48 protein-coding genes and 2 pseudogenes (2 of these 50 running past the window's edge) are annotated in these 57671 nt (G+C 42.4%); 10 read left to right on the top strand and 40 right to left on the bottom strand.

The features are described 5' to 3' along the window. The 10 genes from flgK to degS form a co-directional block, all read right to left on the bottom strand. Positions 1-226, bottom strand: the beginning of a protein-coding gene (flgK, locus tag KI350_RS05820; protein ID WP_059231001.1) for a flagellar hook-associated protein FlgK. The gene continues 1298 nt to the left of window position 1, outside the view; the window shows 226 of its 1524 coding nt (coding positions 1-226); the start codon lies at positions 224-226; its stop codon lies beyond the left edge, outside the window. 15 nt (positions 227-241) lie between these two features. Continuing rightward, positions 242-718, bottom strand: coding sequence for a flagellar protein FlgN (locus KI350_RS05815; RefSeq protein WP_059231003.1), 477 nt, complete (start codon positions 716-718; stop codon positions 242-244). A 17-nt stretch (positions 719-735) separates the two neighbouring features. Next, on the bottom strand, positions 736-1002 hold the full coding sequence (gene flgM, locus KI350_RS05810; protein WP_020453113.1) for a flagellar biosynthesis anti-sigma factor FlgM: 267 nt from the start codon (positions 1000-1002) through the stop codon (positions 736-738). A 79-nt stretch (positions 1003-1081) separates the two neighbouring features. Further along, complete coding sequence (locus KI350_RS05805) at positions 1082-1501, bottom strand: TIGR03826 family flagellar region protein (RefSeq protein ID WP_059231007.1); 420 nt, start codon at positions 1499-1501, stop codon at positions 1082-1084. Between the two features lie 58 nt (positions 1502-1559). Further along, positions 1560-2294: an amidophosphoribosyltransferase gene (locus tag KI350_RS05800; RefSeq protein WP_059231009.1), complete on the bottom strand. Its 735-nt coding sequence runs from the start codon at positions 2292-2294 to the stop codon at positions 1560-1562. Then, positions 2251-2535 carry a late competence protein ComFB gene (gene comFB, locus KI350_RS05795; protein ID WP_059231011.1) on the bottom strand — a complete coding sequence of 95 codons (285 nt, stop codon included), beginning with the start codon at positions 2533-2535 and terminating at the stop codon, positions 2251-2253. The genes KI350_RS05800 and comFB overlap by 44 nt, the downstream gene beginning before the upstream one ends. Positions 2536-2589: 54 nt before the next feature. After that, positions 2590-3984 carry an ATP-dependent helicase ComFA gene (locus KI350_RS05790; protein WP_081303611.1) on the bottom strand — a complete coding sequence of 465 codons (1395 nt, stop codon included), beginning with the start codon at positions 3982-3984 and terminating at the stop codon, positions 2590-2592. 123 nt (positions 3985-4107) lie between these two features. After that, on the bottom strand, positions 4108-4950 hold the full coding sequence (locus KI350_RS05785) for a DegV family protein (protein WP_059231013.1): 843 nt from the start codon (positions 4948-4950) through the stop codon (positions 4108-4110). Between the two features lie 119 nt (positions 4951-5069). Further along, positions 5070-5759: a two-component system response regulator DegU gene (gene degU / locus KI350_RS05780; protein WP_003185730.1), complete on the bottom strand. Its 690-nt coding sequence runs from the start codon at positions 5757-5759 to the stop codon at positions 5070-5072. A gap of 81 nt (positions 5760-5840) precedes the next feature. Next, the gene (gene degS, locus KI350_RS05775; RefSeq protein ID WP_003185733.1) at positions 5841-6998 is read right to left on the bottom strand and encodes a two-component sensor histidine kinase DegS; all 1158 of its coding nucleotides are present in this window, start codon (positions 6996-6998) and stop codon (positions 5841-5843) included. Between the two features lie 222 nt (positions 6999-7220). Between degS and KI350_RS05770 the strand changes: the two genes are divergently transcribed. Continuing rightward, positions 7221-7859, top strand: a complete 639-nt coding sequence (locus KI350_RS05770; RefSeq protein ID WP_059231015.1) for a YigZ family protein — start codon at positions 7221-7223, stop codon at positions 7857-7859. Positions 7860-7873: 14 nt separating this feature from the next. Beyond that, positions 7874-8953, top strand: coding sequence for an LCP family protein (locus KI350_RS05765; RefSeq protein ID WP_059231019.1), 1080 nt, complete (start codon positions 7874-7876; stop codon positions 8951-8953). An 84-nt stretch (positions 8954-9037) separates the two neighbouring features. On the opposite strand, the pseudogene KI350_RS22960 reads toward KI350_RS05765, so the two are convergent. The 14 genes and pseudogenes from KI350_RS22960 to KI350_RS05700 form a co-directional block, all read right to left on the bottom strand. Then, a pseudogene (locus KI350_RS22960) lies at positions 9038-9412 on the bottom strand (YunG family protein). Positions 9413-9538: 126 nt separating this feature from the next. Next, positions 9539-10603 carry a glycosyltransferase family 4 protein gene (locus KI350_RS05760; protein WP_065644252.1) on the bottom strand — a complete coding sequence of 355 codons (1065 nt, stop codon included), beginning with the start codon at positions 10601-10603 and terminating at the stop codon, positions 9539-9541. 130 nt (positions 10604-10733) lie between these two features. Next, positions 10734-11915, bottom strand: coding sequence for a teichuronic acid biosynthesis protein TuaH (tuaH, locus tag KI350_RS05755; protein WP_065644251.1), 1182 nt, complete (start codon positions 11913-11915; stop codon positions 10734-10736). A gap of 26 nt (positions 11916-11941) precedes the next feature. Then, positions 11942-12700 carry a teichuronic acid biosynthesis protein TuaG gene (gene tuaG / locus KI350_RS05750; RefSeq protein WP_065644250.1) on the bottom strand — a complete coding sequence of 253 codons (759 nt, stop codon included), beginning with the start codon at positions 12698-12700 and terminating at the stop codon, positions 11942-11944. A gap of 29 nt (positions 12701-12729) precedes the next feature. Then, positions 12730-13404: a teichuronic acid biosynthesis protein TuaF gene (gene tuaF, locus KI350_RS05745; RefSeq protein WP_065644249.1), complete on the bottom strand. Its 675-nt coding sequence runs from the start codon at positions 13402-13404 to the stop codon at positions 12730-12732. A 41-nt stretch (positions 13405-13445) separates the two neighbouring features. Continuing rightward, positions 13446-14900, bottom strand: a complete 1455-nt coding sequence (gene tuaE / locus KI350_RS05740) for a teichuronic acid biosynthesis protein TuaE (protein ID WP_065644248.1) — start codon at positions 14898-14900, stop codon at positions 13446-13448. Positions 14901-14963: 63 nt separating this feature from the next. Continuing rightward, complete coding sequence (locus KI350_RS05735) at positions 14964-15893, bottom strand: NAD-dependent epimerase/dehydratase family protein (protein WP_059231025.1); 930 nt, start codon at positions 15891-15893, stop codon at positions 14964-14966. Between the two features lie 17 nt (positions 15894-15910). After that, entirely contained in the window at positions 15911-17242 is a 1332-nt protein-coding gene (gene tuaD, locus KI350_RS05730; protein WP_130627149.1) for a UDP-glucose 6-dehydrogenase TuaD, read from the bottom strand. Positions 17243-17424: 182 nt separating this feature from the next. Further along, entirely contained in the window at positions 17425-18606 is a 1182-nt protein-coding gene (gene tuaC / locus KI350_RS05725) for a teichuronic acid biosynthesis protein TuaC (RefSeq protein ID WP_059231029.1), read from the bottom strand. Positions 18607-18628: 22 nt separating this feature from the next. Then, entirely contained in the window at positions 18629-20068 is a 1440-nt protein-coding gene (gene tuaB, locus KI350_RS05720) for a teichuronic acid biosynthesis protein TuaB (protein WP_065644247.1), read from the bottom strand. A gap of 23 nt (positions 20069-20091) precedes the next feature. Beyond that, positions 20092-20727, bottom strand: a complete 636-nt coding sequence (locus KI350_RS05715; protein WP_374706233.1) for a sugar transferase — start codon at positions 20725-20727, stop codon at positions 20092-20094. 295 nt (positions 20728-21022) lie between these two features. Beyond that, positions 21023-22510 carry an N-acetylmuramoyl-L-alanine amidase gene (locus tag KI350_RS05710; protein WP_065644245.1) on the bottom strand — a complete coding sequence of 496 codons (1488 nt, stop codon included), beginning with the start codon at positions 22508-22510 and terminating at the stop codon, positions 21023-21025. An 87-nt stretch (positions 22511-22597) separates the two neighbouring features. Beyond that, positions 22598-24742 (bottom strand): SpoIID/LytB domain-containing protein, encoded by a 2145-nt coding sequence (locus tag KI350_RS05705; RefSeq protein ID WP_059231035.1) that lies wholly within the window; start codon positions 24740-24742, stop codon positions 22598-22600. Between the two features lie 32 nt (positions 24743-24774). Continuing rightward, positions 24775-25095: a hypothetical protein gene (locus KI350_RS05700; RefSeq protein ID WP_059231038.1), complete on the bottom strand. Its 321-nt coding sequence runs from the start codon at positions 25093-25095 to the stop codon at positions 24775-24777. Positions 25096-25293: 198 nt separating this feature from the next. Here KI350_RS05700 and tagU point away from each other — a divergent pair, with 198 nt between their 5' ends. Then, positions 25294-26214: a polyisoprenyl-teichoic acid--peptidoglycan teichoic acid transferase TagU gene (tagU, locus tag KI350_RS05695; RefSeq protein WP_059231041.1), complete on the top strand. Its 921-nt coding sequence runs from the start codon at positions 25294-25296 to the stop codon at positions 26212-26214. A 28-nt stretch (positions 26215-26242) separates the two neighbouring features. Here the strand turns inward: tagU and wecB are convergent, their stop codons facing one another. The 4 genes from wecB to KI350_RS05675 all read right to left on the bottom strand — a co-directional run bounded on the left by wecB (position 26243) and on the right by KI350_RS05675 (position 33079). Continuing rightward, positions 26243-27385, bottom strand: coding sequence for a non-hydrolyzing UDP-N-acetylglucosamine 2-epimerase (wecB, locus tag KI350_RS05690; protein WP_059232046.1), 1143 nt, complete (start codon positions 27383-27385; stop codon positions 26243-26245). Between the two features lie 23 nt (positions 27386-27408). Continuing rightward, entirely contained in the window at positions 27409-29319 is a 1911-nt protein-coding gene (locus tag KI350_RS05685) for a glycosyltransferase (protein ID WP_059232044.1), read from the bottom strand. Between the two features lie 84 nt (positions 29320-29403). Continuing rightward, the gene (locus KI350_RS05680; RefSeq protein ID WP_059232042.1) at positions 29404-30933 is read right to left on the bottom strand and encodes a glycosyltransferase; all 1530 of its coding nucleotides are present in this window, start codon (positions 30931-30933) and stop codon (positions 29404-29406) included. 136 nt (positions 30934-31069) lie between these two features. Next, positions 31070-33079: a glycosyltransferase gene (locus KI350_RS05675; protein WP_059232040.1), complete on the bottom strand. Its 2010-nt coding sequence runs from the start codon at positions 33077-33079 to the stop codon at positions 31070-31072. A gap of 310 nt (positions 33080-33389) precedes the next feature. On the opposite strand from KI350_RS05675, the gene galU reads away from it, so the two are divergent. Then, positions 33390-34268 (top strand): UTP--glucose-1-phosphate uridylyltransferase GalU, encoded by an 879-nt coding sequence (gene galU, locus KI350_RS05670; protein ID WP_059232038.1) that lies wholly within the window; start codon positions 33390-33392, stop codon positions 34266-34268. Between the two features lie 45 nt (positions 34269-34313). On the opposite strand, the gene tagH is transcribed toward galU, so the two are convergent. The 8 genes and pseudogenes from tagH to tagD all read right to left on the bottom strand — a co-directional run bounded on the left by tagH (position 34314) and on the right by tagD (position 45447). Beyond that, complete coding sequence (tagH, locus tag KI350_RS05665; RefSeq protein WP_059232036.1) at positions 34314-35903, bottom strand: teichoic acids export ABC transporter ATP-binding subunit TagH; 1590 nt, start codon at positions 35901-35903, stop codon at positions 34314-34316. Between the two features lie 19 nt (positions 35904-35922). Continuing rightward, positions 35923-36750 (bottom strand): teichoic acids export ABC transporter permease subunit TagG, encoded by an 828-nt coding sequence (gene tagG / locus KI350_RS05660; protein ID WP_059232034.1) that lies wholly within the window; start codon positions 36748-36750, stop codon positions 35923-35925. Between the two features lie 176 nt (positions 36751-36926). Beyond that, positions 36927-38006 (bottom strand): glycosyltransferase, encoded by a 1080-nt coding sequence (locus KI350_RS05655; protein WP_223254858.1) that lies wholly within the window; start codon positions 38004-38006, stop codon positions 36927-36929. Between the two features lie 173 nt (positions 38007-38179). After that, positions 38180-41401, bottom strand: a complete 3222-nt coding sequence (locus KI350_RS05650; protein WP_059232032.1) for a CDP-glycerol glycerophosphotransferase family protein — start codon at positions 41399-41401, stop codon at positions 38180-38182. Between the two features lie 416 nt (positions 41402-41817). Beyond that, the gene (locus KI350_RS05645) at positions 41818-43923 is read right to left on the bottom strand and encodes a CDP-glycerol glycerophosphotransferase family protein (protein WP_081303600.1); all 2106 of its coding nucleotides are present in this window, start codon (positions 43921-43923) and stop codon (positions 41818-41820) included. A 340-nt stretch (positions 43924-44263) separates the two neighbouring features. After that, positions 44264-44569: pseudogene (locus KI350_RS05640) on the bottom strand (glycosyltransferase); the annotation flags it as partial. Continuing rightward, on the bottom strand, positions 44551-44850 hold the full coding sequence (locus tag KI350_RS05635; RefSeq protein ID WP_059232028.1) for an alpha-glucosyltransferase N-terminal domain-containing protein: 300 nt from the start codon (positions 44848-44850) through the stop codon (positions 44551-44553). The gene KI350_RS05635 and the pseudogene KI350_RS05640, both read right to left, overlap by 19 nt. Positions 44851-45057: 207 nt before the next feature. After that, positions 45058-45447, bottom strand: coding sequence for a glycerol-3-phosphate cytidylyltransferase (gene tagD, locus KI350_RS05630; protein WP_023857183.1), 390 nt, complete (start codon positions 45445-45447; stop codon positions 45058-45060). Positions 45448-45837: 390 nt separating this feature from the next. Here tagD and KI350_RS05625 point away from each other — a divergent pair, with 390 nt between their 5' ends. The 6 genes from KI350_RS05625 (at position 45838) to KI350_RS05600 (ending at position 52824) form a co-directional block, all read left to right on the top strand. Continuing rightward, positions 45838-46617, top strand: a complete 780-nt coding sequence (locus KI350_RS05625) for a WecB/TagA/CpsF family glycosyltransferase (RefSeq protein WP_059232048.1) — start codon at positions 45838-45840, stop codon at positions 46615-46617. A 20-nt stretch (positions 46618-46637) separates the two neighbouring features. Then, on the top strand, positions 46638-47789 hold the full coding sequence (locus KI350_RS05620) for a CDP-glycerol glycerophosphotransferase family protein (protein WP_059232027.1): 1152 nt from the start codon (positions 46638-46640) through the stop codon (positions 47787-47789). A 252-nt stretch (positions 47790-48041) separates the two neighbouring features. Then, entirely contained in the window at positions 48042-48755 is a 714-nt protein-coding gene (locus KI350_RS05615) for an IspD/TarI family cytidylyltransferase (protein WP_059232025.1), read from the top strand. After that, positions 48752-49777: a ribitol-5-phosphate dehydrogenase gene (locus KI350_RS05610; protein WP_059232023.1), complete on the top strand. Its 1026-nt coding sequence runs from the start codon at positions 48752-48754 to the stop codon at positions 49775-49777. Before KI350_RS05615 ends, KI350_RS05610 begins: the two co-directional genes overlap by 4 nt. Before the next feature lie 3 nt (positions 49778-49780). Continuing rightward, complete coding sequence (locus KI350_RS05605; protein WP_059232020.1) at positions 49781-50947, top strand: CDP-glycerol glycerophosphotransferase family protein; 1167 nt, start codon at positions 49781-49783, stop codon at positions 50945-50947. Then, positions 50944-52824 (top strand): CDP-glycerol glycerophosphotransferase family protein, encoded by a 1881-nt coding sequence (locus tag KI350_RS05600; protein ID WP_059232018.1) that lies wholly within the window; start codon positions 50944-50946, stop codon positions 52822-52824. Before KI350_RS05605 ends, KI350_RS05600 begins: the two co-directional genes overlap by 4 nt. 44 nt (positions 52825-52868) lie before the next feature. Here KI350_RS05600 and KI350_RS05595 read toward each other — a convergent pair whose 3' ends face one another. The 4 genes from KI350_RS05595 to KI350_RS05580 all read right to left on the bottom strand — a co-directional run. Further along, entirely contained in the window at positions 52869-55499 is a 2631-nt protein-coding gene (locus tag KI350_RS05595; protein WP_065644243.1) for an N-acetylglucosaminidase, read from the bottom strand. Between the two features lie 130 nt (positions 55500-55629). Next, entirely contained in the window at positions 55630-56580 is a 951-nt protein-coding gene (gene manA / locus KI350_RS05590; protein WP_059230799.1) for a mannose-6-phosphate isomerase, class I, read from the bottom strand. Between the two features lie 171 nt (positions 56581-56751). After that, positions 56752-57198, bottom strand: coding sequence for an anaerobic ribonucleoside-triphosphate reductase activating protein (nrdG, locus tag KI350_RS05585; protein WP_059230802.1), 447 nt, complete (start codon positions 57196-57198; stop codon positions 56752-56754). Beyond that, on the bottom strand, positions 57195-57671 hold the end of the coding sequence (locus KI350_RS05580; protein ID WP_059230804.1) for an anaerobic ribonucleoside triphosphate reductase. The gene runs 1392 nt beyond the window's last position; only the last 477 of its 1869 coding nucleotides appear in the window; the start codon falls outside the window, past its right edge — the gene reads right to left on this strand; it ends in the stop codon at positions 57195-57197. The genes nrdG and KI350_RS05580 overlap by 4 nt, the downstream gene beginning before the upstream one ends.

Here is a 57671-nt window from a genome sequence, read left to right as displayed (position 1 = left end):
GTTCAACCGAACCGACTTCAACGCCTGTACCCATCTGGCCGGCAAGCCCGACAGAGTCTCTTGATACGGACGGATAAGGGGTCGACGCTTTAAATGTGACACGCTGTCTTGAATACCCTTCGGTATTGGCGTTGGATATATTGTTTGCTGTCACGCTTAGAGCTGATTGCTGCGCGGACAAGCCTCTTTTGGCGATTTCCAGCCCTAAAAAAGTTGGGTTTGTCATCTTTTTCACTCCGTTCTAAGCTTTTGAATCGAATAAAGAAAGCCGTTTGGTCCCGCCTGTCTGATTTGACTGCTGCTCTTTTCCGTAATTCGAACCGCTTTCTTTCGGAAGGAGCATATCAAATGTAAGCGAGATAAATTGAAGCGACTGAAAAGTCAACTGCTTGTTCAAATCGTTCACGTCTTTTAAACGGATGACGAGCTGTGAGAGCTTGGCATACAGCTGTTCCAGCACCTTTTTCTCGCCGCCCGCAGCTTTGCTGATACATGCGCTGATGGTCGCGTCCGAGCTGCCGATACAGCTTTTAGTTGCTTCAATGCGAGACTGTTCCGTTTGTTCAATGGCCTGCACATATTTTTGTTCTTTCGTCACGATTTCTGAAAGTGCCTTTATTTCGTTCGTCTTCAGCGCCTCCGTTTTTTGTTCCGACAGAGACAGCAGATGTTCATGCAGCACGCATAAGCGCTCCAGCTCTTTTATCACCCGTTTCACTGAACGACTTCCTCCTTTTATTGCTGTTTATAAAAATTGACCATTTTTTCAGCTATGCCTTTGCCGTCCACTTTGTACGTTCCATTCTCAACGGCTGCTTTCAGCTGGGCAATTTTCTCCTGACGCTCCTTCATTAAATCAGGACCTTTTTGCAGCTCCTTTGCTTTCGCAGAAATCTCAACTTTATCTTCCGGTTGTGCTGCAGCCTGCGAAGAAGCTGTTTGTTTTTCAAATGATTTATGATAAGGATTAACAGGTTGTGTTCCATATTGGTTGATCTTCATGGGATTCCTCTCACTTTCCGCCATAGTTATCTATGATCATACTCATTTTATCGTCTGAGCTTCAAGTTAGTTTAGGGAATCAGTCATTTTTAGGCTTAAAGGTATAGTACGTGCCTTTAGAACTATTCTTTCTCTCTTTTTCAAGCTGTTCCAGCTGGTCTAATTGACTCATTTGCGATGCTAAATCTTGATCGCATGACAGGCAATAACGCCCTTCCCGAATAAGTGTGCCGCACCTTTCGCACGGATAGCCGAGATTCGGGAAATTGGAAATTTGAATGCGTTTCTGTCTGATAAACTTCAATATTAACTCTTCTTCGACACCTGTTTTTTCTACAATCTGAAACATGGTAGACTGGCGGTTTTCCTGTTTTTTCAGAAATTTATAAACGGTTTCATACGCACGCTCTTCTTCTTTCACGCATGAAGCACAAACGGTTTGAAAACTGCTTTTCATAAACAATGCATTACATCTTGGACAATTCGCCAATTGACTCATAAATTTTGACCCCTATCCTTAAATTCTATCTTTTATATCGGCAGGGAGAAAAAATGATTTAGCTTCGAATTAATGTAAATGATGATACAGATTTTGCCTCACCGGATATCATCAGACAATCAGCGGCATGATGAAGCGTCGCCCCTGTCGTATACAAGTCGTCGATCAATATGATATCCAGATTCTTTACTGATCCCTTTTCGGTTCTAAAAACCGTTTTGGGCTTGATCCGTTCTTTTCTGCTTTTTTTGGATTGTTTTTCATTTTCAATTCTGATCAAAGGATGCATAACGGGTCTTTTTAATAAGGAAGCAAGCCGCTCCGCCTGATTGAATCCCCGCTCCGCTTTACGTTCTTCACTGAGTGGTATCGGAACTAAAACAGCAGGAGTGCGGCGGCAATATTGATGGAAAGCATTGATAAATGAAGGAGCAAAAGCGAAGACCAGTTCAGCATCACCTCTGAACTTAAAACGGGCAAGGACTTCTTTCATGAAGGTATTGTAGATATAGACAGAGCGGTTTTGCCTCAAAAGAGAGCGGGTTAACGGATCAGCTTCCCATTTTACGCAGTCACCGCACAGTTCTTCGCTCTCTTGGGGGCGCCCGCACTTAGGGCACACGGTTCCTTCGATCCTGATAAAATTGTCTTTACATGCCCTGCATATTTTCTCTTCTGATCGTAAAAAGAAAAAAGCGCGCCATGAAAGAGAATGTAAAAGAGGCGCTTCACAAATTAAACAATACAGTTCATTCCCTCCCTTTTCGATTGCTTTCGCAAAGCGGGTTGTCATTCACCTTTCTGGCAGCTTCAGCCAAGGTAACGAGCATTGATGTATTTTTTTGTTTGTCAACGAGCTCTGCTTTTATGTAAGCCAGCTTTGACTCATCTGTTACATATTTCGGTTTTACTGCATTTAAAGCCAAGGCGAGCACATCCTCCCTGCACCTGCTGCACATACAACTCATGTGCAGCTGTTCGATATACTGATCAAACAACTCTTCCAAAACAGCCTCTTTAGCATTGACTAGCATCCGGCACCGCTCCTCATTTTATATTCATAGGTATACTTTACCATGAATATCAGACTAGTCAATCAACATTTCCTTTTTAGACAGTTTATTCATATGTTGAATATGACGTTGTGCCGCATTCATCGCCTTTGTCCTGCCGTGATGAAAGAAACAGACGTCTCCATCTGTGTGCTCGGGATGCCTGCCGGCTCTTCCGGCCATTTGGACAAGAGCGCTTTCCGAAAAAATCGCCGACTCTGCCCCCAATACTCCAACCTGCGCTTTTTTGACGGTCACTCCTCTTTCCAAAATCGTTGTCGTCACGAGCACCTCAAGCTTACTTTCCCTAAACCGGTTCACTTTTTCATTTCTCTCAGGGTCTTCGGAATAGACCCCTTCAGCGCGAAATGTTTCCTTTTTCAGCAGACTGACCACGGTTTTAAGAACAGGGACAGAGGGAACGAACATAAAAACCGGATGCTGCAGTTCTTTGTGCTTAAAAAGCCATTTTTTGAGGCGAAAAGGAACTTTTTTTCGTTTCAAACCCCTTTCCCAATTTCCGCACCAAATCAATGTAGGTTGAGGCAGCGGGCTGCGGTGGAATCTCGCGGGAATACGGACGGTGTGCAGCTTTCCGCTCTCAGCCCTTTTCTTCATATCCGCAGAAGGCGTGGCGGTCAAATAGATGTGTGCGCTTTGCTGTTTTGCCGATTTTTTAACAGCGTATTGCAGCGTGTTATCAATAGAATACGGAAAAGCATCCACCTCATCTATGATGATCACGTCAAATGCTTCTTTATAGCGGAGCAGCTGGTGGGTAGTTGAAATGACAAGCGGCGAGAGAGTTCCAACGTCTGAGCTCCCTCCGTATAAAGCGGCGATTTCCACCCCTGGGAAGGCGTGGCGAAACCGCGGAGCAAGCTCGAGCACAACGTCTGTTCTCGGAGTGGCGATACATACTCTCAAACCGTTGTTCAGCGCGAATTCGATCCCTTGAAAAAGAAGTTCTGTTTTTCCCGACCCGCAAACCGCCCAGATCAACAGCTCTTCTTTCCTGCGTATAGCATCGATAATAGATTTGGCCGCTTTTTCCTGACCGGCTGAAAGTGCGCCTTTCCACTCCGTGTAAACAGGCGCCCATTCATGTATGCCATGCTCACGCCAAGTCAACAGAGGGGTACACTCGCTCACCCTGCCCATCATGACGCAGGCTCGGCAGTACACGCAGGATTTATTGCACCTATAGCAAGGATATCGAGCGAAACATGAGCGCTCGTGCTGGCCGCACCTATAGCAAACAAAGCCTCTCTTCGTTTTTTTAATGCCTTCCTCCGTTTTTATCAGGCCTTCTTGGATGTGCCAATCAATGACAGGTTCCGGAAAAGGAAGTTCGCTTTTCAGAAGGTGGCGCTGCTCCATACATGACCGCAATTCACGGGAATAGGATGCCGGATGTTCGATGTGAATCACCTCCAATCTGCCATTCAGTATCTATCATCCATGTTTTCTTGTAAAACAGTCAAAATCTAAAAATCTCCCTCAAAAACCGTTGAAAAAGAAAAAATCTCCGTTTTGCAAAACGGAGATTGGCTTTTATACTGTATACCAGGCGATACCCATTGCTCCTTCACCAAGGTGGGTGCCGATCACAGGCCCGAAATAGCTTTTATAAAATTCGACATGTGCGTATTGCTGCGACAAATCTTCGATTATTTGATCGGCTTCTTCTTCACGGTTGGCATGAATCACAACCGCTCTCAGCGGCTTTCCTTTTTCGGCATCTTCGCCAAAAAGCTCAAATAAACGGTTCATCGCTTTTTTTCTCGTCCGGATTTTTTCGTAGGGAACGATTAGCTTGTTCTCAAAATGCAAAATCGGTTTTACTTTTAATAGGCTTCCGACAAAAGCCTGGGCGCCGCTCAGACGTCCTCCCCTTTGCAAATGTGAAAGGTCGTCAACCATAAAATAAGCCCTCATTGAGGTTTTCATATGATCCAAGTGGCGAATGATTTCTTCCGGAGCTGCTCCTTTTTCCGCCATCTCAGCCGCTTCGATCGCATAAAAACCTTGAGCCATGCAGCTGATTTCCGAATCAAACGGATACAGTTTAATTCCATCCAGCATACCGCTTGCTGATACAGCGCTGTTAAATGTTCCGCTGATGCCGCTGGAAAGGTGGATGCTGATAACCGCATCATATGTTTCTCCGAGCTTTTCATAGAGAGAAATCAGCTCGCCGTACGCGGGCTGGGATGTCGTCGGGAGATTTTCGTGAGCTTTTACTTCTTTGTAATAGTCCTTCCAGCTCATATCGATCTCTTCCCTGTATGAAGTCTCTCCAAAGATCACATTGAGAGGTATCATATAAATATTGTAGTGATCGCGCAGGTCTTTAGGTATATATGCCGTACTGTCTGTTACTACTGCTGTTTTCATGAAATAAACCTTCCTTATGAAAGATACTCTTTTCTATTTTAAAAGAAAAAGCAGCTTTTTTCATTATAAAGTTTGATTTTCTGCCAAAAGAAAAGACCTGCCTTATGGCAAGTCCATCTTTATCTCATTTCTACCCAGCCGTTTTTAATGGCTACAACAACAGCCTGCGTTCTGTCGTTTACATTCATTTTTTGAAGGATGTTGCTGACGTGGTTTTTAACCGTTTTTTCACTGATAAATAATGATTCGCCGATTCCGCGGTTGCTTTTTCCGTCCGCCAGCATCTGGAGAACCTCGCATTCCCTTCTTGTAAGAATGTGAAGAGGTCTCCGGATTTCCGGATACACTTCATGCTGAGCGTGAGATGATACACCGCTTGTTGCAAGTCGGCGGAATTCATTCACAAGATTATGCGTAACCTTAGGATGCAGATAAGATCCGCCTTCAGCTACCACTTTCACGGCTTCGATCAGCGTATCGGCATCCATTTCTTTCAGCAGATAGCCGCGGGCTCCTGTTTTTAATGCATGTGTAACATAGTTTTCGTCATCATGGATAGATAAAATAATAACCTTTGATTCCGGATACAAGTCGACCAGTTGTTTTGTCGCTTCTACTCCGTTCACATTCGGCATATTAATATCCATGATGACAACATCAGGATGGTAGTGCTCGACAATGCGAGCCGCTTCATCTCCGTCGTCTCCTTCGGCCACTACCTCAAAGGTAGGTTCGAAATCCAAAATCCGTTTGACACCTTCACGGAATAACTGATGATCGTCAATAATTACAATATTTACTTTAGTCACAAGCTACGCCTCCCCATTCTCATTGTTAAACACACCGCTTTTATGGTCAATATGTCTTTTGTCTCTATTTTACAATTATCTTTACAAAGACAGTGGAACTTTAATCAAAATAAATGTCCCAAGACCTATTTTAGAATCGATTGTCATTGAGCCTTCGAGCAAATCGACTCTTTCTTTCATACCTAGCAGACCGAAAGATTTGTTCTTCTTGCCTTTTACTTCTTTTAAGTCAAAGCCGTTTCCATTGTCTTTGATAATCAGCGTCACAAAATCTTTTGTCACTTCTACTTTAACATGAATTTCAGTTGATTCGGAGTGTTTTAAGGCGTTTGTCACTGCTTCCTGTGCAAGCCGGAATAGTGCAACCTCAAACCGCGGTGCTATTCTTCTCTCTTCGGATTCTCCGATGCATTGGAAATGAATCTTTGCTTTTCCATGATAATCTTCGATCGTGTTCAAGTATTTTCTGAGCGTCGGTATCAATCCCAAATCGTCTAAAGCCATCGGCCTTAAATCATAAATGATTCTTCTGACTTCATAAAGAGCATTTCTGACGTTTTGCCGGAGGTTTTTAATTTCCTGAAAGCCTTCTTCTGTTCCTTTGTCTCTGAAGATGCGTTCGATCAGCTCAGATCTCATCATGACGTTGGCCAGCATTTGCGCAGGACCGTCGTGGATTTCCCTTGAGACCCTTTTTCTTTCTTCCTCTTGGGCTTCGATAATCCGCAGGCCGAAGTCCTGTTTGGCCTGCGCATCTTCAAGGAGAACGCCAACCTGACGCAGATCCTGATTTAAATAGTTTAAGACGACGGTAATCTGGCTGACAAGCCCTTCTGAACGCTCGATGATTTCCTGAAGCCCTAAAAGGCGCCGTTCCAGATCATCACGCTTCTCTCTCAGCTGCTTTTCCCGCTGCTGGATCATCGTCAGTTCAACCTGCAGTTTGTGGGCTTTTTCATAAGCTTCGCGAATCTCTTCTTCACTGAATTTATGAAAGTTTCTGCTGACCTCTGACAAGCGGTTCCGCGCATGGCGGGCATGCACTTCCAGCCTGTCTCCAAGATCGATGACTTCGTTGACCTGCTGTTTAATCTGTTTCAGCTCTTCTACCAAGCCTTCGTATTGCTGACGGGACTGCTCTCCGATTTGAAAGACCTCATCCTTGCTCCCGTCAACCGTTTTTAACATCTTCATAATGATTGAATCTAAAACTTTGGAGTCCATTTTGGAAACACTCACCCATTTTCCCTCCGTAACAGCATTGTCATTTAGTTTTATCATAAATTTCATTGAACTGAAATTCGTGTCGAATTATAATGAAAGAATGCGTATTCTGGTTTTTTGGTTTTTTTATGGTTACCGATCCATTTCTATTTAATCATAACAAAATATGCGCCAAAATTCTAAGTCTGTTCGATATTTAGGAGAACAGCCGCATGGCTTGTCAGGAGGTAAGCAGGCATGCTGCAAAGTTATCTCACTGTTGCAGGTGAAGGGACCCATGAAATCGTGATTGAAAAATCCCGGTTTATATGCCACTTGAGCCGCGTCAGTACTGAAGAAGAAGCACAGAACTTTATCAATCACATAAAAAAACAGCATTGGAACGCAACGCATAATTGCTCGGCTTACGTCATAGGAGAAAATGATCAAATTCAAAAAGCGAATGATGACGGAGAACCGAGCGGGACAGCAGGCGTTCCGATGCTTGAAGTTTTGAAGAAACGCAACCTTAAAGATACATGCGCCGTTGTGACGAGGTATTTCGGCGGTATTAAACTCGGCGCAGGAGGGTTGATACGGGCTTACGGAAAATCCGTGTCAGAGGGGCTGAACCATGTCGGCGTTGTCGAACGAAAGCTGATGCGGGTCATCCACACCACTGTGAACTATACATGGATCGGCAAGCTTGAAAACGAGCTTCGCGAGTCCCCTTATCAAATAAAAGACATTCATTATGCCGACGATGTCGAATTTGAAACATATGTCAAGGAAAGCGAAAAACAGGCATTTACGGAATGGATAACCGAATTAACAAATGGCAAGAGTGAGAATAGAGAAGGCATTCAAGTCTATTTGGAAGAAGCTTTTAACAATTAAAGGAGAATCATCATATGGCTGAGCGTATTAAAGTGAAAGTGCGGAAAAAAAAGAATAAAAAGAGAAAGCTGATTAAACGGTTTATAGTCCTTATGCTGCTCGCACTTCTCGCAATCGGCGGAGTGGGCATATATAAAATTATTAACACGATTTCCGCTGCTGACGGCACTTATGATGAGCTTGCGCGCGGGGAGAAGTCAAAGCTCAGGGACGATGTCGTGAATATTCAAAAAAAGCCGTTCTCGATTCTTTTTATGGGTGTTGAAGATTATTCGACAAACGGCGAGCACGGACGGACGGATTCCCTGATTGTCGTGACGCTCGATCCTAAAAAGAAGTCGATGAAAATGCTGAGCATTCCGCGGGACACAAGGGTTCATTTGGCAAGCGACACAACCGGCACAAAAACAAAAATTAATGCGGCCTATGCAAAAGGCGGCAAAGATGAAACGATCGAGACCGTTGAGGACTTCCTCGGAATCCCGATTGATTACTATGCCACAGTCGATTTTGACGGGTTCAAAGATGTCATCGATGAAATCGGCGGAATCGATGTTGACGTGCCGTTTGATTTTAACGAAAAAAGCGATGTCTCCAAATCGAAGAGAATCTATTTTAAAAAAGGAAACATGCATCTAAATGGAGAGGAAGCTCTTGCCTACGCAAGGATGAGAAAACAGGATAAGCGGGGAGACTTCGGGAGAAACGACAGACAGAAGCAAATCTTAAAAGCCGCTCTTGATCAAATCTCAAAACCGCAAAACCTCGCTAAAATTGATACAATTGCCCAAAAAGCAAGCAAAAACATTGAGACAAATTTCAGAATCACACAGGCCATGGCGCTCCAGCAAATCTACAGCGGCTTTGCTGGCGATGATATTAAAACATTAAACATCACAGGACAGGATCTTACGATTGCAAATGTTTATTACTTTGAGCCTGACCAGCAAAACCTGGCAAACGTGCAAAATGAATTGACCCATCATTTATACCCGGACTCAACTGCTGATTCGAGCGGAACATCGTCTGAATCTTCCGCAACCGCTGACGGAACGGACAGCTCAGCTGAATCGCCTGCTGCTTCTTCTTATTGATCAGCTCAGTTGAATATTAAATTCATAATTGAATAAAATGAAGGGGAACTCTTTATATATTAAGGGTTCCCCTTTTTTATTAAGCTAATGTAACTTACGATTTGAAAAAGGCAAATGATTGATAACACTTTGCTTTAAATAGCTATACTGTTTTTCGTTGGTATCTGAGAATGCCTCGTCTCTATTTGAGGGAATATCCATATACAGGATGTCTTCTTTGAATTGAGAAACCGTTAAATCATATCTTTTACCATTGATAAAATTATAAAAATGCCACCCCTCGGGCAGCTTTGTTTTCCTTATTTCTCCGCCTAATACATCATTTACGACTAAGGCGGTTACGCCGCATTGTCCCTTTGCAGGGTTATCCTGACTCCATTTTGAACTTGAATCTGAAGATCAGGATTTATACAGTGCTTTCATTATTTGTTCGATTTGTCCAAGGTGATGATCATCCATAAAAAATCCTCCTTTTCATAGAGTCTTAATCAAGCAAGGACTAAACTTAAAAGCGTCTACCTTTTATGGGGCTTCCTGAGATGCAGCAATAATAAAACCCCTGGAAACCAGGGGTTTTTACGTTCATTAATTCCTCTTCACCATCCGCCTGTAAAACTTCGTAAAAGGCTTGTACTGCTCATTTACAAGGCCTGTCACCTCTGCGATGATCTGCATGAACAGGATTAAACCGAAGATGATGAAGATGGACACCCAGAGGGTTGCGGTTTTTAAAAGAATGGCACTCAGGCTGAAGACGACGCCGATTAAATAAATGACGATGACGGCTTTCCGATGGGACAAGCCGAAGGCCATCAACCTGTGATGAATATGCGATTTATCGGGAGCAGAAATCGGCTGCTTGTTTAAAATCCGCCTGATGATCGCAAATGTCGTGTCAAATATCGGCACTCCTAGTATAATGATCGGAATGACGACGCTGAACAGAGTCACGCTTTTATACAGCCCCAGCAGCGACAGAACCGAGATCACATAGCCCAAGAACAGCGAGCCCGTGTCTCCCATAAAGATTTTCGCCGGGTGGAAGTTATAGAACAGAAAGCCGACCGTGCTTCCGATGACAACCAGCGACAAAGAGAAGATCAGGATTTTATCGGCAGAAAAAGCCATGACGGCGATCGTCGAAAGACCGATGACGGATATACCCGCAGCCAGGCCGTCCAATCCGTCGATTAAGTTGATGGCATTGGTGATCCCGACGATCCATAAAATCGTCAGAGGGTATGCAAGCCACCCCAAATCAAAGCGAAGATCCCAAAACGGAATCGATAAAAATTCCATTTTCAAACCTGTACTGACAATGATGCAGGCTACTAATACTTGAACGATAAATTTAATTCTCGCGCTTAAATTGTATTTGTCATCTACAATGCCTAACATGACGATCATAAAAGCGCCGAGTGTAATTGCTGTTATTCTGTTTTCATAAAGGCCGCCGGCAAACGAACCGGTCAATACTCCTATAAAAATGGCTAAACCGCCCATTCTCGGCATTACTTTATCATGTATCTTTCGTTTATCCGGCTGATCCACGACCCCGGATTTGATTGCTAGACGTTTGACAAGCGGAGTAATAATTAAAACAGTAATGAGAGAGACAAAAAACGCAAGTATAGTGCGTTCATAAGACATAAGGAAGTCTCCTTTTTAAATGAAGTCTGGTCGTATAAAAGATCATACCTTTTCATTATACAATTTCATTATTTATTATAACAAGCTCCAGCCAAAAGAAACATCACGAATTAATATCCCCCGCCGCAAATTATGCATCTTTATTCAAGTTCAATTTATCAAGCATCGTTAAAAATAGATGATGCCAGTCTCTTTCACGTGCGATCTTTCTGCGCAGTTCCCCATGGGAGACATCATCATGCGCAAGCTCCAACTCTTCACACACCGCTGTAAATTCAGCGGGGTCGTTTCCTGTTAGATGACGGTAAACGTGTTCCTGTTCAACCTTTTCCGTTGAAGGGAGGTTCATACCGGCAACAGGCTTTCCGGCAGCCAAAAATTCAAACAGCTTTAAAGGAAATACCGCATTGTTATATGGCGACGGTTTATACGGCATGATGCCGATATCCACTACATTCATATAAGCTGGTACTTCTGACGGCGCAGCTGGGCCCGTCCAAATAACATTATCTTCTTCAAGAAGCGCTTTAAAATCTTCGTCTCCGTTTGTCCCGTCAGGACCGACAAATAAAAATGTCCACTCTTTTTTGGCTCCGGCAGCTTCTTTGACGAGCTTAAAATCGAGCTTCGGCTTGATTCCGCCGATAAAGCCGAGGACGGTGCCTTCCCTTCCGTTCAATACATCCGCTTTTTGCATATTTTCCGCAAACAAGCTGTACTCCACACCGTTTTCGATTGTAAAAACCGGCTTTGTCTCTCCTTGAAGCCGGTCTGTTACGTTTTGGTGCAAGTATTCGGAAGTGCAAAAAATCGTATCAGCAGCTTTGATGATTCTGCCTTCAGCTTCAAAAATGACCTTTTGCCTGAATCCTGAGACAAGGCTTTGGCTTCCGCTGATCGGTGCCGCCCACAGGTCACTGCAGTCATAGATGACCTGATCCCACTGATACAGCGATGACAGCAGCGGAAAACCGGGGAATGTGTACCATAAGCACACCTTTTCCCCTTGAACGTCTTCTTTCAGCCGGTCAAGCAGCGGCTTCAGCTTGCTTTGATAGAAAACATCCTTGTAGCGGGCAAACCTGAATATTTTCTTTTTCAAAAAATCTTTGACTGCAAATTGCCTGATTCCGTTGTCAAGCAATGTAAAAGTCTCGCGGGAAGGACTTTCAGACGGACAGACCCAAATGACTTCCTTCGTCTCCTTGCGGCCAGCCAAAAACTCAGCAAGGCGGTGCCTTCTGTATCTTAGCTGATCCTGCCCCCATTCGCCTGTCGCTACTATGACGTGTATGACTTGATCTGCTTTCACTTTCAATCACCTTTTCTGTCATGCCGTTATAATCTTTTCATGACTGCGTTCTTAGCGTAATGGAAAAAGCACCATGTCGCTTTCATCAAGTGAAGGCGTTCGATTTCCCTGTACACATACCAGGTTTTTCGCGCCGCCTTCCATTTATTACTGGAGATCGATGTTTCAACGATGCGGTATTCGGCGAGGGGTTCGTTCAGTCCATATGCCTTGAACCCCCGCTTTAATACGGACAGCCATGTCGCCAAATCCTGACGGGTTCTAATATTCGGCATCCGGATATCACCCGTTTGCTCTCTGTCAATCATCACCGTCAAACAGCCGATAATCGTATTTTTTAATACATCATCATATGTAAGGCTCACGGGTGCATGAATGGTTTTATGAAGCGGTTCGCCATCTTGGCTGATCAGCTCGTATGCCGTAAATGTGAAAGCATGCTGATGCTTCCTCATGAAGGCAAGCTGCTTATCCAGCTTTTCTGTTTTCCAAACATCGTCGCTGTCCAAAAAGGCGACATAGCGCCCTTCGGCTTTACTAAGCGCCGCATTTCGCGCCGCTGCAGCGCCTTGATTTTCTTTCAGAAAAATGGCATGGATCCGCTCATCATCTTCTTCATAGCGCTTCAAAATGTCTCTTGTCCCATCTGTTGAGCAATCATCGGCAATGATCAATTCCCAGTCGGAAAATGTCTGATTTAAGACGGACTGAATGGTTTTTTCGATAAATTCCTCCGCGTTATAGGAAGGCGTAATGACAGAGATTAAAGGTTTTTGCCTCGTCATGGTCCTGATCCACATCCCCAATTAAAAATTTAACGTTCTCTGAAAACTTCCGGAACGACAATGATAAAAAATGACAACGCTAAACCGATCAGTACGCCCAATACCGCTCTTTTTTTAGGCGACATGCCGGCAGCCTGGTTATCAAGCACGATCAAAGGCTCAATTTCTTCAGCAGCCTTCATATCAAGTTTGCTTGTTTCAAGCTCATACAAAAACCGCTGTTTATCAACTTTGGAATCAGCGCTGACTGTTTCGCCTTCAAGCGCCTTAATATTCTTTTCGATGACTTCTTCCCTTTTTGAGAACAGCGCCTTATCGCCTTCCATATAGGCATCTTTGATTTTCCCTAAAGTATCCAATGTTTCCTGTTTGTCAGGCCCTGTGTAGCTTAAGTTAAAAAGTGAATCCGTTCTGATTTCAATCGCCAGATCGTCTTTCAACTGCGCCAGGTCCTCTTCCGGCATCTCCGGGAAAATGTCCTTTAAAAAAGCTTCGTTTTTCAACAGCAGCGGCACTTGCTTTGCATTGTTGTACTTCGCTTCTCCATAGTTTCCGGTTGATATCGTTACAGTAGCCGTGTAATTAGATGGTGCAACGCTCCCCTTCGGCATAAAATAACCGACAAGACCAAGAATAAGAGGAAGCGCAATAATCGCCACAATATACTTTTTCACTCTACCAGCAATACGTTTGATTAAATTCATCACATGAATTTCTCCCTGTTTTTAAATTCGATTTTCAAAAATCACCTATACTGTTCGGTTTCATCTGTTCCGCTGATTCTAAAGGTATTAACCGTCGCAATCACAAGGGCGAGGAACACCCAATGGAAATATAAATTCGAGACGGAACTCGGACTGATGCTTGACACAAGGAAGGCGACGAGCGCGGCTGTCAAACCTTCAATAAGAAGCTTTGGCCGTCTTCCAAGCGATCTTTTATAATATCGGTAAAGCACGGTTATTAAATAAATGTACATCGTTAAATAACCGAGCATCATCACCACTCCAAAATTCGTCATGATCTCAACGAGCCAGTTATGAACCTCCACGACCTGGTCCGTATCGAACAATGCATGATGCTCCAAATAATAAGGCACATTGCCGGCGCCGACGCCAAATCCGTAAGTATCCAGCACATAATGCCCGGCGTTTTTCAACAAATTCGCCCTGGCGACATTGGATGGCAGCGGCTCGCTGAAATCGTGTGCTGTTTGCGGAGCCAAAAAGTATGTATAAAAAGCTCCGGTAATCTTTCCTGCAAACAGTGTGACAAAAGCGATACATCCTGCAGCTGCGGCGATGAGCGCCCATTTTTTAAGCACCTTCGGCAGCAAAATGAACGCATAAACGGCAAGTCCGGCTATCACTCCCAGAATGCTGGCTCTTGATCCAGTCAGGAAAATCAAGTAGGCCGAACAGAACGCAAGGATCAATCCCGCTATTTTTAAGTAGCTGTTTTTAATGTTTTTGAAAAAAGATAAATAAAAGAAAAAGCTGATGGACAGAAATGTCGCAAAGTCATTCTGATTGAAAAAAACGGATGTCGGATAATGCTGTTTATAGTGCGGCCCGTTATAAAGGGTCGAGCTCGGCAGGTGGTTGAACGTAAAGTGGTTGTAAAACCCGATGACCATTAAAAATACGGTCATGACCAGCCATATGTAATAAAACGCAAGAATACGATCCATTTTTTGAAAAAACATGACAATCAGAAAAACAAAAAACATTCCCATTGCCAATAGGAATAGATATTTTATGCCATCAGTAGCAGACTTGACCCAAAGCAGTGAAATCATTCCATAGCAGAACCAAAACGCGAAAAACATCAGAATGCCTTTGACATGCACCTGCTTCCACTTTTCAAGGTGCTGGCTGCCTTTCAACATTTCCGCTATGAATAAGAATCCTGCCAGAATCAGAAGAATTCGATATGGAAACAGGCTGAAAAAACCCAATTTAATCGTAAAAAAAGCATTGTTGGCAAAAGTTGCAGCGATGAGCAGATATAATACGGGCATCAGCAATTGCTCGGACGACAAATACTTCCGGAACACAATGATCAAAGCCAGCGCAATCAAAATTAGACATGCTAGCAAGACTTTTTTTGCATTGGACTGGGCCAATACAACGAATGCTAACCCTGCGGTCAATGCGGCGAGCCAAACCAGAACATTGACCGCGGAACGTTTGAAACTCATTTTGCCCCCTCCTTCCGCTTCTTTCTGGAAAAGGGCTGCCGACATCAGCCAGCAGCCAGCGATTTACGTATTCATTTCTTCTTTATAATATGAAATGGTCTTTTCCAGTCCTTCAGCGAGCGGCATTTTTGGTTCCCAGTTTAAAATTTTCTTTGTTTCTTCATTACAAAGTGTGCTGTGACGGATATCTCCCGGCCGTTCAGCTTGATAAATAGGAGACAGCACCGAGTTCGTTGCTTTTTTCATCTCTGCAAACAGCTCATTGACCGTGATCGAAAAGCCGTTTGAAACATTTAAACAAACGTTTGATTGAGCTTTGAGCGCCTTGACGTTGGCAGAAGCCACATCACCGACATAAATAAAATCGCGCGATTGTTCTCCATCTCCAAAAATCAGCGGAGCCTTACCGCTGGTCAGCAAATCGGAGAAAATCGATACGACGCCGCCCTCTCCTTTTGCGTCTTGGCGCGGCCCGTATACGTTGCTGTACCGCAAAATGCAATACTCGGTTCCATACAGATCATAGGCCAGCTTTAAGTAGTTCTCCACCGTAAGCTTCGTCAGCCCGTATGGTGAGCCTGGATTAGTTTTATGGCGGGTGTCGACAGGCAGATAATCCGGATTTCCATAAACAGCTGCTGATGATGCAAAGACGATCTTTTTCACGTTGCATTCACCCGCTGCTTTAATGATATGGAGCGATCCCCTGATATTGATGTTTTCATCATTTAAAAAATCGCTGACAGACTCCGCTACGCTTACTTGTGCAGCTAAATGAATAATATAATCAGGATCAATGCTTTTGATGACGTCGATAACTTCCGGCTTCGTAATATCCTGCTCATAAAAGTCAATCGGGAGACCGTCAATGTTGGAGCGGTGTCCCGTAGTTAAATTATCAAGAATTGAAACCCGGTAATTTTCTTTCAGAAGCTGTTCAGCAATATGCGAACCGATAAATCCGCATCCGCCTGTCACTAGTACTTTTTCCATTGATAACACCCCGCGTTTTATACTTTTGTTAAGCTTTTCTCTCCCTGTACTCCAGGGCGGCCAATTGAATGATAAATAAATCCTTCTCTTCTCATATCTTCAAGTTTAAACAAGTTACGTCCATCAATTAGAACAGGACGGTTTAAATATGTTTTCAATTTCTTAAAATCCATTTGTTTAACCTGTGGCCAATCTGTCAAAATGAGGCAAGCATCAGTGTCTTTTACAGTATCATACAAATCTTTGCTGTATATGGCCTGATCTCCCAATAAGCGTTCTGCCTCCGGAATTGCAATTGGATCGTATGCTTTAATATGAGCACCGAGGCTTCTCAGCATCGGAATGACATCCAGAGACGGCGCCGAACGCATATCGTTTGTATTTGGCTTGAATGCCAGCCCAAGAACCGAAATGGTCATGCCGTTTAAATCGCCGAACACATCAAGGAGCTTTTGCACAATGTGGGCGCGCTGCTTTTGATTCGTCTCGATCACGGCTTCAATCATTTTAAAAGGATAGCCGACTGACTTCGCGATTTGCAGTAAAGCCATCGTATCTTTAGGGAAGCAAGAGCCGCCAAAGCCGATTCCGGCTTTTAAAAATTTATTGCCGATTCTGCTGTCGAGTCCGACACCTTCAGACACCTTTGATACATCAGCCCCGACCCTTTCGCAAATATTCGCGATATCATTAATGAACGAGATCTTTGTAGCCAAAAATGCATTTGCAGCGTATTTAATCATTTCTGCACTTTCAAGGTTAGACTTGACGATTTTCGTTTGAAAAGGCTTATGAAGCTCTTCAATAATCGCAGCAGCCTTTTCGCTTGTCGCACCGATGACTGCTCTTTCCATATTCATCGTATCGTAAATAGCTGTTCCTTCACGAAGAAACTCAGGGTTTGAAACAACATCAAACGGATGTTTGCCATTGGTATGCTGCTCGATAATGGATTGGACAAGCTTTCCTGTCCCAACAGGAACCGTACTTTTGTTAACAATGACTTTATATCCGTTTAAATATTTTCCAATCGTTTCAGCAACCTCTTTTACGTATTTCAGGTCTGCCTCTCCGTTTGCTGACATCGGTGTCCCGACTGCTATATAGATAATTTCCGAATCTTTTATCGCCTTGGGAATGTCAGTTGAAAAGAACAAACGGTTATCATTCACATTTTTATCCACAAGCTCTTGCAGTCCGCGCTCATAAATTGGCATAATACCGGCAGAGAGACTCCTAATTTTTTCGGCATCTATATCACAACAGACAACCGAATTTCCAATCTCAGCAAAGCAAGTTCCAGACACCAGTCCAACATATCCTGTTCCAATAACAGCGATTCTTTTCAATATCATCATTCCCCTTCCTTAAGCTAACCCTTCAATCCAATAGCTTTATTAGGCGATGATTTTTATTTCTATCTTAATAAAAACCAGGCGTCTCTCTTCTCTTATATTTTTCATCATGGACGCAATGTTGCTGCTTTAAACAAAGCTTTTCTTAGATTTTATTCTAGATTTCTCGTACAGATTTAATTTTTTTCCCGACGCCATAAATTTTCATACTTCTCTTTTAATGCTTTAGCATTTTTACTTGCATCATAATGCTTGCACACGGTTTGATATAGCTCCTCAGTGATGTCTTCCCTCCATTCTCCCTCCTCCATATATACCTTAACCGCTTTTATTATATTGGAGACAGAGCGCGGCTTGATCAGCAGATGTTCGTGCTTTCCGAATAAAGACGGAACCCCTCCGACCGCCGTACAAAGCACTGGAACCTTGAGGGCGAGCGCTTCAATGACAACAGTCGGCATCCCTTCAGAATACGAAGGGAGCACAAACAGATCTGATGCAGCCAGATATTCTGATATCTCATGGTTTGCGACCTGCCCCGTCAATATCGCTTTTTCACCGGTGGTTTGACGGATGTGCTGTTTCTCCGGTCCGTCGCCGATGAATACAGCTCTGTAGCTGTCATCAAGCTGCCTGACCGCTTCTGCCAGCTCGACTACTCCCTTTCCTTTCACCAAGCGGCCGACAAACGTCAGCAGTTTTTTGTCTTTCGGCAGACCGAGTTTCTCCCTCAATTCAAGTGCTGAAGCGGAGGGTTTTTGAAACCGGTCCAAGTTGACGCCGATAGGAAGCACCGTGCTTTCAACACCGGTCATTTCTTTTGTTTTGGCTTTCAGCGCATCGCTGACAGCCAAGACTTTTGCTGCGGAATGCACAGCTGTTTCAAATGCTCGAAAAGCGCCTTTGCTGTAATGGGGATAAATATTGACATCGCTTCCGTGCAACGTCAGAACATAAGGAACCTTCAGCGTCTGTGAAACAACGGCAGCGGCACCCCCGGATGGCATCGCGAAATGGGCATGGATAAGATCCGGCGCAAGCCCGTGCTTCTCGATCGTCCTCACTACGGACTTGGCGATCCGGCGATGCGGCTGAGCCCATTTTAGCTGTCCAGGCAGAGCCGTATACGGCGGTCTGTAGACCGGGATGCCTTTTCTTTCTTCATATTCCGGGACTGTTCGTACTTGGCGGTATTTTTTTTTCAGCAGCCTGAGGGGAGCGGGGTTCACAGGCGATGGACATATGACCGTCACATCAACGCCCTGCATCTGCAGCGCCTGAACCTGTGTTTCATGAAAAACGCCTTCTCCCGGTTTTTGACTGCTTGGATAAACGCTTGTAATCCAAAGAACCTTCAATGATGAAACGCCCTTTCTGCTGTCATCTTCCTAATTGGGCCCTCATAGCCCGCCGGTAAAACTTGCTGACCAGAAAACCGTAAAAAATTCCGCTGATCCCGACGGAAACTGCCAGCTGAAGCATGGCGCCGTGAAGCAGATGTCTGCTGCCGACGCTCAAGACAAGAGCCAGCAATGCCATGAGCAGTGTCAAAGCCAGCGGTTTTCCAACGGTTCTGAAATATTCGCCCATCTTCAGCTGGATGACATATTTGAGAAGCCATCTGCCGATAAAGAAATTGATCAGGCTGATCGCTGCATAGGTCCAAGCGGTGATCGTCAAATCACTTGTTAATACCGCCGCATAAAGAGACAGCCCGTAAAGGAGCATGATCCCGCTGTCCCAATAAAATGCCAGGTCTGCTCTCCCCTTCGCCAGCAAAACTGATCCGTTCGGATTCATCAGAACCCTGAGCAGCCCGACAATCGCGAGGATGTTCAGAACCGGTACGGCCTGCAGCCATTTTTCTCCGAAGACGACTTCAACAAATAAATCTGAAACAGTCATCAGTCCGATCAGAAGCGGGAATGAAATCAGCGAGAGAAGTTTTGTCATATTTAAAAAGCCTTCGCGCAGCGTTTGGTTGTCCCCTTGATTTTTTGAGAAGACAGGAAACGCTACCCGTGTCACGATCGGATTGATTTTTAATACGGGAATCGTAATAATCTGATACGCCAGGTTATAGATTCCCAATGCTTCCACACCGAGAAACCGCCCGATCAAAATCATGTCGATATTGGCACCAAGTCTGTTTACAAGCCTTGAAGCAAGCTGAAACGCGCCAAAAGAGAAAAATTCTTTCACTTCCCCCAATGCAAAAACGAAAGAAGGACGCCATTTTTTTAAATATACAGCAAAAAACATGATGCCTTTAACTGAATTAAGAAAAACTTGTGACAATGCATAGGCCACGATCGGATCCATCAGAAAAACTAAAACGAGCAGGAGCACAAATGACAAAGCGGTGACACCCGCTTCTATTTTGCTCAGCATATTAAACTTCAGATCTTTTTGCAGCATATATTGATACTGCTGGCCGACCGGGGCGATTAAAAACATGACGGCCAAAATCCGCACAAGAAAAACCAGTTCGTCCCGCTGATAAAAGTCTGCGATGAACGGACTCAGGAAAAAGAGGCCGATAAACAAAAGGATGCCCGTTAGGATATTCAGCCAATACAAGGTCGATAATTGGCGTTCACTGATGTTCTCCTTTTGAATTAAAGCGGCCCCGAATCCCATATCGAGTACAATTTGTGTGAAAATCGTTACGGTGGTCAGCATTCCGACCAAACCGAATTCGGCAATTGTCATGATATTGCCGAGCAGTGCAAACTGTATAATTTGAATGACCGTGACGATCAAAGTTGAAACACTTGTCCATTTTGCACCGCTTAATATTTGTTTCGTAATGGTAGACATAGCATATTCCTAACTTCCTCGTATTATCTGGCTCCTTCGCCAGTCAATACTACTTTAATCGTTTTCAGCATAACCTTCAAATCGAGCAGAAATGTCAAATTCCGAATGTAATACAGATCGTGCACCAATTTTTCTCTCGGACTGATATCATAGCCTCCGTTCACCTGCGCAAGTCCCGTTAAACCCGGCTTAACGATTAAGCGGTTTTTAAATCCCGGAATTTCGTGGTGAAACTGAGCGGTAAACATCGGTCTTTCAGGCCTTGGCCCCACAATGCTCATGTCTCCGGCCAGCACATTGATCAACTGCGGAAGTTCATCGATTCTTGTTCTTCTTATAAAAGAACCGATTGCAGTGATGCGCGGATCATCCTTCTGCGCCCATTTCGCACCGGATTTTTCGGCATCGATTCTCATAGAGCGCAATTTAATCAGCTTAAAGTGCTTCCCGTCTTTTCCAACGCGTTCTTGGCGGTAAAAAGGCGATCCAGGAGTCTCTATAGATATCAAAATACAGAATAACAGAATCACCGGCAGTGTAATGGCGAGACCGATAAGTGATAGGACGATATCCATTGCCCGTTTTATATTCAAATACCGCACTGCTTTTTCAGATAGAGCACAAGAATAGATATGCTGGCTTGAGTATTCATTATACATTCTTAAGCTTTTGTCCATACTCACTGACATACACCTCACGATTGGTTTGGTTCTTCTTTGTGATCTCTGCGTCAGTGTAGCATATGAACGTAAACCCATTGTAAAGGGCTTGTTAAAGAGTATTAATTGTGTGATTTTTCGGTAAGTTTGTTTATTTTTCTTTAAACATTAATCACCGTCCGCTCCTTTTTTGTTGAATTAATGGAATAATCATACTATATTTTCAGGCAGAACGAAAATGAAAGAAGACACAAAAAAGGATAAGCCGACATCGACTTATCCTGGATCATCTGGATTAATAGTAGGCAACAATTCCGTCATAAATCGCTTTTGCGCCTTTTTCCTTATAAGTGGAGCTTTTTAGCTTGGTTGCATCACTTAGATTCGTGATGAATGCCAGCTCAACAAGACTGCTCGGCATCTTCGATTCCCTAATGACGTGGAAATCACCGATTTTCACTCCGCGGTTTTTCGTATTGAGCGCGGCATAAAGGCGGTTTTGAATTTCGGTCGCCAGCCTTTTGCTGTTTGCCGATTCATACGTTGTATAGTAGTATGTTTCGGTTCCTGATGCTAAAGGGGCAGCCGAGTTTGCATGGATGCTGACAAACAGATCAGCGTTGTTTGACTGCGCCTTTGATACCCGTTCTGAAAGGGTCAGATACACGTCGGACGATCTGGACATAATCGGCAGCGCCCCGCCATTTGACAGTTTCGTATTGACCAGTCTTGCCACGTCAAGATTCACGTTTTTCTCATATAAACCGTTTCCGACAGCACCGCTGTCATGTCCTCCATGCCCTGCATCGATAAAGATTTTTTTGCCGACAATCGGATTTTTCAGCTGTGACACGACATTAGATTTAACGGAAATCGTTCCGCCAAGCACGGTAAATGTCGACATATCGCTATTGCCGATCGCTTTTCTTGTTGGTGTCGGCAAAGATCCGGCATCAGTGAACAGCATTGGACGGTTTTGCTTTGCGGCCAGCACAGAGCCTGCCAACGCGTCGGCATAAGTGTAACCGTTGCTGATAACCGCAGCTTTAGCAGAGGAATAGTATTTCTTTGCAATATTTTGCGCGACTTCAAAACGGCTGCTTCCTCCTATTCTCGTAGGAGAAGGAAGCTGACTGTAAACCGATTTTGAGACGCTGATTTCTCCTCCGACAACAATCGTGGATGTTGTTCCTTTACTTTTCATCGCATCCTTTGTCGGTGTCGGAATAGAGCTTGATGTCGTTAAAAGAATCGGAATTCCATTTCTCGCCGCATAGGCACCGATCGCCATGCTGTCAGCATAAGCTTTTCCGTTTGCGATGACCGCTTTAGAAGTGCCTGGCAGCTTTTTCGCGATATTTTCCGCCACTTCATAGCGGCTTGCACCGCCGATCCGTTCTACAGTAGAAACACCGAGGCTTTTGATTTGATTGACAACGTTATTGCTGACGCTGATCGTTCCTCCGATGACAATCACCTTGCTCGGCTTCAGCTGACTAATTCTATTTTTTGTGGGAGTTGTCAAATTGGACGATTCCGTTAATAGAATAGGAGCATTATTTTTGTAAGCTAAAGGAGTGGCCGAGAGAACGTCTGCATAAGCTTTTCCATTTGCCACAACCACTGTACTCGCACTGCTCCATCCTTGCTTTGAGACATTGACAGCTACTTCATAGCGGCTCGCGCCGTCCAATCTTGTGACTGAATTAGCCGCGAACGCATTTGGAACGAATATGATAAGCCCCAACACAATGATTGGCAAGCTTCTTAGTAAAACCCGCAAAGATATCTCCTCCAATTTAACAATTATTGTAATCTCCCCTAAAACGAACAGAGGAGGCACAACGGCCTCCTTCTCCCTACCATTCTATTAATAAGTAGATAGAGTTGTTTTCGGGTAATAAAAATTCAAAATCGTTTTATAGCTTTGTCCGGCCGCAGCTCTGGCGTTAGCTCCGTACTGGCTCATGCCGATACCGTGTCCATATCCTTTTCCACTGAGAATAAATGTGCTTGTATTGTCCGACACAGAAGCATATGTGCTCTTCATGTTGCTTCCTCCAAGCATTGATCTCAACTGTGCCGTTGTCACGGTAATCGTCGCCGATTTTTCTTCCAAACTTCCGCTGGAAAGAACATAGCCGTTTGACTTTTCTTTTACAAAGTAAGAAAACTTCACTGTTGCTGCCTTCGGCCTTTGGCCGGCGGTTGTTTCACTGCTTAGCGTAACGCTTGAAATTTTCGTGACTTTTATCGATTCAGCGTTGGTGTACTTATTTTTAATAAACCAGCTTTTCAACCCGGATAAATAGGCGGAGTTTATTTCATTTGTGCTATTCCACCATGTGTCCGGACTTTTCAAATTTAAGCTGCTCTTGTTGAGCTGCGTCTTATTCAATGACATCGACCAGCTGTTCTGCGGATCATATGTATCCTTTTGCGCGGGTAAATAAGGAACCTGATTGCTCCATACTTCACCGCTCGCTTCTGTATATCCACCGTTGCTTGATGAATAAACGGCTGAAATTAAGCTGCCGTTGTATTTTAGAACTTGGCCTTTTGTCGCATTGACAATGCTGGATGTCTTTGAATTCCAGTCATATCCTCCATATACCTGAAAAGCCTGTGTATCAGCCACTGTTGTGCCAGTTGATTTAACTGAGTAGGTTCTGGCTGCCACCGCCTGGGCTTTGAGTGCTTCCGTATTCCAGCTGGCCGGCATTTCATGCGGTACAACACCTTTTAAATAATCTTCAAACGGAATATCAACATTGATCGGCCGAACGTATTTGCTTGATTCAATGGTGAAATTCATATTGCCCAGATAAGGCCTTCCGTTGATGCTGATGGAATTTGATGTCGAATATTTCTTCGGTTCCGCCGTAAAAGATGTCCCCAGTGTTTTTACAGCTTTATTGTTTTGGTAAAGCACAAGCTTTCCGCTTGATACATTGACCGAATAGCCGGTTCCGGCAAACGTATCCGCCAATTTATTTTTCAGCGTATCCGTAATTGAGATCGTACCGCCCAGCAGTGCAAAAGAATTGGTGCCTTTTTCAGCCAGAACATCAGCAACCGGCGATGGCAGGCTGTTCGATTCAACAAGCAGCAACGGACTTCCTTGCTTGGCTGCGAGAACCGATCCCGCCAAGGCATCTGCGAACGTCGATCCGTTTGAAATAAATACTTTTGAAGCTTTCATATTCAGCTGTTTCACGATATTGGCGGATACTTCGTATCTGGAAACACCGCCGATTCGTGTTACTGATGCTTGTTTTTTCAGCGTGTTTTCTACACCCGTACTGACACTCAACGGACCGCCGACAATCGTTACTTTGCTCGGGATTTTATAATCACTGCGGATATTATCGTCCCCTGCAAGCAATATCGGATACCCGTTCATTGCCGCATACGGCGCAATAGATAAGGCATCTGTAAATACCATTCCCGTTGCGACAACCGCCTGGCTGTAATTGCCCATACGGTTCGCTATGTTTCTTGATACCTCATAGCGGGTCGCACCACCGATGCGGTCGATCGATCCATACTTTCTCAGCGTGCTTTCTACATTTTTAGAAACGCTGATCGTTCCCCCGATGATTAAAATATTGTCGGGGTTGAGTTTAGCAATCTCGCTTTCTGTCTTGGGCGTCAAAGAATCTGAATCCGTCAGCAAAATCGGTGCATCATATTTTTTTGCCAGCGGTGTTGCAGAAAGAGCATCGGCAAACGCGTCGCGATTGACGATGACGACTGTGCTCGGATTCGTCCATCCCGCTGATGCCACGTTATTTGCCACATCAAACCGGGTACTTCCACCATAACGCTCTGTGGCGGATATTCTAGAGCCCGGTATTTCGTATGCGCCGGAAATATCGACATTAATGCTAGGTTTGTTGCCCAAATAATTACTTAGTTTCACCGAAATCTTTTTGTCAGCAGCCTGAGCGGATTGAGTAAACAGCAATGCCGCGGCTGCGACTGACGACAGAAGCAAAAGCTTCATTTTTTTCAAAACGTTAAGAACCCCCCCTGGTGCATTATTGCTTATTTTGTTTCGATGCTTTTCAGCTCCAAAACGCCATTTTCGCCTTTTGTATATTGGACTTCGACTTTTTTGCCTTCTTCAATGGAATTGACTTTGTCTTGAAGATCTTCATCGACTTGAAGCGTTGTTTCTTTGCCATCGATGTTCACCGCAATTGTGTGGCTGTCAGCCAAGCCCACGAATGAACCTTCTTTAGTAACGGCTTCTTCAGATGCCGCATTTTTATTGTCTGAGCTTGACTTGTCCTCCGATTGGCCCGAAGTGCCGCAGGCTGACAACAAAAGCAGCATTGATAATGTTAGAACTATGAGTTTTTTCATCTTCTTCACCTCTCCCTTTTTATCGACAAATTCCAACAGATTCTTTAATTATAGCGAAAAATTTTGCAGATTGATTGGTTTTTTTGAAACATTTTTCTAATGATTTCGTCTATCCAAAAGGACACATATAAGTTTTTGTTGTTTTCGAATTGTGAGAAACTTATAATCAAAGTAGACTATATAAAAGGTGAGGGCTATATGAGAGCTGAAAAGAGAAAGAAAAAGAAAAAAATTCTATATACCATTATCGCTTTGCTTGGAATTTTTGTCCTCTGCACAGGCAGTTATGCCTATTATTTATGGAATAAAGCGGCATCTACTGTAGCGAGTATTCATGAAAATATTAACAAGTCAAAAAAACGCGATTCAGCTGTTGACATTGATAACCATGACCCGTTTTCCGTATTGCTCATGGGTGTTGACGAACGCGAAGGAGATAAGGGACGCGCAGACTCCCTCATCTATATGACGGTGAATCCGAAAACGAAAACGACTGAAATGGTCAGCATCCCGCGGGATACGTATACTGAAATTATCGGTAAAGGCAAGGTGGATAAAATCAACCATTCATACGCATTCGGCGGTGTTCAGATGACGGTAGACACGGTTGAGAACTTCCTCGATGTTCCTGTCGACTACTTTATCAAAGTCAATATGGAAAGCTTCAGGGATGTCGTAGATACGCTCGGCGGCATTACCGTGAACAGTACATTCGCTTTCAACTACGACGGATATTCATTCGGCAAAGGTGAGATTACGCTGAATGGAAAAGAAGCGCTCGCTTATACGAGAATGAGAAAAGAGGACCCGAACGGCGATTTCGGGCGCCAGAACAGACAGCGTCAGGTTATCGAAGGAATCATTAATAAAGGCGCCAATATATCATCCATCACGAAATTCGGAGATATGTTCAAAGTAATCGAAAACAACGTTAAAACGAATCTCACGTTTGACGATATGTGGGATATTCAATCCGGCTATAAGGAAGCCCGCTCAAAAGTCATTCAGCATGAGCTGAAAGGTGACGGCACAAAAATCAACGGAATCTATTATTATAAAGCCGACGAAAGTTCCCTGTCCGACATTACAACCGAACTGAAAGAAAGCCTTAATAAATAAAAAAAGCTTCCTGAAAAGGAAGCTTTTTTTATTTATCTTTAAACAAGTCAGGCCGCGCACTTCTGTATCCGTACCGGTAAAGAAGCGCCTCCGCAATTCGCCGCGAAGCCTGTCCGTCCCCGTACGGGTTTGAAGCCCGGGACATTTTGCGATATTCATCTTGATCGGTCAACAGCTGTTTAGTCAGCTGATAGATCTTATCTTCTTCCGTGCCTGCCAGTTTAAGCGTCCCGGCCTGAACGCCTTCAGGGCGTTCCGTGGTATCGCGAAGCACGAGGACCGGCTTTCCGAGCGACGGCGCTTCTTCCTGCACCCCTCCCGAGTCGGTGAGGATGAAGTGAGCTTCAGCTGCAAAGTTGTGAAAATCGATGACTTCGAGCGGCTCTATCAGATGGACTTTATCCAAATCGCCGAAATGCTTTGCAGCCGCTTCGCGAACAGCGGGATTGAGATGAACGGGATAAACAACCTGTACGCCGTCAAATTCTTCGACGATCCGCCTGATCGCTTTAAACATGTTTTCCATCGGCTTCCCTAAATTTTCACGGCGGTGGGCGGTAAGCAAAATCATCTTGTCATTCCCGATTTTTTCAAGAACGGGATGTGAATAGCCGTCCCTCACTGTTGTGCGAAGTGCATCAATTGCGGTATTTCCAGTGACGAAAATCGTCTCAGGGTCTTTATTTTCGCGGAGCAGATTCTGTTCGGCCTGCTCTGTCGGCGCAAAATGAAGATCGGCAATCGAGCCCGTCAGCTGCCTGTTCAGCTCTTCGGGAAACGGCGAGTATTTGTTTCCTGTCCTGAGCCCCGCCTCTACATGGCCGACGGAAATTTGGTGATAATAAGCGGCAAGACTTCCCGCGAATGTCGTTGTCGTATCACCGTGAACAAGCACAATGTCCGGTTTGATGGACTGAAACAGATCGTCCAGCTTCACAAGCGCATTAGACGTAATTTCAGCCAGCGTTTGCCTTTCTTTCATGATATTCAAATCAAAATCAGGCTTTATGTTAAAAGCTTCAAGCACCTGATCAAGCATTTGCCTGTGCTGGGCTGTTACGGTTACATATGACTCGATTTCTGGATACTTTTTCAATTCGAGCACAAGCGGGGCCATTTTAATCGCTTCAGGACGCGTGCCGAAGACGGTCATGACTTTTAATTTTTTCATATTATCGTCACCTGTTTTCTGTATTACCGGCGTGTTAAATAGAATGTTGAATGATTGGCTTTGATACGGTAATCAACTTTTTTCTTCATATGAAAGAACAGTCGTTTCTTTTCGATCCGAGCGCTGCAAAGAAAAGTGGAAAGATCGTCCTTTTTTGGTTCCAGCAGCGTATGATACGAGTTGATGAACATCTCAACTTGCCCTTGCACGACTCCAACGGGGCCGAACTTATTTCCAATCAAATGCCGGGCTATTTGGATTTCTGTATTATCCGATTTGGCAATCACCCGCTTTATGGGAATGAACATTTCACGTTCATTCACTCTCAACAGCAAAATGGATTGTTCCGGAAAAAACAACTGCTGACCAGGTACGGTGATGGTAAGCAAACCGTTTGCATCTTCTTTGGAAAATTCAATTTTCAAGGATGTCTGCTTTTGGATGTCCAATGAGAGATTGTCATAGTCCTTTGTAAAATAAGGGCGTGCATAATAGGCACAGAAGCCGTTGTTGCCTATATACCTCGCATGACTTGCATAATGGTACGGCTCTCTATTTCTCCCGATACGTCCCCGCTTTGTATAACCGTCAATTTCAGAATCGATAAAGAAATCCCACACGCCGAAATCAGATTCCGTTTCCGCAATATCATCGAAATAGAAGGAAAACTCAAAACGGCCGCCCTCGCTCACATCGGGTATGAATGTCTTTTCTGCTTTGTTCTGCCGGTTGACCCACACCCCGGTTACCTTTTGCCGGGCCGCTTGGCGCTGAAGCGCAGAGTGATGCACCGAACCTTTCACCATGAGGCGGCGGTCTTTAAACTCAATCACTTCGATAAAATGAATCAGCTTATTTTTATGGTTCATTTTAAGGGCTTCCCTCGGCACATCATACCCGGATAAGCTCGGGAAGTCCCCATAGATATTCCCCTGATCGACAGATGTAAAATCGTGAATATCTGCTTCTTCGCGTTCAAACTGTTTAAAACCGGTAAGATCATTGTTTCGAATGAAAAACAGTTTAAGCCTGAAATGGTTTTTTACAAGCAGGTCTATCGCGGGAGATATATTCTTTTCAACGAATAAATGCAACTCGTTCATCCATTCGATCTGCTCAGATTCAGTTTCAAGCACCTCGGTAAAATCGGTCGTTCTTGAGAACTCAAAATGCCTGTTTAAAAATTTCGCTGTCAACTTCTCTTTTTGGCTTTCAGAAAGCGTGCTGGATTTGATCATATCAATGATGACCTTCATCGCTCCATAATAATCTTCAGGCGATACATAGGCAAACGTCATATGTTCGCCTTCTCGTAAAACGGCGTAATAGCAATCGTAATCAGCCAATACGGAAATTTTATGGGCATGAAGATAAGCGCTCATCACAAACACTTGATCTTCGGTTGCCTGAATGTTAGACGGAAAATCAATATCGTTTTCCCTGAGCATTGATACGCGAAACATTTTGGTAGGACCCAGCGCATAAACAAGTGCTGAATCGATCAAACCCACATCTGGATTCGTCTGTTTAAAAATGGCCTGCGGGACGGGACGGCCGTTCACACCTTTCATTTTGCCAAGGACAACATCTGAATCATGTTCCTCAGCAAAACGATACATTCTTTCCAAGGCTTCTGGTCCCAGAAAGTCATCAGAGTCAACAAAAAAGATATATTTTCCTTTTGCGGCTTCAATGGCCTGATTCCGCGGCTTTCCGGGTCCTCCAGAATTCGTTTTCCGTTTAATGACTTTCAATTGGGTGTATCGGCTTTCGTATTCGTGAAGAATGTCAACCGTTCTGTCAGTAGATCGGTCATCAACACATATGATTTCATACTCATCTGCCGGCATGGACTGGTTAACCAGACTGTCTATGCAGCGTGAAATGTATCGTTCGGAATTATAACATGGTACAGCTACTGTGATTTTAAACATAGATCCTATCAATCCCTTGGGTCAATCGCTTTTTTGTCTTTTCGTATGAGTCACAAAAACTCGTATAAAGAACAAGACTTCCGATCATCCAATGAGATCGAAAACCCGCTCCCATCTTTCAATCAGACGTTCTTCATTGTAATGGGTTTCGATTTTAGCTTTTGCATTTTCTCCATATTCTATCGCTTTTTCCGGATGTTCATATAAATAGATGATGCTTTTCGCCAGCTCCTCAATATCGCCATATTCAACGAGAATACCCGTCTTATCCTTTTCAATCAGCTCCCTCGGACTGTATTTCACGTCAAAGCTGATGACCGGCGTACCGCAGGAAAAAGACTCGCAAATCGCCAGGCTGAAGCCTTCAAACTTGGAAGTCAACAATGTTGCGAGCGCCTGTTGATAATGCTTGGCAGGATCCGGTGTGTAGCCTTGTAGAACAACGTTGTCGAGCCCCAACTTTTGAATGAGCTCTTCATACTGCGACTGATGCGGACCGCTTCCGTAAATATTCAACACGATACCGGGATGCGTTTTTCCGACAATTTCCATCGCCTGAATCGCTTTGTCAATACCTTTTTCCTCGTGATATCTCGCAATCATGACAAATTCGTTCAATTTCTTTTCCGCGTTCTCAGGGATGTTCAGCCTCCTTGGTGCATGAGGAATGACATAAATATTATCATCCGCTTCAAAGTCTTTTAGTATGTCTTCTTTCTGTTCATGCGTTAACACAACCAGACCGTCATAGTCTTTGATGTGTTCCATGGCATATTGATGGTTTTTACGAACAGGACTCCCCAATGTGTGCGGGTAATCCAAATGATTAGAATGAACACAGTACAGCCTTTTCGCCAAACCGGCTTTCATCGCGTTTACTTTAGATGCACTTCCCACGCCGTCGCATATCAAAATCGGATCTTCTTCCTCCTCGCACAGCGTTTCGAGCCAATATGCATGAAAAGCCTGGTTATCTTTAAACTTTTTCACATCGGAACGGGCGCGGTCAAACAATGAGACGCCTTCAAGCTTTCCTGTTTCTTTGTTAAACCATTCGGTCAAGTAGCAAAATCCATCCGGAGCTAAATATTTGACCTGATTCGGCTTGTTTGTTTTCAAATCATAAAAAATTTCTCTTTCTATATATCCGTCCTGATGAAATTCTTCTCGTTTTACCCTGTATCTGTTTTCATTGTAGTAGTCTGTATATAAAAGCAGGTCTTTTTCGTTCCATTTTTTGCGCTTCACAAACAGACCATTGACAAAATAATCGGCTTCTCTATTGTTTTCCAGCCTTGCTGTATTCACCGTAAATCCCGGTTCATTTAAGAGAGAAGACGTTTGAAAGTGCGATATCTGCCGCTCATCAGGCGAGTATCCGTCATGCTGATCCCGATATGACTGGTAAACATTGAGAATACGGACATTCGGATGCATTCTTCCCTGTTCTTTGAGCTTCGTTTCGATTTCCTTGTAGTTCTTCTTTTTATCTAATGTCACTAAATCAACATGGTGACCTCTTTCGGTTAAAACATAAGAACGGGATAACATGGAACTCGTAATCCCGCCCTTAACCACATCGATTTCATAAAGCAGTGAGAATATCCGCCTCATGTTCATGCCTCTCTTTCTTTTTTCACTAATAGCACGATCAAATGAAGGACATGTCAAAAGCTCCGGCAAAACAGTGGATGTTTTTCGTTTGGAGCTTTTGATTGAAAGATACCCTGCCGGAAGCTCGAATCAACTATTATTTAAACAGCTTGAAACCTTCAGATTGTTTAATACGGAAGCTTAAATTGCCGTAGTTTTCCGTGAAATATGGCTTTACCTGAAAGCCTTGGATTTTTCGTGCAGGTATTTTCTTTAGTTCGTCTTTTGAATGTCCGATCCGCTTTTCAAAGTAGCTGTTGTCCCATTCTACAGCAAATGACACATCCAATGTCGCCGTTTCGACTGCCAATAAATCCAGTTGAAAAACACCCTTGAATACTAAGCGGTTTTTCCCTTCTCTCTTTTGGTCAGCCTCAATGACAGTGAACGATTTCGTATCGCGGTTGTAGATTTTCCAGTAGGCGTGGTAATGGCCCAAAGCAGCTTCAGGAACCTCCCCGGTAAATAACGCCGAACCTGCGATTGTAAATTCTGTTTTGCTGCTCCAATCGTATTCGGACAGATGAAGCTCCATATCTGAGAGTGTATTACGCAGCGGTCTATTTTCGATAATCTTGAAAAACATGCTGCTCCACCGCTCCATAAATGCAGTCTCACTGAATTTATCGACACTTTGGTAAGCATTTTCACTCATCTTTCTAATCAATTTCGGATTTTTTAGCAATTCTGCTATTTTTTCCCCGAGCTGCTTAATGTTTTTATCATCTACTAAAAATCCGTTTTCACCATCATTGATCATATCGCTCGGGCCGTATTTTAAATCGTAAGAAACGACAGGACAGCCGTTTGCAAGGCTTTCGAGCACGACGAGTCCAAAGCCTTCATAATCGCTTGATAAAGCTGAAAAAGCCGCTGTTTTGAATTCCGCCTTTGGGTCCTTCGTAAAACCCTTTAAAAACACATGGTCTTGCAGATTCAGCTCATGAATCAAGTTTTGCAGCTCTGTCTCCTGTTCTCCGAAACCGAAAATCTCAAGCCTTGCGTCAGGAACTTGTTTGGCCGTATGGGCAAACGCCTTAATGGCGTGGCTCAAATTTTTTTGCGGATGATATCTGGCAAGCATAATCACACGCTTCATATCCCGGTCAGAAAAGTCGGAAAGCGATCCAGGCTTTTTATGAGCATGCGGGATGACAAAATAATTCGTACGGTTGCCAAATCTTTTGACAATGTCCTCTTTTTGCTTTTCCGTCAGAAAAACAACCGCGTCTGGATGGCTCATATTTTCCATCACCGGCCGGTTTCCCAGCCTGAGTACTGAATGATAATGATAAGGCTCTCTGACATGGATATTATGAGTGAGATACACTTTGTATATATGCTCATTTTGATAAGCCATCGTCATTGGGTCCGTCCCCCTTTCTTCACCGATCAGAAAGGTTGTCTCATTCCCGATCACACAATCAAGAAAATAATGCTGCAGCTCCATGTTGGAGTTAAACACCGCCAGCAAATCGCCGTTTCTGTCAAACAAATGAACACGTTCTACCTTCACAGACTTCTTATCGTTTGTCATCGTCAGCCATTTGCTCATATAACAAGAACCGTCATTTCTCAAAAACAGCTCCTGCCTCGGTTTGTTGTAGTCCAAATCCATATATGTAACGCGGTGGATATGGCCGTCCTCAGTGTATTCCTCACGCTTCACTCTCTTGCGGTTTTCGTTAAAATAATCGGCGACAACCAATTTGCCGTCATCCGTAAAACGTTTATAATGTACATACAATCCATTATCATAATATCGGTATGCATTTTTCGCAGGATCTTTGTGATATTTCAGCCCTGGTTCCTTAATTGCGTGTTCCACAGGAGGAAGGCTTTGTTCCTCTCCTTTAAAATACTCGTAAATATTGATGATCTTGATATCTTCATTGATCTTTTGCCTGTCGAACAAGCTGCGAATGATCTTTCGATACGTCGGATCATAATTAAATGTGACGATCTTTGTTGGCTGTCCGGCGTATTCTGAAAAAAGCCGGCCGCGCTGCAGCATAGCTTCAGTTAATCCACCAAACGTTTCTCTGACCGAAGAAGTAGCAAAAATATATTGCGCCTTAGGGAGCTTAACCTTTATTTTCGAGCTCATTTTTTTCCTCCAATGAATGAATTACATAACATCTATTATATCGAATATCTTTATTTATACTATCCCTTTTAACGTTTAAAACATGTTGTGCAGTTTATCATCCGTCCACCCATCACCTTAACAATCTTCCCTGTGGAATTCAAGGTTTAGCACTTCCCTATATTACTTGTTTAAAACTGGTTTTTCTTATATGATAAAAAGTGTTATCAATATGAGAAATGGGTATATCAATAGAGACTTTCAATACCTGTAATTCAGATTAAAGAACTCGTATCTGATCCTAGAACTGAGTAAGGAAGGTGCACTGAACATGAAAAAAGTACGCAAAGCTATTATCCCTGCAGCAGGCCTTGGGACGCGCTTCTTGCCTGCGACAAAAGCAATGCCAAAAGAAATGCTACCGATCGTCGATAAGCCGACGATTCAGTATATTATTGAAGAAGCCGTCGATGCAGGCATTGAAGACATTATCATCGTAACAGGAAAAAGCAAAAGAGCGATCGAAGATCACTTCGACTTCTCGCCGGAGCTCGAACGAAACCTTGAAGAAAAAGGAAAAACAGAGCTGCTTGAAAAAGTTAAAAAAGCATCCAACCTTGCCGACATCCATTATATTCGCCAGAAAGAGCCAAAAGGGCTCGGACATGCCGTCTGGTGTGCGCGCAACTTCATCGGAGACGAGCCGTTCGCCGTACTGCTGGGAGACGATATTGTTCAGGCGGAAAAGCCAGGTCTTCGCCAGCTGATGGATGAATATGAAAAAACACGCTCTTCTGTAATTGGCGTTCAGCATGTGCCTGAAGACGAAACACATCGGTACGGAATCATCGATCCGCTGACAAGTGAAGGCCGTCTTTATCAAGTGAAAAACTTTGTTGAGAAGCCAAAACCGGGCACAGCACCTTCAAACCTTGCGATTTTGGGACGCTATGTCTTCACTCCTGAAATCTTTTTGTATCTTGATAAACAACAAGTCGGAGCCGGCGGTGAAATTCAGCTGACAGACGCGATTCAGCAGTTAAACGAAATTCAACGCGTCTTCGCCTATGATTTTGAAGGCAAACGCTATGATGTCGGTGAAAAACTTGGATTTATTCAAACAACGCTCGAATTCGCCATGCAGGACAGCGAATTAAAAGATTCCCTTATTCCATTTATGCAAGACCTTTTGGCGAAAGAGGAAGTTTAAAACACAAAAAAGCTATTGGATATTGGCTCCAATAGCTTTTTTATTTTACTTCTCCATAACCGTCAACGTCTGCTTATTATTATTGACGACAAACGTTCTGTTTTTTGTTTCAACGATAAAGCGGCTTCCGCCGTCCATCAACACCTCATCACCATTTAACGAAATAGAAGAAGGCGTAATGGCAGATACGTCATAAAAGATTATTTGCGATGCTTTGCCGTTTTCAATGACATAGCTGACGTGTTCATAGCTTAAATCCAATCTCTCTCTTCCGTCTGCCGTTGTCTCTTTTTGAACACCGTTCATCTTCAGCTTCAGTTGATCGACATCATCGCCAAGAAATGAGAGAAGATATTCATACGAAGCAGCCGATTTTTCATAAACAAACGGCATGAACGCAGCGGTCTTTACATCCCTCGTTTTCAATTTTGTCGAAACAGAGCGCTGATCGATAAAATAAGAACGTCCATCAAGCTCTATTTTAGCAGCGGTATCGCTTTTTGAATCAACTGTAACCTTTGTACCGAAAGGAAGCTCGGCTGATTTTTTATCTTTCATGTTTTGATCACTGTATAAAACAGTTTGGTCTTTCGTAATAAATCCGGGTTTATCAATCCTTTGAAATGACTGCGCCTTGGCATCGTGGTTATTCTTTCCCTGCTCCTGTTTGGTATCAGTAGAGGAAATGGCTCCAAACGATGCAAGCGTTCTAAGCGGTGTTTTGACAAACATCGAGGCAGCCGTCAATACAAGCAGAACCGATAAAATCGAAATTTGAATAATGTTAGCCAAGGATTTCGGCTTTTTCTTCTCTTTCCGGAAACGGGCAAACACCTCATCTTCAGGAAATGATTTCTTTCTTATTGCCACTTGTTCTTTTTTATATTCTTCTTTTTCTTTTTTCGAAAGTTTATTAAACCAATCAATAAACGCTTTGTATTCTTTTACTACTTTTTTTGTCTCATCAAACATGCGAAGTTCGCCATAATGCATCCATGCAACACGATCACACATTTTTTCGATCTGGCCGATCGAATGGCTGACAAAGAAAATCGTTTTTCCCTGCTTTTTAAACTCGGTGATCCGGTCGACGCATTTTTGATAGAAGGTCTGATCCCCCACCGACAGCGCCTCATCAATGATTAAAATATCAGGGTCGATATGAACGGATATCGCAAAGCCGAGCCGCGATTTCATACCGCTTGAATAGTTCTTGACAGGCTGGTTGATAAAATCGCCGATCTCAGCAAATTCAACGATGCTTTCATACATCTCGTCGATTTCTTTATTCGTCAGCCCCATCATCAAACACTTGAGCCGTATATTATCTCTGCCTGTGAGCGCATTATTTAAACCGGCAGCGATCGCAATAAGCGAAGGCTGTCCATTCATTTCAATTTCACCGGCGGTCGGCGGAATAATTTTTGCCAGCAAGTTTGACATTGTCGACTTCCCTGAACCGTTGATCCCCACAAAGCCGATCGTCTCTCCTTCATACACGTCAAAGGAGACATTCCGCACAGCAAAAAAACCTTTATCCTTATTCGGGAAAAACAATCCTTTAATTTTATCAGATTGCTTTTCATACAAATGATACTGTTTTGAAACATTTCGAAACGAAACCTTTAGTTTCATCGTTCAATCTCCTTACGTATTAAAGAAAGTCAACAAACTTGTCTCTGAATTTCATATGCAACAGCGAGCCTACCGTCAACAGCAGCAATGTGAACAGCCAGAAATACAAGGTGTATTTCATGTCTTGGAAAAACCAAGATCCGCTAAGAAAACTGTTTCTAAACCCATCGATAATATAAAAAAGCGGGTTCAGTTTTATGAGTGCGAGCAGACGGGGATGATCCTGTCCAAGCTGATGGCTGATATCCCAAAAAATAGGGAGCAGGAAAAACAGCAACCTCGTCACAGATTGAAGCAAAAACTGATAGTCTCTGACCAGCACGCTGATTGTCGAATTAAACAAGCTAAACGAAAACATAAATACAATCATACAAAATAAATAGTATATATATTCTATCCAATGAACGGATGGATAAATCCCAAAAGCCAATAACGCCAGGACATAGATTGCCATCATGACAAAATAGCTGAACATGTTGGCCGCAATCGCAACCGAAGGAAGGGCGCTGATCGGAAAATTCATTTTGGCAACCATATTGATTCGCTTAAATACACTATTCGAACCGTCAAGAATGGTCGGACTGATAAAAAACCATGGAATCAAACCAGCCAGCATCCAGATGATGAAAGGAACTTCACCAACACCCGTGGCAACGTCCCCGCTTTTTCTAATTCCCATCCCAAACACAAACCAGTAAGCCAGCATTTGAATGAGCGGATTCAGAAACTGCCACAAAACGCCTAGATAATTCATCTGGTATTTAGACTTCGTTTCATAAGCCGCCAAACGCAATATTAAAGGAAACGATGTTACTTGCTCTTTTACTATTCTCACTAATGCATTCATTCTAATCTTCCTTAGGGTTAAAGTTTTGGGCCTTAAAGAACTGAAATTTAAAAGCACCGTTCCTTATTGTAACAGATTTCGATTTATTTTTCACTTTATGTCACCAGGACTTTCTCTCATTAAAAAGAGCAAACCGCCATATACATATGACGGTTTGCAATAGATACTAGAATTCTTTATTTACCATCTGTACTTAAGATTCTTTGACCATGGCTTATCAAATGACTTCTTGTACCAGCATGGGCCTGAAGTACTTTTTCCCATTTATCGCCCACCATATCAAAAGAGTATCTTCTTACATTTTTTTTGGCGTTTCGGCCTAGCTCTATTCTTAATCTCTCGGAATTGATAAGAGCCAGCAGCCCTTCGGTAAATTTCTCAACATGATTTTGCTCAATGAGGAGTCCATCCACCTTGTCTTTTATAATTTCACTTGGCCCTGGGCATGTAAAGCTTACACACGGAACCCCGACAGACATCGCCTCGATGACCACCATACCGAATGATTCTTGTCTTGAGCTTAATGCATATATTGATGAATTGACCATCTCCTCGAGAATATTGTCAGTCTTCGGCATTAAAAAAACATGATTATATAATTTCTTCTCAAAAATTCTTTCTCGGAGATCATCTTCTTCAACACCGGCGCCAAATATTTTCAGCTTCCAGTCCGGATGCTTTGCGGCTACTTCCTCAAATGCATCGATCAGCATATCAAAGCCTTTCTCATGGACATATCTTCCGGCTGCAATAATCACTTTTTCATTCAATTTAGACGTTTTTTCAGGCAAATCAGTCGCATTTTCAATTTTGTATAACTTTGTTTTACTGTTTTTCAATAATGACTCATACACATTAATTTCCGAGTCTGTAAGACATGTTAAAGCGTCTAAATTTTTATATCTTTTTTGAATTTTTCTTCTTAAAGACTTTGCATAGCCATTAAAATACTTATGCTCCTGCCCAATCTTCACAATATTTTTTCTCGTAAATATCGCAGACAAAATATTAAATGAAGGCAAAGTTGTAATGAATACGCCCCGTTCCACTTTCCTGATGGCATGTATAATTTTCAAATCGACAAAAAGATTAAACATATGATATAAGTCTTCATGTTTATCAATAAAAACACTTGGTATTTTCATTAAAATCCGTTTAATCAATTTCTGATAAAGCGGTGTGTTTCTGCCAAATAATTTTCCTCTTCTTGCATCAAATATCGGCTTTAACTTTATTCTGCTGTCGAGGTTAAACATCGGCCGGCCTCTTGTTCGTCTGACGCTTATAATCTCAACTTCGTAATTTTTTCGAGCAAAATAATTTGCCGTATTGACAACCGTCCTTACGGTTCCACCCATTCCGTAGATATTGTACACCAAAAATGTGATCTTCAATGTAATGCTCCTTTTATATTGAATTCCAGGCTTAATTACTTGTTTAATGATTTAATTTCCTGATATATTCTCTCGGAATTTCCTCTATCCTGAAATTTATAAAACTTTCGTGATTTCACGTGATATCTAAGGTCGTATTTAAAATCGTTTCGAATATATTTATTAATAAGTTCAATCAGTTCCCCACTCGTTTTAGCTGTATCACCTATTAAATCATTATGCAAGTCAACGTATGAACCTCTATATTTCAAGTAGTCCGGTAGATCAAAATGAAAAAAGAGAACTGGTTTACGAAGATAATTAAAATCAAACACTACGCTTGAATAATCAGTAATCAGCAAAGAACTGTTTCTTATAATATCTTTAATGCTTTCTTCACCTAAATTCACAACTTTTACACGGTCGCAGAAGCTTGAAAAATACTCTTTATATTTCTTTTGAAGCTCTATATGCATAAAGAATTTTAAGACAACATTATGTTTTTCTAACATCCGCTTCAAATTTTCGTTTTTTAAAAGGGATATATAATTCTCATAAAAACTGGATGAAGAAAATTCATTTTCATTTATCCATTCACGCCACGTTGGCATGACTACAATTTCTTTTGGATTCATTTTGCGGCTGTTATCTGTCAGCGTATCAAATCTGGACAGGCCCGTCACCATAATCTGACTTTCTTTAAAATTCATTTCATTTACTAAGATACTTTTTTCAAAATTAGAGGATACGACAAATTTTTTAATCATTCCATTGTATGACTTCCTATTAAATTGCAGTTTTTTCATCGCTATTATACCGTGCTGAAGATAAATGATCTCTTTATTATTCATTTTCATTCTATTATGAAGAACGCTTGGAATGACATCTCTAATCCCATGGCTGACGATAAGATAGCGGCTTAAGTGATAAAACACATAGTGTTTAAAACTATCATAAATAATTATATTCTTTTTATAACCTTCAAGATTTTGCTGATTTTTATTGTTCTTAACGCTTATATAGTAATACTTTTCATCAGACTTATTTCTTATGCAGTATTCAAAGAATGCAAAGCCGTTATCCTGCGCCACTTCAGCTAGATTCTCACCAATGAACCAAACAGGCTTCCTGATGAACCTTTTAATCAATTTAGCTGCTCCCGCTGCGAGAAGAAATTTTACTTTTTCAGTTCTTTTTTCTACGGCTCTTAAATCGCGAAGCTCAAAATTTAAAATTTTCTTATCCTTGTCCACAAATACAGAATAATAAGCGTTTTTATGAAATTTTACAGCTCTGGATTTGAAAGTTGAGTATTTAGAAATTAATTCATCATTCTCAACACTTACTTCAGTCTCTATTGAATAACCGTTGATATTGAAGCATAAAAAGATTTTCCAAGGTGCATTCATTTTAATCGCTTTTTCTTCGACAAAAGCGGAATTGATGCTGAACAGTATTGTGTTATCGTTTTGATCTTTAAGCTGCCTGCAGATAACTCGCTCACCGCTGTCCATATTCTCCAATACCAAAAAAGTGTTTTTCAAAACCAAATCGTTTTGATTCTTTATTGACACCTCTATATTTATATCTTTTTTTCTTTTTTCAATTTTTCTGCAACAAGCCTTAAGGGAATTTGAAAAAGAGACTGCGAGTTCATTTGATTGTACATACCTAGGCTTTATTTCGGCAGGATACCCTTTTATGTTAAATTGGAATGGCGGGTAAATATGTGATTTATTTTTATTGTTGTAGTTGTCCGCGTTGGATCGTACATTGACTTTAAACTCTTCTCCGTTTACTTCTAATAGCATATAGTAGAAAAATTCTTTCTCGTTTATTTTATCTAAATTCAAAAATTTAAAGGAGCTCTCAAAGTGAAACAGGGATCCGGCTTTGTTAATTTGATTCTCACAATTTAGCCTCTTACCTGAATCGTCCTCTAAGAAGATATCTTTTAAAGCCATATTCTCATTTTGAAAGTCAATATCACCTTTTACTAAAAGTGCATTTTCTTGATAATCTATATATTTGATGTCACATTTATAATAAAATTCTTTAATTAACAACGCTAAGTTATTATCATATGTTGCATACAGCCTTCCTCTTTTAAGAAGGCTGTGATTATAGATGGTTTGTGGCAATGTTGTAAAATTCCCTTTGGATTTTTCAAAAGAATTGAAAGATAACCTTTGAGTCAATTCGGCTTGATTCAACGTATAGTTGACAAAGAAATCCCAAATCCCTTCTTCCTCAAAAAAGTCCTCTGTTATGAAATCAATCATTGCAATAAAGGTATCAGGTTTTTTTTCAATAAGGGGAAATGTATGCTCTGCGTTACTGTTTCTATTTTTCACATTGATAGATAAGATTTTATCACTCTGATCAAATACAGAATTCAATCTCCCTGTAAAGTTAATTTGTAAAGTGTTTTTTTCGATCTTTACATCATTAATTGCGGTATTTAAATGTTCATTTTTATATTCTTCAGGCCGCACAATGATTTGCCGATCGTGTCCGCTGAAAATTTTATGCATAAAAGGCTTGTGGTCTTGAAGATAAAGCTCTGAATAAAAAGCTTTGTTTGCCTTAAGCAGCACACCCACCTCAAAAGAACGCCCTCCGATATTTACCTCAATACCGAAAACCCAGTTTTCACTGTATAAATTTAAATCTTTCAAAGATACGGACACATTAAAGTTCGTATCTTTTATCGTGAAAGATAAAAAGTCAAAATAAATTTTCTCTTGGGTTGCTTGATGTTGTACAAAACACCGATTTAATTTTATTTCTTCATTAAGAAAAACTGTCGGCAAGCTGCCTTTCAGAACAGTTTGATCACGGTAAGAATAAACATCTTCGACTGCGACCTTCAAATCTGAAAGGTCTTTATTTATCACTACCGTTTCATTTAAGCTCTCTTTTAAAGCATTAATCTCTAAAACTTTTCCATTAAAATAAATTGATACATTTGTTTCGACATGATGGTAAACATCATATATGATTTCATCTTCGTCTAGCCTTAAACTCAGCATCAATTTGAATTTTTCAGTAAAATATTCGAATTCGTATAACGGAACTTTAAACTCCATCGTGTTTTGTTCACTGCCGGAAATGGGCTTACCTAAAACGGTTCTTTTATTCGTGTGCATATTTTTTAAAAATAGACTGTCTACATTTCCAATCATATGATCAATCTTAAAATCCCCGCCGCAAAAGATTTTAAATATCACTTCATGATCTATCACTCTAACCTCATTAAGAAAAAATTCGACTTTCAATTCTACCTCGCCTTTCTATATCAGTGTTGACAGACGCTTTCTTTTCGTTCATAGCTGCATTTGGTTCTTACATTGATATAACAGCGTCATGCTGAATACCGTCCCCTTTGATCTCTTCTTTAAACCAACCTTTTCTGGCACATCAAATATATTAATAATTCAACTTTTGTCGACAGCTTGAATACTGTCGATAAAAAATTTTATAGATCATTCATAATGAATAAAGGATGTATATAGCATACAATAAGCTTTATTATAACATCTTATTTTGAATTTTGTACGCCCTTTAAGTAACGGATTTTTAGCTTATATGGTTTAAATTCCCTAAAAAATTTTAATAAAATAATATTATCAATACTCAAAATTAAAATAAGCTAAAAAAAACCATTGCATCCAATGCAATGGCCTTCTTAAAACTATTTAAATACTGTTTTCACAACTTTTTCAGACGATTCTCCCGTCTCCAGATAGCAGAACTTCTTATAGAAAGGATCGAAAATATCCGGCAGTTTGTAATCCGGCGCTTCTGTTTCCCTGATTCTCACGATCACTTCATCGGTCGTTTTCACCAAGGGTCCAGGAGCTTCTTTTTCAAAGTCAAAGTAGAACCCACGCAGCTTGTCTCGGTATGTTTCAATATCGGGAACGAAGAAAATCATAGGCCGCTTCAGATTCGCAAAATCAAAGAAAACGGAAGAATAGTCTGTAATGAGCAAATCGGACACCATATAGAGCTCACGGATGTCTTCATATGACGAGAAATCGTACGCAAACCCTTTGTAAGGTTCAAGATCAAAGTTTTCCGCCACCAAGTAGTGCATTCTTAAGATGATCACATAGTCGTCGCCGATTTCCTCTCTCAGCTTGGACAAATCCAAGTCAAGGTCAAACTTATATTTCCCCTTTTTATAAAACTGATCATCACGCCATGTCGGTGCATATATGATCACCTTTTTAGCGGACGGTAGCTGCATTTTCTCTTTTAATGCGCCGACTGTTTCCGGATTGTTGTCCGTATGGAGAAAGTCGTTTCTCGGATATCCGGATTCGATCATCGTTTTGTTAAATTGGAATGCACGGGCAAAAATCTCGGTTGAGTATGCGTTCGGCGAAATCAGGTAATCCCATTTGGATGCTTCGATCGTAAAATTCTTTTTGTATTTTTCTGTATTGGTGCCCGGCATATACACTTCTTCCATGTCGACGGCAAGCCGCTTCAACGGCGTACCATGCCATGTTTGAAGATATGTCGTGTGCTCGGGCTTTGGAATCCATAAAGGCAGGCGGCTGTTGACGACCCAGTATTCGGCTCTGGCCATGGCAAAGAGCCACTTTAAAGTAAACCTTTTAATATAAGGGATTCCTTTTTCTTCAAAGATATCCGTATATTCCGGATTTACGCTCCAGTACAACTTATATTCTGGGTTGTTCTCCTTCATATATTCATAAATCGCCCGCGGATTACAACTGTACTGCTTTCCGGCGAAGCTTTCAAAGATGACGGTCTTCTTTTTGACAGGCAGTTTTCCCGCCAGTCCGAAAGTGAAATAATAGAGTCTTTTCAGTTGTCCTGCGATCTTTTTCTTCACTTTATTTTTCCCCTTACGAAGGGACGAAGACAATCGTTTTCTTTTTCCAGCAATAAAATAAACGGCCCTTGTTTTTAATGTGTAATCATTCATGCGCAAGCGCATGTTTCTCTTTTTCTTTTGCGGGTAAATATGAAAACGAGCCGGTCCATTTGCTGTGTCCAGAATGGAAAACTGGTTTGTTTTCTTTTTCAGCTTGATCGGTTGGCTTCTCGTGATGGCTTTCTCGCCTGTTTCGGATTCTCCACCGATAAATTCGATATAAAACTGGAATAGAGCAGGCATGACATTTTCTTCATAAAGTTTCTTAAGGTCGATTTTGGCCAAAAAGCCGACGTTTTCATCATCTGTTCCTTCACATTGAATATCTTGTAAAGGGAATTTGAAGATTCTTTCCTCAGCTTCTTTACCTTCTTTCAGGACAAGCTGTCTATCATGAACAGAAGTGGCTTCATCCCAGTTAAGTAAAAACGCGTATCCTTTCAGAAGCAATTCCCCATCTCCATTTAGTTGGATATCCTTCACTTCAGCTACAGCTTTTTGGTGCAGAACTTTTAAAGAGAAGTTCCCTTTTTTGTTTGTATAAGGCAGGAAGAATACACGTTTTTGATCGTCACTTTTCCAAGAAAGCTCAATCGGCTGCTGTTCAGTCTTTATTCGTTTCTTGAAAAGATCGCCTTCTGGATTTTGGCATGCTGCATAGAAATCAACAGTTCCTTCATCCCATACATGTTTTGAGATGTCATCCAAATGGATTGCAGCTTGATATAAAGATTGATCAATTCTTTCGCACGGTACCGTCAGCTCTTTTTTTGTTTTACGGTTAACTACTAGCAGACTGATCTCCTGCTCTGGAAAATGTTCAAAACGGAAACCGAGGCGAAGCCGCCAATCCTCAATTTTCAAATTCATTAAAAGACATGTTGGAACCATAAGTCTACTCCTCTTATTTATCTTCTGATTATCATGACAAGTTCAAGAACACCTTACAATGAAAAAGAAATGTCGATCATGTGTTTAACGTAGTTCCTTTTACAGTTGTATAAGGAACAATATCATACTCTTCTGCTGAAAAAGAAGATGCCATTTCAGCCTGACAACGGCAAGCCGTTGTCGTATTTTAATCCGATCTGCATTGGAGATTTCCAAATAAAAATCCAGCGTTTTCGTTTGATTTGTTCTTATTTTTTCTAGGTTGATGCTTTTGTAATCAATGACAAACCGTTTTATATTTGGCGCTGATTTTTCCGGCGCTACACAAATGAATTTCAACGCCGTAATCATAGCCATTGGTCACAACGGGACAGCCGTTGCTGAGAGCCAAGTTTGAAAAACCGAGACCTTCAAAAGAGGAAGTTGAGATCGTCAGGCATGCTTTTTGAAATTCATCAGACAATTTGTGAGTATAGCCTTTCGGGGCCACATGATTTTGCGAATTACACTTTTCGATTTCAGCTTTGATATTATTCTCATCTTTGCCTGATCCGTAAATCTCCAATTTCGCTTCCGAAATTTGCTCGACAACCAGTTGAAAGGCTCTGACTGCATCCTTCACATTTTTCATCGCTGACAGCCTAGATCATCGCCGGCTTTCTTCTTCATTTTAGCTAAGCTCATGTGTTCAGCATATAAACGTCCTGATGTTTTCTTACCCAGAAAATCCTCATACATGTTCAAAATGCGCGTGAGTGCGGGAGCAACCTTCTGCTGATCATAAAGCTTTTTCTTTTTGGTCTTAAACGCTATATCGAAGCGAAATGTCAAAAAAGCGGTAGGGATACCGTGTTCTCCAAATAGCTTAGAGCGCAGCAATAATGACTTGGTCAGCTCTCCGTAGTCATCCGGAATGCTTCCTGACATAACCGTAATATGTCAAATAAGAAAAATATAATTTCTCATTTTAAATCGCTGGATAATCGGGCAATTTATTTCTCCTTTTCCCGGTCAGGGCAGCTCCGCCCCTGATATCACAAACTTTAATAAAAATTCAAATTATGCATCAAAAATGCTTCTTATCAGATGTAAGAAGCATTTTGAAAATGAGTATAGCCTGTAGAATATCAAAAATCACAGTCCGGCAATTTCCTCTTTGATTTTTGTGGTGGAAATGCCTTCAGTTCTCGGAAGGTAAACAACCTCGCAATGTTCTTTTAAGAAGTCGAATTTCCCTTCCCAATCGTCTCCCATGACAAATACATCAATATCATGGTCAATCACATCTTGTACTTTTTGATCCCAGCTTTTTTCCGGAATGACTTCATCCACATATCGGATCGTTTCAAGAATGAGCTTGCGGTGCTCATAACTGTGGTAAGCTTTTTTTTGTTTTTGCAGGTTGAATTCGTCCGTAGAAATCGCTACTACAAGATAATCGCCCAGCTGCTTTGCGCGTTCGAGCAATTTGATATGTCCCCAATGCAATAAATCAAACGTTCCATATGTGATGACCTTCTTCATTGTGGATATAACTCCTTTCTAACCAAGCTGTTAATCTCTATCATAACGAACAAAAATCGCACCTAATTTACAAAAGTTCAACATTGTCTTTACATTTCACTACTGATCATAGATTATAACACATTATCCTTCTATACGTTAAGTTATATAACAGTAAATGACTTTCCAAATTTTATATGATGATAGATATATGTGTGTTTTTATAATGAAGAGCTGGGACTAAAGTAAATTTCCTTAATCCGTTGTAAAGATATTGTTAAGCTTTTATGAATAATCTATGCTAAAATATACGTTAGACCTCCCGATTTTTTGGGTTGGGCTCTTAAATTTGAACGTTAAAACATTCGCATATACTTAAACTTTTTAAATCGGAAGGAGGAGCATACGATGCTGCAAACAGAAAGAGTTCACAATCTCGCTTATGTCAACGGCGATTTGTCGGGTTTTCTGAACCATCTTGAAGAATCTTTTGTCAACCGGAATGAGGGGGCTTTTATCGCAACGGTAAATCCTGAGATCGGCTATGCGGCTGCCAAAAATGAAGAGTATTTTAAAACCGTTTCTTCAGCAGACTTTATTCTTCCGGACGGCATCGGCATCGTCCTGACATCAAAGCTGATCAACAGCCGGTTAAAATCGCGGATCGCTGGGTACGATGTATTTGTAAATCTTCTTGGTATGGCTGACAGCAAAAAGAAAAGGGTCTTTTTATACGGGGCTAAGCCTGAAGTGATCGAAGCGGTCGTTGAGCGGATATCAAATGAATACCCAGGGATTGAGCTGGCCGGATATTCAGACGGTTACGTAATAGACAGGGAGGCGGTTGCCAAGCAGATCGCTGACGCTCAGCCTGATATGGTGTTTGTCGCTCTGGGATACCCGCATCAGGAGAGTTTTATTTTTGAGCATAAACATCTATTTCCGCAGGCCATTGCGATCGGAATCGGCGGGAGCTTTGACGTATTCAGCGGAAATGTGAAAAGAGCTCCGAAAATGTTTATCAAGCTGAATCTTGAGTGGATGTACCGTCTGCTGACAAACCCGTCCAGATGGCGACGGATGCTGAACATTCCAAAGTATGTGTTTTCCGTCTTAAAAGAGGAGAAGCTTCAAAAACAGCAGCACTACTATCCGGAGCAGATGAAAGAACAGTCAAAAATTGATGCGTAGAAAAGAGATTGAATAACGGTATGAATATACGTTCGTTACTGATCATGTTTTATTCGGCCTGGCTTTTTATGATCGGATTTATTTTCAGTCGGGTCAAACCGCAAAACAGAGCCGTTCTTCTCGTTTCCTTTCCAGACAACGCGAGAGCGATTCTGAATGAATACAAAAGCGGACGCCATCCGTATGAAATGGAAGTGCTTTTTACGCGGCATACGATGCCCCTCACGGCGGAGTTTTCATCGATCCAGTCAACAGTGATCGATGAAAAGAATCCATTTCATTTGATAAAAGCTGTTTACAGCATGTTCAGAAGCAAAGTTGTCATTACCGACAATTATTTTTTATTGACGAGCGTGCTGAACAGGCGGCCGCAGACGAAGTGCATCCAGATTTGGCATGCGAACGGCGCTCTGAAAAAATTCGGGCTTGAGGACATCGGAATTCAACACAGAACCGTCCGCGATATCAAACGGTTTAAACAAGTTTACGCTTCATATGATTATATTGTCGTCGGCTCGGAGAAGATGGCTGACATTTTCAAACGGTCATTCGGGGCAAAAAACGATCAGTTTTTGCGGACAGGCGCTCCATTGACCGATCAGTATTTTGAAACCGTCGGTAACCATGCGCGTTCTTCAAGTCAAAAGGTTATTCTTTATGTCCCCACTTACAGAGACTATGACATGGCCAATATCCATCTCCCTTTTTCAAAAGAACAGCTTTCCGGAGACTTAAAGGGAGAATATTTGCTGTTGGTCAAATTGCATCCTGCAGTGCGTGGCAATATCAAGCTTGACGAATATGAAGGCCTGATAAAAGACGTTTCAGATCTTCCCTTAAAAGACCTGTTATATGAAAGTGACATATTGATTTCAGATTATTCATCGGTTCCTTTCGAATACGCCCTGCTTCATAAACCGATGCTGTTTTATACGTATGACATGGCGGAATATGATCAAAAGCGGGGGCTGATCAATGACTTTGAGGCCATCATTCCGGGGAAGGCCTGTGTCAATCGGGACATGCTACTGGAAGAGCTGAAAAACATTCATCAAAACAGCGAAAAGATTGAACGTTTTTCACAGGAATGGAATCAATATTCACAAGGAGATGCGAGCCGGAGGCTGCTGAAATTTGTCGGTTCTCGAATGAATACTGGTAGCCCGAAATGACTTCAAAAAATATATTAATGCTGATACAGTGTAACACCCGCCTTCAGTGGACAAATATCGCAATGATCCGAACACTGATCTGACAGGTTCGGATCATTGACGTGTCTGGCCTTTAGCCATATACGGATTTTGTCCGAAACCAAATAAAAAAGACGGCGTCTTATATATTGTAGGTAATTTAGTCGATTTTTATATATAATAATGGTTGGATTTTACCGAAATGAGAACATGGAAACCAGGAAGGAGTTCATAATGATCTATGCAGAAATTTTAGCGGGCGGCAAAGGCTCCCGCATGGGAAATGTGAACATGCCGAAACAGTTCCTTTCCTTAAACAAAAGACCGATTATCATCCATACTGTTGAAAAATTTCTATTAAACGACCGTTTTGATAAAATTTTGATTGTGTCACCGAAAGAATGGATTAACCATACCAAAGATATTTTGAAGAAATTTATCGGTGAAGACAGCCGCCTGGTTGTTGTCGAAGGCGGAAGTGACCGCAACGAATCCATCATGAACGGAATTCGTTACATTGAGAAAGAATTCGGTATTCAGGATGACGATATTATCGTCACCCATGATTCAGTGCGGCCTTTTTTAACCCATCGGATTATCGAAGAAAACATTGATGCAGCTCTTAAGTATGATGCAGTTGACACAGTCATTTCGGCAATCGACACGATCATTGCTTCCGAGGATAAAGAATTCATCTCCGACATCCCTGTCAGAGATACGATGTTTCAAGGTCAGACTCCGCAAAGTTTCCGCATCAAAAAGCTGGTCGACCTGTATGAACAGCTGTCAGATGAACAAAAAGCTGTCTTGACAGACGCCTGCAAAATTTGTTCACTCGCTGGAGAAAAAGTAAAGCTCGTACGCGGGGAAGTTTTTAATATTAAAGTCACGACACCTTATGATCTAAAAGTTGCGAATGCTATCTTACAGGAGAGAATTTCCCAATGATTAATCAAACCTATCGGCTAGTTTCACCCCGTCAGTTTGAAGTTACCTATAAAGATAAGGTCATCAATTCTGATAAAGTTGTCATTCGTCCGACACACCTGTCGATCTGTGCAGCTGACCAGCGCTATTATACGGGTTCCCGCGGAAAAGAAGTCATGGACAAAAAGCTGCCCATGGCATTGATTCATGAAGGTATCGGAAAGGTTATGCATGACCCGACCGGTACATTCAAAGTCGGTACCCGTGTCGTCATGGTACCGAATGCTCCAACTGAACAGCATGAAATCATTGCTGAAAATTACTTGCGTACAAGCCGTTTTCGTTCAAGCGGCTATGACGGTTTCATGCAGGATTATATGTTTATGGATCCGGACCGGCTGGTTGAGCTGCCTGATAATTTAAATCCTCGGGTAGCGGCTTTTACTGAACTTATTACGATCACGATGCATGCGCTCAGCCGTTTTGAACGAATTGCTCATCATAAACGTGATATTTTTGGCGTTTGGGGAGACGGTAATTTAGGATTTATCACATCGCTCATCCTGAAAAAGCGTTATCCAAACAGCAAAGTTTATATTTTTGGAAAGACGCCTTATAAGCTTGACCACTTTTCTTTTGTCGATGCGGTATATCAAATTAACGATATACCGGATGATGTCAAATTGGACCACGCGTTTGAATGTGTCGGGGGCCGCGGCAGCGAAAGTGCGGTTCAGCAAATGATCAACCATGTGGAGCCTGAAGCATCCCTTGCTCTTCTCGGCGTATCCGAGTATCCGGTAGAGATTGAAACAAGAATGGTTCTGGAAAAAGGCATTACATTGATCGGAAGCAGCCGGAGCGGACGGGAAGATTTCGTCCGGACGGTTGACTTTTTAGCAGAATACCCTGAAGTCGCAGAATATTTGGAGACGCTTATCGGAGGATGCCACCCTGTTCACAGCATCGAGGATATCACCAATGTGTTTGAAGCGGATTTAACATCCTCTTGGGGTAAAACCGTGATTGAATGGGAAATTTAAAAAGTGAAAAAAAGCTTAACATATGCAGTGAAAATTTTGTTTCAGTGGACCTACCGTATATTGGTCGTGCTTTTTCCAGTCAATAAGCAAAAGATTGTGATTGCTTCCTACCGGGAAGAAAAAATGAGCGATAATTTTAAGTGGGTCTATGACCAAATAAGGCAAGATCCCTCTTTGCAGTTTAAGCTGCTGTTCAAAAAGATGGATAACGGTTTGCTGGGCAAATTAAAGTACTTTTGTCATTTGCTAAAAGCACTTTACCATATCGCAACATGCCGCGTGTTGCTGCTTGACGACTATTACTTTCCGTTATACGTCATTAAAAAAAGAAAAGAAACGGTCGCCATTCAGCTCTGGCATGCCTGCGGGGCGTTTAAAAAATTCGGGTACAGCTTGAAAGACAAGCCTTCAGGACCTTCTTCCGAGTACTTAAAAATCGTTCCGGTTCATTCCAACTATGATTATGCGATTGTCAGTTCGCCGGCTGCCGTTTCTCATTTTGCTGAGGCTTTTCAAATGCCTGAGGACAAGGTCTTGGCGCTGGGAGTCCCAAGGACTGACTACTTTTACAACAATGCCCGCCTTCATCAGCTGAAAGCGGAATTTGAAAAAGCCTATCCTTCTCTAAAAGGGAAGAAAAAGCTGTTGTATGCGCCGACATTTCGCGGAAGCGGCCATCACCAGGAAAACAAATCGCTTACTTTAGATTTGTCCGCGTTTAAACACGCTTTAAACGAAAAAGATTTTGTGGTGATGGTCCATCTTCATCCATATATGCGCCAACATGTGCAAATTGAAAATGACGATTTCGTCATCGATTTTGAGGATCAATACTCGCTTTATGATCTTATGGCTCTATCTGACGCATTAATTACGGATTATTCATCGGTTATTTTTGAATATAGCATTCTCCAGCGCCCGATTTATTTTTATTGTCCTGATTTAGAGGAATATTTAAAGGAGCGGGACTTTTATTATCCTTTTGAATCATTCGTTCCAGGGCCTATTTCAAAGAATGTGACATCGTTGGCTGAAGATATCATCCGCTTTGAACATCCTGACACAACAAAAATTAAAGATTTTTCAAAGACATTCATCGTTCACCAGGATGGCCAATCTTCAAGGCGTGTGGCTGAATTTGTTCGAACCTTTATAGCCAAGGCCGAATGAGGAGAAAGAGAGGAACAAATGTGAAAAAGTTAGCAAGAAAAATAAAAAACAGAGTTTTTCGAAAGAGGCAACAACGACAACATGGTGATTACGATTATGATCCTAAAGATTATAAGGTCTATTCCTTGTTTGATCGAACAAAAGTTGTTAAAGAAAACGAACGGGTGCCGGTTCGGAAAATTTCCAACTTTTCCTGGAACGGCTCAATATTAAACCTTTCCGGATATATGTATATACAGGGACTGCCTTTATTAAAGGAGGATCAGGTTCGCAAAAGGCTTCTATTGGTCAATAACGGCTACCTCTTTAAAGCTGTGTCTTTGCGCGACTGTCCCGTGAACAAAACAGCCGCCGCAGGTGATTTAAACGGTACAGTGCTGAATCAGTACAAGTGGGCCGGCTTTGAGCAGCAGATCAATTTTTCAAAGCTGGTCAAGGATAAGCCTCTGCCGGCAGGCGAGTATAAACTGTTTTTGGAAATCGAAGTTGTCGATGATCAAAACGTCAAGCACCAGGAAGTGCATACGGTCGGAAACGTAAGCAACTTTTTGAAAAATGATGTGTACTCTGCCAAAATGGAGTTTCATTCAGCGAAAAAACAAATGAAATTTAATTTGATTGTCACCTATGATGAGACTGAGAAGACGATCAACTTGTCGAGTAATAAACTTCAAGAAATTGATCCCGCCCTGCTTGAAATGGACACCGGCAAAGAGGCGAGCCGTCTGAAGCGGAAGCTCAACACCAGCTTGTTTAAAGCGGCTTACGTATTTTGCAATATTTTTCCGATTAAATCTAATAAAATTGTTTTTGCCTCAGACAGCCGTGTCGACATGTCGGGAAACTTTGAATTTGTTTATGAAGAGTTGTTAAAACGGGACGATGACTTTGATTTTAAATTTTTCTTAAAGGGCAGTATCCGTGACCGTAAGACTTTACCGGAAATGCTGTCGATGGCTTATCACTTTGCGACAAGCAAAATCATTTTTATTGATGATTTTTATCCTTTGATTTATCCGCTGAAAATCCGCAAAAATGCAGAGCTTGTTCAGCTTTGGCATGCTGTGGGAGCGTTTAAAACATTCGGGTACAGCCGGATCGGCCTCCCTGGCGGACCGTCTCCGCATTCCAAGAACCATAAAAACTATACGAAAGTTATCGTAAGCTCCGAAAGCATCCGGAAGCATTACGCAGAAGGTTTTGGCGTCAGCATCGATAATGTTATCGCGACCGGAGTACCAAGAACGGATTTCTTTTTTGACGAAACAAAAAAAGCGCTTGTGAAAGAGCGGCTCTACACGGAGTTTCCTTTTTTGAAGGACAAAAAGGTGATCTTGTTTGCACCTACTTTCCGCGGAAATGGCCAGCAATCTGCCCATTATCCTTTTGAAGTACTGAATTTTGAGCGTTTGTATCATGAATTAAAAGATGAATATATCTTTTTATTTAAGATTCATCCGTTTGTCAAAAATGATATCAACATTCCTTACCAGTATAGCGACTTTTTCTACGATTTCTCCTCATTTAGGGAGATCAATGAATTGCTTTTGGTGACGGATATACTTGTAACCGATTATTCATCCGTCTGCTTTGAATATGCTCTTTTGAATAAACCGATGATTTTCTTCAGCTATGATGTTGATGATTATATTCGCAAACGCGACTTTTACTATGACTATTTTTCATTTATTCCAGGGCCGCTCGCGAAAACGTCTGAGCAAATGATTTCAATCATTAAAAATGAGGACTACAACTTTGAAAAGATCGATTCTTTTGTCCGCTATTTCTTTGATGACTTGGACGGAAAAGCGAGCGAACGTGTTGTGGATCAAATTGTTTATTTGCCGGAAGAAGATCAGACTATCGACTTAAAATGATCATGTAAAGAGACTCGAAAACATATTCGAGTCTCTTTTTATATCTACCGATAAACCGGCACATCGTAATACGGTGTATAGTCATCAAGCAATACATATAGACCGTACATTCTCCCCACCTGCTTATAAGCCCAGCCGACATCTGTCGCATATTGGTGAAGGGCATTCGGAGACCACCTCATTTTATAGAGCGTGTCCTGTTTGTAAGTCGGGTGGTGAATGTATTTTTCACCGATGAATTTGGCTCCGCCCATAATGGCGGCTTCAGGTGTGAACCACCCTTGTTCATAGGCGTATTTTGCACCGTAGTAAAGTGGGTTGCTGTCGTAAGCCCCGACGCCGTACATATTGTAAACCTTTTTGCCGTTGAACATCGTTCCTTTGGCTAACTCGGAAGTTCCGTTGCCCGTCTCAAGGAGCGAGTGCGAAATGAGGTACAGTTCATTGATGCTGTATGCTCTCGCCGCATCAATGAACGCTTGGCCTTTGCCTGTCAAAATCCCTTTATTATAAAGGATTTTTGCATTGACTTCGGCGGCATTCAATCCGGCCGTTTGCGACAGTTTTAAAAATTGGAAGTATGCCGAGCTGTCTTGTGTGAAATTTTTCGGATTGACATATTTCTCGACTTCATCCCTGCTGGCATTTCGCCAATTCATTCTGATTTTTGCCCAGCCGTTTTCCTGGGAGATGATGTTGACTTTATCCCCTTTTTGCAGCTGTCCGATGATGTTGCCGCTTGTCACAAGGGGGGTTGACCTGATATTCAGCAGATCAGCCGTGACGGTTTGATTCGCCGTATTGATGTAGCTCAATGAAACATATGCCGACGCATCCGTTTGCGGGCTGACTTTCATCTGTTTGTCGACCATCTGACTGAGCGTGATTCCGTAGTCAGTCGTTGTGATTTGCGGGCCGTTTTTCACTTTGATGACATTCACCGGCCAGCCGTAATTCGTTTTGATCCGATTGGCGGCAGCATCCGCACGGTCTTTCCCTGTAAATAGTTCATTGATTGAGATGTGAAACAGGCTGACCGACTTTGTTTGGTAAGTTGCGCTGACATTGTTCTTCTTAAAGACATTCAATCCCTTGTCGAGATCTGCTTTACTTGTGATCTGACCTGTCGTCACCCGGTACTGCCTATAGCCGTACTCACCCGTTTGTTCAATCTTGCCCGGTATATTCTGCTTGCTGAAAAATCCGAGCGCTTGCTGTAATTTCTCCGTTCCGATCATAGCTTCCGAACTCAGTTTGTACCGGCTGTAATATTGGCCGGTCTTCACGGCCTCTGCGTGAATGCCTGCTTCTTTAAAGAAATTGAGCGCCTTCGTCACTTTGTCCTGTTCGTATACGGATTCCGTCGTCAGCTGATAATGGCTGTACACTTTTTTTCCTGTTGGTCCGGCCGTTCCCGCCGCACCGTTTTTCTTAAAGAATTCCAGTCCTTTATTGATTCGCGCTTGGACGGCTGTTTCGCCGGACGCGATCCGGAAGCGGCTGACGGTCGTGCTGCCGGCGCTTTGAGCAGAAGCCTGAATGTTTTTGTTTTTGAAAAACCGGATGCCGTCGTTTGCTTTCTTTTGATCTGAAAGCGGGACGGAAACGATCCTGAAGGATGTCTGCTTTTTTCCCGTCTTTGCAGCAGTATAACGCCACGTTTTCTTTTTGAAAAAGGCGTCGATTTTTTTGAGGTTTTGACTGTCTACGCTTTTCATGCTTACGATCCAGAAGCGCGTACCTTTTACTTTTTCCGTGCTTGAAGTGAGACCGGTATTCTTTTTAATTTGTCCGGCGGCATTTTTCGCGCTCTTTTCGTCATTAAAATATCCCGATTTCACATTGTAAAGCTGTGCCGGCTGACCGGCAGCTTCATATGCCCCTTTGACCTTGAGTTCTTTTTCAAACTGCTTCAGCAGATTTTTTGCGTTTGTTTCGCCTTGTATCGAACCTGTCGCAATTTTATATCTGGGCTGTTGTTTCTTTACTGTTTCTATCGTTCCTTTAAGGGCAGTTTCTTTTTCAAATCGGACAAGCAGGCTTTTCGCTTTGCTCTCATCTGCGATTTCTCCTGAATAAAGCTTGACGAGCGCTTGCCCCGCTCCGTATGGTGCGTACGACGCTTTGAGGCCTGTCTCTTTTTGAAAACGGTCGAGGATGGCTTTCGTATTGTCTTCGCCTTCGATTCCTCCCGTGACGACCTTCACGTAAGCTTCCCTGTTTCCTGCAATTGTATAGGTCGCTTTCAGACCGGTTTCTTTTTCAAATTGGAGCGCCCATTCTTTGGCTTTTGCTTCACCGGCAAATTCCTTTGATACCGCTTTGGAAAACGGTTCTTTCTGTCCAACCGGACCATAGGACGCCTTCAAGCCGGTTTCTTTTTCAAACTGCAAAAGCAGATTTTTTGCTCTGCTCTCCCCTTCGACACCTTCTGATGTCAAAACGTATGTTGTGCCGTTTTTTCCTGAAGGTTTGACCTCGGCTTTCCATCCCGTGTCCTTTTTCAGTTGTTCTGCCGCTTTGAGTGCTGCGCTTTCGCTATTAAACTCTTTTGTTGTTTCAATTTTGTAGACGGAAGTATCGGTATACGCTGCTAAAGCAGGGATTGCCGGGACTGCCGTATGTATGAGCAAAATGATTGCAGCAAAAATAACGGTTTTTCTAATGTTTTTCACATTCTCTACTCCCCTCGCCTATAAGCCTCCCAATTTCAAAAACTTGCTTTCTCTTTTTATCGGCGAGCCGGAATATTTTTTCATACAATAAAAAAGCTTAACGGCCTTCTTTTGCAGACCGTCAAGCTTTTTATATGTGTGACACGATGAGTTCGCATGTTCCTTCTATTGTAAAATCATTGGTTTCGGCCGGAAGGATAAAATTTGTTCCTTTGCTGATCGGAAATAATTCGCCGCCCTGAGTGAGCTTTCCTTCTCCTTCAATCACGCTGCATAGCAGGAAAGGGGCATCCTGGGTCAGCTCAGCGGCACCGTTGATCTCCCATTTGTATACGGAGAAGTATTCGGCTTCAACAAATGTCTTAATGGTAATACCTTTTTGAGTTTCTGTCGATTCGTCAACATAGCTATCAACGTGCGGTACTGTTGTGACATTGATCGCCTGTGTCAGGTGAAGTTCGCGCTTTTCTCCATTTTGATCGGTCCGGTCATAATCATATACCCTGTACGTCGTATCGGAGCTCTGCTGTGTCTCCAGAACGACCGTCCCTTCGCAAAGAGCGTGAATCGTGCCGCTTGGCACATAATAAAAATCGCCCGGCTTGATTTTGATCCGCCTTAACAGGTTGTCCCAATCACCGCTGTTGATCATGGTGACCAGCTCTGTCCGCGTTCTTGCCGTGTGGCCGTAAACAAGCTCGGCTCCTTCTTTGCAATCGATGATATACCAGCATTCTGTCTTACCGAGTTCCCCGTTTTCGTGTTCTCCTGCATAATAGTCATCCGGGTGGACTTGAACGGAAAGGTCCTGATTGGCATCAAGTATTTTCGTTAACAGCGGAAAACGGTCTCCCTCTACACCGCCGAACAATTCGCGATGCTCGTCCCAAAGCTCGGCAAGCGTTTTTCCTTTGTAAGGACCCGAAGCAACGATGTTTGGCCCGTTTGGATGGGCGGAAATGGCCCAGCATTCACCTGTTAAATCAGAGGGAATGTCATAGCCGAATGTCTCGCGCAAAGCCGTTCCCCCCCAGATCCTCTCTTTAAACTCAGGCTGCAGAAATATCGGTGATTGCGGCATGAAGCCATCTCCTCCCTTAATTCACGATTGTCTTATATAAATAAAACGCTTTCTTTTATTGATAGACATGTATGATGAAATATAAACCTTTTCATATTCATTATGACGTTATCTCAATAGAAGTCAATGCCGGAAAGGAAAGACAGAAGCCCCGGTGGCTTCTGTCTCTGTTTATGCAAGCTCAATAATGCGCTGGTTTGAGCTTCCTCTGTAAAGGAGCGTCAAATCCCTTTTTTTGATTTCGAACGGGCCGTCTACCAGGACATCGCAATAGGCCAGCAAAGCGCTGTGTTTTTCATTCTTCAAGATCTGTTCGTACGTATAGCCGCTGTAAAGCCAGATGTCCTTTTCGGAATGCTGCTTAATTTTCTCAGACAGTTCGATCAGTTCGCCTGCATGCAAAAGCGGCTCCCCTCCTGAATAGGTGACGTTTGTAAGCGGGTTTTTCATAATTTCATCAAATACTTCGTCTACACTCATATCAAATCCGTTATTGATATTCCAGCTTTGCTTATTATGGCAGCCTTCACACATATGCGGGCAGCCCGCCAAAAACACGACTGTTCTCAGTCCTTCTCCGTCTACGATGCTGTCATGGATAATATTCATCACTTTCATAGATGCTTCACTCTGTCCTTTTCTTCTTGTCTTTTCGCCGAATTCCACTTTGACATATCTCCGACTAAATATCCTGTAATCCGTCTGATCCGTTCAATCAAAGTCTCATCCCGGTTTTTGCACTGCGGGCACTCGTTATCTATGATTCCGGTAAATCCGCACGCCTTGCAGTGATCGACAGGATGGTTAATCGAGGCGTAGCCCATGCCAGACCGGCGCATGGCGGTCACAAGCATGTCCATCGCTTTAATGTTCTTTTTCGGGTCTCCATCCAGCTCGATGTAGCTGATGTGCCCCCCATTGCACATCAAGTGGAACGGCGCTTCTTTTCTGATCTTTTCGATTGCAGTCAGCTTATAGTGAACAGGGATGTGAAACGAATTCGTATAGTACATCCGGTCTGTGACATTGTGGATCGAACCGAACTCCAATTTGTCCTTTTTGACAAATTTCCCTGAAAGTCCTTCTGCCGG

It is taken from the genome of Bacillus sp. J41TS8 (assembly GCF_018333035.1).
GTDB classification, from domain to species: domain Bacteria; phylum Bacillota; class Bacilli; order Bacillales; family Bacillaceae; genus Bacillus; species Bacillus paralicheniformis.
This window is presented reverse-complemented; position numbering and strand designations above follow the sequence as displayed.

Coding starts and splice junctions, on each gene's coding strand:
- KI350_RS05765 (WP_059231019.1), top strand. CDS start 7,874: ATGGCTGAGCGTATTAAAGTGAAAGTGCGGAAAAAAAAGAATAAAAAG.
- KI350_RS05770 (WP_059231015.1), top strand. CDS start 7,221: ATGCTGCAAAGTTATCTCACTGTTGCAGGTGAAGGGACCCATGAAATC.
- galU (WP_059232038.1), top strand. CDS start 33,390: ATGAAAAAAGTACGCAAAGCTATTATCCCTGCAGCAGGCCTTGGGACG.
- KI350_RS05615 (WP_059232025.1), top strand. CDS start 48,042: ATGATCTATGCAGAAATTTTAGCGGGCGGCAAAGGCTCCCGCATGGGA.
- KI350_RS05680 (WP_059232042.1), bottom strand. CDS start 30,933: ATGAGGCGGATATTCTCACTGCTTTATGAAATCGATGTGGTTAAGGGC.
- tagG (WP_059232034.1), bottom strand. CDS start 36,750: ATGAATGCATTAGTGAGAATAGTAAAAGAGCAAGTAACATCGTTTCCT.
- KI350_RS05800 (WP_059231009.1), bottom strand. CDS start 2,294: ATGACAACCCGCTTTGCGAAAGCAATCGAAAAGGGAGGGAATGAACTG.
- KI350_RS05600 (WP_059232018.1), top strand. CDS start 50,944: ATGAGGAGAAAGAGAGGAACAAATGTGAAAAAGTTAGCAAGAAAAATA.
- KI350_RS05675 (WP_059232040.1), bottom strand. CDS start 33,079: ATGAGCTCGAAAATAAAGGTTAAGCTCCCTAAGGCGCAATATATTTTT.
- flgM (WP_020453113.1), bottom strand. CDS start 1,002: ATGAAGATCAACCAATATGGAACACAACCTGTTAATCCTTATCATAAA.
- KI350_RS05760 (WP_065644252.1), bottom strand. CDS start 10,603: ATGTCTTATGAACGCACTATACTTGCGTTTTTTGTCTCTCTCATTACT.
- comFB (WP_059231011.1), bottom strand. CDS start 2,535: ATGCTAGTCAATGCTAAAGAGGCTGTTTTGGAAGAGTTGTTTGATCAG.
- KI350_RS05805 (WP_059231007.1), bottom strand. CDS start 1,501: ATGAGTCAATTGGCGAATTGTCCAAGATGTAATGCATTGTTTATGAAA.
- tuaB (WP_065644247.1), bottom strand. CDS start 20,068: ATGTCTACCATTACGAAACAAATATTAAGCGGTGCAAAATGGACAAGT.
- wecB (WP_059232046.1), bottom strand. CDS start 27,385: ATGAAAAAATTAAAAGTCATGACCGTCTTCGGCACGCGTCCTGAAGCG.
- tuaF (WP_065644249.1), bottom strand. CDS start 13,404: ATGAATTTAATCAAACGTATTGCTGGTAGAGTGAAAAAGTATATTGTG.
- KI350_RS05735 (WP_059231025.1), bottom strand. CDS start 15,893: ATGGAAAAAGTACTAGTGACAGGCGGATGCGGATTTATCGGTTCGCAT.
- KI350_RS05685 (WP_059232044.1), bottom strand. CDS start 29,319: ATGTTTAAAATCACAGTAGCTGTACCATGTTATAATTCCGAACGATAC.
- tuaG (WP_065644250.1), bottom strand. CDS start 12,700: ATGACGAGGCAAAAACCTTTAATCTCTGTCATTACGCCTTCCTATAAC.
- KI350_RS05610 (WP_059232023.1), top strand. CDS start 48,752: ATGATTAATCAAACCTATCGGCTAGTTTCACCCCGTCAGTTTGAAGTT.
- KI350_RS05785 (WP_059231013.1), bottom strand. CDS start 4,950: ATGAAAACAGCAGTAGTAACAGACAGTACGGCATATATACCTAAAGAC.
- KI350_RS05645 (WP_081303600.1), bottom strand. CDS start 43,923: ATGGTTCCAACATGTCTTTTAATGAATTTGAAAATTGAGGATTGGCGG.
- manA (WP_059230799.1), bottom strand. CDS start 56,580: ATGCCGCAATCACCGATATTTCTGCAGCCTGAGTTTAAAGAGAGGATC.
- KI350_RS05655 (WP_223254858.1), bottom strand. CDS start 38,006: ATGTTTAACCTCGACAGCAGAATAAAGTTAAAGCCGATATTTGATGCA.
- tagH (WP_059232036.1), bottom strand. CDS start 35,903: ATGAAACTAAAGGTTTCGTTTCGAAATGTTTCAAAACAGTATCATTTG.
- KI350_RS05620 (WP_059232027.1), top strand. CDS start 46,638: ATGAATATACGTTCGTTACTGATCATGTTTTATTCGGCCTGGCTTTTT.
- KI350_RS05635 (WP_059232028.1), bottom strand. CDS start 44,850: ATGTCAGGAAGCATTCCGGATGACTACGGAGAGCTGACCAAGTCATTA.
- tuaE (WP_065644248.1), bottom strand. CDS start 14,900: ATGAGTTTCAAACGTTCCGCGGTCAATGTTCTGGTTTGGCTCGCCGCA.
- tagU (WP_059231041.1), top strand. CDS start 25,294: ATGAGAGCTGAAAAGAGAAAGAAAAAGAAAAAAATTCTATATACCATT.
- KI350_RS05715 (WP_374706233.1), bottom strand. CDS start 20,727: ATGTATAATGAATACTCAAGCCAGCATATCTATTCTTGTGCTCTATCT.
- nrdG (WP_059230802.1), bottom strand. CDS start 57,198: ATGAAAGTGATGAATATTATCCATGACAGCATCGTAGACGGAGAAGGA.
- tagD (WP_023857183.1), bottom strand. CDS start 45,447: ATGAAGAAGGTCATCACATATGGAACGTTTGATTTATTGCATTGGGGA.
- KI350_RS05700 (WP_059231038.1), bottom strand. CDS start 25,095: ATGAAAAAACTCATAGTTCTAACATTATCAATGCTGCTTTTGTTGTCA.